The sequence below is a fragment of the Brevibacillus sp. NRRL NRS-603 genome, assembly GCF_003013445.1.
Lineage (GTDB): Bacteria > Bacillota > Bacilli > Brevibacillales > Brevibacillaceae > Brevibacillus > Brevibacillus formosus.
This window is the reverse complement of sequence record NZ_PXZN01000010.1, coordinates 55383-113053: the sequence shown is the minus strand read 5'-3', so window position 1 is coordinate 113053 and position 57671 is coordinate 55383. Positions and strand designations below refer to the sequence as shown.

The 57671-nt window shown below is 48.2% G+C and carries 57 protein-coding genes and 1 pseudogene (2 of these 58 cut by a window edge); 43 read left to right on the top strand and 15 right to left on the bottom strand.

Features of this window, described 5'->3' with window-relative positions; translation table 11 throughout:
- On the bottom strand, positions 1–781 hold the 5' portion of the coding sequence (locus C7R94_RS06005; RefSeq protein ID WP_106779050.1) for a M20 family metallopeptidase. Its footprint begins 353 nt before the window's first position; only the first 781 of its 1134 coding nucleotides appear in the window; it begins with the start codon at positions 779–781; its stop codon lies beyond the left edge, outside the window.
- A gap of 243 nt (positions 782–1024) precedes the next feature.
- On the opposite strand from C7R94_RS06005, the gene C7R94_RS06000 reads away from it, so the two are divergent.
- The 6 genes from C7R94_RS06000 (at position 1025) to spoVM (ending at position 4418) form a co-directional block, all read left to right on the top strand.
- Positions 1025–1831, top strand: a complete 807-nt coding sequence (locus C7R94_RS06000) for a transporter substrate-binding domain-containing protein (protein WP_106779048.1) — start codon at positions 1025–1027, stop codon at positions 1829–1831.
- Between the two features lie 53 nt (positions 1832–1884).
- Positions 1885–2544, top strand: a complete 660-nt coding sequence (locus C7R94_RS05995; protein ID WP_106779046.1) for an amino acid ABC transporter permease — start codon at positions 1885–1887, stop codon at positions 2542–2544.
- Positions 2537–3259, top strand: coding sequence for an amino acid ABC transporter ATP-binding protein (locus tag C7R94_RS05990; protein WP_106779044.1), 723 nt, complete (start codon positions 2537–2539; stop codon positions 3257–3259). The genes C7R94_RS05995 and C7R94_RS05990 overlap by 8 nt, the downstream gene beginning before the upstream one ends.
- 127 nt (positions 3260–3386) lie before the next feature.
- Entirely contained in the window at positions 3387–3947 is a 561-nt protein-coding gene (gene thiT / locus C7R94_RS05985; RefSeq protein WP_106779042.1) for an energy-coupled thiamine transporter ThiT, read from the top strand.
- Between the two features lie 190 nt (positions 3948–4137).
- Positions 4138–4311, top strand: a complete 174-nt coding sequence (locus tag C7R94_RS30220) for a hypothetical protein (protein WP_007728365.1) — start codon at positions 4138–4140, stop codon at positions 4309–4311.
- 23 nt (positions 4312–4334) lie between these two features.
- Positions 4335–4418, top strand: coding sequence for a stage V sporulation protein SpoVM (gene spoVM / locus C7R94_RS05980; RefSeq protein ID WP_005831022.1), 84 nt, complete (start codon positions 4335–4337; stop codon positions 4416–4418).
- Between the two features lie 98 nt (positions 4419–4516).
- Here spoVM and rpmB read toward each other — a convergent pair whose 3' ends face one another.
- Positions 4517–4705, bottom strand: a complete 189-nt coding sequence (gene rpmB / locus C7R94_RS05975) for a 50S ribosomal protein L28 (protein WP_005831020.1) — start codon at positions 4703–4705, stop codon at positions 4517–4519.
- Between the two features lie 248 nt (positions 4706–4953).
- Here rpmB and C7R94_RS05970 point away from each other — a divergent pair, with 248 nt between their 5' ends.
- From C7R94_RS05970 to C7R94_RS05935, 8 genes are all read left to right on the top strand, one after another.
- The gene (locus tag C7R94_RS05970) at positions 4954–5319 is read left to right on the top strand and encodes an Asp23/Gls24 family envelope stress response protein (RefSeq protein ID WP_007728362.1); all 366 of its coding nucleotides are present in this window, start codon (positions 4954–4956) and stop codon (positions 5317–5319) included.
- A 13-nt stretch (positions 5320–5332) separates the two neighbouring features.
- Positions 5333–7039 (top strand): DAK2 domain-containing protein, encoded by a 1707-nt coding sequence (locus C7R94_RS05965; RefSeq protein ID WP_106779040.1) that lies wholly within the window; start codon positions 5333–5335, stop codon positions 7037–7039.
- A 46-nt stretch (positions 7040–7085) separates the two neighbouring features.
- On the top strand, positions 7086–7943 hold the full coding sequence (locus tag C7R94_RS05960; protein ID WP_106779037.1) for a DegV family protein: 858 nt from the start codon (positions 7086–7088) through the stop codon (positions 7941–7943).
- Between the two features lie 108 nt (positions 7944–8051).
- Positions 8052–8537 carry a hypothetical protein gene (locus tag C7R94_RS05955; RefSeq protein ID WP_233220488.1) on the top strand — a complete coding sequence of 162 codons (486 nt, stop codon included), beginning with the start codon at positions 8052–8054 and terminating at the stop codon, positions 8535–8537.
- 250 nt (positions 8538–8787) lie between these two features.
- Positions 8788–9453: an L-serine ammonia-lyase, iron-sulfur-dependent subunit beta gene (gene sdaAB / locus C7R94_RS05950; protein WP_106779033.1), complete on the top strand. Its 666-nt coding sequence runs from the start codon at positions 8788–8790 to the stop codon at positions 9451–9453.
- 38 nt (positions 9454–9491) lie between these two features.
- Positions 9492–10376, top strand: coding sequence for an L-serine ammonia-lyase, iron-sulfur-dependent, subunit alpha (sdaAA, locus tag C7R94_RS05945; protein ID WP_106779030.1), 885 nt, complete (start codon positions 9492–9494; stop codon positions 10374–10376).
- 1 nt (position 10377) lies between these two features.
- A complete protein-coding gene (gene recG / locus C7R94_RS05940; protein WP_106779028.1) occupies positions 10378–12432 on the top strand; it encodes an ATP-dependent DNA helicase RecG in 2055 nt (684 codons plus the stop codon).
- A gap of 153 nt (positions 12433–12585) precedes the next feature.
- Complete coding sequence (locus tag C7R94_RS05935; protein WP_106779071.1) at positions 12586–14085, top strand: hypothetical protein; 1500 nt, start codon at positions 12586–12588, stop codon at positions 14083–14085.
- Here C7R94_RS05935 and C7R94_RS05930 read toward each other — a convergent pair.
- Together C7R94_RS05930 and C7R94_RS05925 are read right to left on the bottom strand one after the other, a co-directional pair.
- On the bottom strand, positions 14082–14567 hold the full coding sequence (locus C7R94_RS05930; protein WP_106779026.1) for a GNAT family N-acetyltransferase: 486 nt from the start codon (positions 14565–14567) through the stop codon (positions 14082–14084). The two genes, C7R94_RS05935 and C7R94_RS05930, sit on opposite strands and share 4 nt — an antisense overlap.
- A 20-nt stretch (positions 14568–14587) precedes the next feature.
- Positions 14588–14950 carry a VOC family protein gene (locus tag C7R94_RS05925; RefSeq protein WP_106779024.1) on the bottom strand — a complete coding sequence of 121 codons (363 nt, stop codon included), beginning with the start codon at positions 14948–14950 and terminating at the stop codon, positions 14588–14590.
- Between the two features lie 120 nt (positions 14951–15070).
- Between C7R94_RS05925 and C7R94_RS05920 the strand changes: the two genes are divergently transcribed.
- The 8 genes from C7R94_RS05920 (at position 15071) to C7R94_RS05885 (ending at position 23155) form a co-directional block, all read left to right on the top strand.
- A complete protein-coding gene (locus C7R94_RS05920) occupies positions 15071–15940 on the top strand; it encodes an AraC family transcriptional regulator (protein ID WP_106779021.1) in 870 nt (289 codons plus the stop codon).
- Between the two features lie 172 nt (positions 15941–16112).
- Positions 16113–17354, top strand: a complete 1242-nt coding sequence (locus C7R94_RS05915; RefSeq protein ID WP_106779018.1) for a DNA polymerase IV — start codon at positions 16113–16115, stop codon at positions 17352–17354.
- Complete coding sequence (locus C7R94_RS05910; RefSeq protein WP_047068143.1) at positions 17351–17722, top strand: YhjD family protein; 372 nt, start codon at positions 17351–17353, stop codon at positions 17720–17722. Before C7R94_RS05915 ends, C7R94_RS05910 begins: the two co-directional genes overlap by 4 nt.
- Positions 17719–18069, top strand: coding sequence for a YolD-like family protein (locus C7R94_RS05905; RefSeq protein ID WP_106779015.1), 351 nt, complete (start codon positions 17719–17721; stop codon positions 18067–18069). The genes C7R94_RS05910 and C7R94_RS05905 overlap by 4 nt, the downstream gene beginning before the upstream one ends.
- 110 nt (positions 18070–18179) lie before the next feature.
- Positions 18180–18896 (top strand): C39 family peptidase, encoded by a 717-nt coding sequence (locus tag C7R94_RS05900; RefSeq protein ID WP_106779069.1) that lies wholly within the window; start codon positions 18180–18182, stop codon positions 18894–18896.
- A gap of 227 nt (positions 18897–19123) precedes the next feature.
- Positions 19124–19405 carry a hypothetical protein gene (locus C7R94_RS05895; protein ID WP_047068137.1) on the top strand — a complete coding sequence of 94 codons (282 nt, stop codon included), beginning with the start codon at positions 19124–19126 and terminating at the stop codon, positions 19403–19405.
- 206 nt (positions 19406–19611) lie between these two features.
- A complete protein-coding gene (locus C7R94_RS05890; RefSeq protein ID WP_199197920.1) occupies positions 19612–21450 on the top strand; it encodes an ABC transporter ATP-binding protein in 1839 nt (612 codons plus the stop codon).
- Entirely contained in the window at positions 21419–23155 is a 1737-nt protein-coding gene (locus tag C7R94_RS05885) for an ABC transporter ATP-binding protein (RefSeq protein WP_106779066.1), read from the top strand. The genes C7R94_RS05890 and C7R94_RS05885 overlap by 32 nt, the downstream gene beginning before the upstream one ends.
- Positions 23156–23219: 64 nt before the next feature.
- Here the strand turns inward: C7R94_RS05885 and C7R94_RS05880 are convergent, their stop codons facing one another.
- Positions 23220–24530, bottom strand: coding sequence for an MFS transporter (locus tag C7R94_RS05880; protein ID WP_106779011.1), 1311 nt, complete (start codon positions 24528–24530; stop codon positions 23220–23222).
- A 220-nt stretch (positions 24531–24750) separates the two neighbouring features.
- Here C7R94_RS05880 and C7R94_RS05875 point away from each other — a divergent pair, with 220 nt between their 5' ends.
- Positions 24751–26349, top strand: coding sequence for an amidohydrolase (locus C7R94_RS05875; protein WP_106779009.1), 1599 nt, complete (start codon positions 24751–24753; stop codon positions 26347–26349).
- A gap of 85 nt (positions 26350–26434) precedes the next feature.
- Here the strand turns inward: C7R94_RS05875 and C7R94_RS30520 are convergent.
- Positions 26435–26563: pseudogene (locus tag C7R94_RS30520) on the bottom strand (polyketide cyclase); the annotation flags it as partial.
- Between the two features lie 23 nt (positions 26564–26586).
- Complete coding sequence (locus tag C7R94_RS05865) at positions 26587–27483, bottom strand: DMT family transporter (RefSeq protein WP_106779006.1); 897 nt, start codon at positions 27481–27483, stop codon at positions 26587–26589.
- 145 nt (positions 27484–27628) lie between these two features.
- On the opposite strand from C7R94_RS05865, the gene C7R94_RS05860 reads away from it, so the two are divergent.
- A complete protein-coding gene (locus C7R94_RS05860; protein ID WP_106779003.1) occupies positions 27629–28507 on the top strand; it encodes a LysR family transcriptional regulator in 879 nt (292 codons plus the stop codon).
- A gap of 1 nt (position 28508) precedes the next feature.
- Here C7R94_RS05860 and C7R94_RS05855 read toward each other — a convergent pair whose 3' ends face one another.
- Positions 28509–29255 carry a YwaF family protein gene (locus tag C7R94_RS05855; RefSeq protein WP_106779001.1) on the bottom strand — a complete coding sequence of 249 codons (747 nt, stop codon included), beginning with the start codon at positions 29253–29255 and terminating at the stop codon, positions 28509–28511.
- Between the two features lie 362 nt (positions 29256–29617).
- Positions 29618–30127: a Gmad2 immunoglobulin-like domain-containing protein gene (locus C7R94_RS05850; RefSeq protein WP_106778998.1), complete on the bottom strand. Its 510-nt coding sequence runs from the start codon at positions 30125–30127 to the stop codon at positions 29618–29620.
- Positions 30128–30286: 159 nt separating this feature from the next.
- Between C7R94_RS05850 and aspA the strand changes: the two genes are divergently transcribed.
- Complete coding sequence (aspA, locus tag C7R94_RS05845) at positions 30287–31711, top strand: aspartate ammonia-lyase (protein ID WP_369834979.1); 1425 nt, start codon at positions 30287–30289, stop codon at positions 31709–31711.
- A 69-nt stretch (positions 31712–31780) separates the two neighbouring features.
- Here the strand turns inward: aspA and pdaA are convergent, their stop codons facing one another.
- Positions 31781–32566 (bottom strand): delta-lactam-biosynthetic de-N-acetylase, encoded by a 786-nt coding sequence (gene pdaA / locus C7R94_RS05840; protein WP_106778993.1) that lies wholly within the window; start codon positions 32564–32566, stop codon positions 31781–31783.
- 280 nt (positions 32567–32846) lie between these two features.
- On the opposite strand from pdaA, the gene C7R94_RS29975 reads away from it, so the two are divergent.
- The 4 genes from C7R94_RS29975 (at position 32847) to C7R94_RS05825 (ending at position 39670) form a co-directional block, all read left to right on the top strand.
- Positions 32847–33089 (top strand): DNA primase, encoded by a 243-nt coding sequence (locus tag C7R94_RS29975; RefSeq protein ID WP_158264654.1) that lies wholly within the window; start codon positions 32847–32849, stop codon positions 33087–33089.
- A 101-nt stretch (positions 33090–33190) separates the two neighbouring features.
- On the top strand, positions 33191–36463 hold the full coding sequence (locus C7R94_RS05835) for a DEAD/DEAH box helicase (RefSeq protein WP_106778990.1): 3273 nt from the start codon (positions 33191–33193) through the stop codon (positions 36461–36463).
- 183 nt (positions 36464–36646) lie between these two features.
- On the top strand, positions 36647–38488 hold the full coding sequence (locus C7R94_RS05830) for a CotS family spore coat protein (RefSeq protein WP_106778987.1): 1842 nt from the start codon (positions 36647–36649) through the stop codon (positions 38486–38488).
- A gap of 33 nt (positions 38489–38521) precedes the next feature.
- Positions 38522–39670 carry a glycosyltransferase family 4 protein gene (locus C7R94_RS05825; protein WP_106778985.1) on the top strand — a complete coding sequence of 383 codons (1149 nt, stop codon included), beginning with the start codon at positions 38522–38524 and terminating at the stop codon, positions 39668–39670.
- 237 nt (positions 39671–39907) lie between these two features.
- Here C7R94_RS05825 and C7R94_RS05820 read toward each other — a convergent pair whose 3' ends face one another.
- Positions 39908–40465, bottom strand: coding sequence for a hypothetical protein (locus C7R94_RS05820; RefSeq protein ID WP_233220486.1), 558 nt, complete (start codon positions 40463–40465; stop codon positions 39908–39910).
- Positions 40466–40641: 176 nt separating this feature from the next.
- Here C7R94_RS05820 and C7R94_RS05815 point away from each other — a divergent pair, with 176 nt between their 5' ends.
- The 5 genes from C7R94_RS05815 to C7R94_RS05795 are packed head-to-tail and all read left to right on the top strand — an operon-like array spanning position 40642 to position 45665.
- Complete coding sequence (locus tag C7R94_RS05815; RefSeq protein WP_106778979.1) at positions 40642–41679, top strand: DUF7847 domain-containing protein; 1038 nt, start codon at positions 40642–40644, stop codon at positions 41677–41679.
- Positions 41672–42298 (top strand): DUF4129 domain-containing protein, encoded by a 627-nt coding sequence (locus C7R94_RS05810; protein ID WP_106778977.1) that lies wholly within the window; start codon positions 41672–41674, stop codon positions 42296–42298. Before C7R94_RS05815 ends, C7R94_RS05810 begins: the two co-directional genes overlap by 8 nt.
- Positions 42291–43415 (top strand): DUF4350 domain-containing protein, encoded by a 1125-nt coding sequence (locus C7R94_RS05805; RefSeq protein ID WP_106778975.1) that lies wholly within the window; start codon positions 42291–42293, stop codon positions 43413–43415. Before C7R94_RS05810 ends, C7R94_RS05805 begins: the two co-directional genes overlap by 8 nt.
- A gap of 8 nt (positions 43416–43423) precedes the next feature.
- Positions 43424–44344 carry an AAA family ATPase gene (locus C7R94_RS05800; protein WP_106778973.1) on the top strand — a complete coding sequence of 307 codons (921 nt, stop codon included), beginning with the start codon at positions 43424–43426 and terminating at the stop codon, positions 44342–44344.
- Positions 44295–45665 carry a DUF58 domain-containing protein gene (locus C7R94_RS05795; RefSeq protein ID WP_106778971.1) on the top strand — a complete coding sequence of 457 codons (1371 nt, stop codon included), beginning with the start codon at positions 44295–44297 and terminating at the stop codon, positions 45663–45665. Before C7R94_RS05800 ends, C7R94_RS05795 begins: the two co-directional genes overlap by 50 nt.
- Here C7R94_RS05795 and C7R94_RS05790 read toward each other — a convergent pair.
- Positions 45632–46612 (bottom strand): stage II sporulation protein M, encoded by a 981-nt coding sequence (locus C7R94_RS05790; RefSeq protein WP_106778968.1) that lies wholly within the window; start codon positions 46610–46612, stop codon positions 45632–45634. The two genes, C7R94_RS05795 and C7R94_RS05790, sit on opposite strands and share 34 nt — an antisense overlap.
- Before the next feature lie 77 nt (positions 46613–46689).
- Here C7R94_RS05790 and C7R94_RS05785 point away from each other — a divergent pair, with 77 nt between their 5' ends.
- The 5 genes from C7R94_RS05785 to C7R94_RS05765 all read left to right on the top strand — a co-directional run bounded on the left by C7R94_RS05785 (position 46690) and on the right by C7R94_RS05765 (position 52375).
- On the top strand, positions 46690–47514 hold the full coding sequence (locus C7R94_RS05785; protein ID WP_106778966.1) for an RDD family protein: 825 nt from the start codon (positions 46690–46692) through the stop codon (positions 47512–47514).
- 138 nt (positions 47515–47652) lie between these two features.
- On the top strand, positions 47653–48159 hold the full coding sequence (locus C7R94_RS05780; protein WP_047068093.1) for a coiled-coil domain-containing protein: 507 nt from the start codon (positions 47653–47655) through the stop codon (positions 48157–48159).
- Positions 48140–49219 (top strand): phosphodiester glycosidase family protein, encoded by a 1080-nt coding sequence (locus tag C7R94_RS05775; RefSeq protein ID WP_106778964.1) that lies wholly within the window; start codon positions 48140–48142, stop codon positions 49217–49219. The genes C7R94_RS05780 and C7R94_RS05775 overlap by 20 nt, the downstream gene beginning before the upstream one ends.
- A gap of 167 nt (positions 49220–49386) precedes the next feature.
- Positions 49387–51420: a gamma-glutamyltransferase gene (ggt, locus tag C7R94_RS05770; RefSeq protein WP_106778961.1), complete on the top strand. Its 2034-nt coding sequence runs from the start codon at positions 49387–49389 to the stop codon at positions 51418–51420.
- Positions 51421–51553: 133 nt separating this feature from the next.
- Entirely contained in the window at positions 51554–52375 is an 822-nt protein-coding gene (locus C7R94_RS05765) for a M15 family metallopeptidase (protein WP_106778959.1), read from the top strand.
- 62 nt (positions 52376–52437) lie between these two features.
- On the opposite strand, the gene lepB is transcribed toward C7R94_RS05765, so the two are convergent.
- Entirely contained in the window at positions 52438–52998 is a 561-nt protein-coding gene (gene lepB, locus C7R94_RS05760) for a signal peptidase I (protein WP_106778956.1), read from the bottom strand.
- A gap of 388 nt (positions 52999–53386) precedes the next feature.
- Between lepB and C7R94_RS05755 the strand changes: the two genes are divergently transcribed.
- The 3 genes from C7R94_RS05755 to C7R94_RS05745 all read left to right on the top strand — a co-directional run bounded on the left by C7R94_RS05755 (position 53387) and on the right by C7R94_RS05745 (position 54682).
- Entirely contained in the window at positions 53387–53812 is a 426-nt protein-coding gene (locus C7R94_RS05755; RefSeq protein WP_106778954.1) for a MarR family winged helix-turn-helix transcriptional regulator, read from the top strand.
- A 73-nt stretch (positions 53813–53885) separates the two neighbouring features.
- Positions 53886–54380, top strand: coding sequence for a hypothetical protein (locus C7R94_RS05750; RefSeq protein ID WP_106778952.1), 495 nt, complete (start codon positions 53886–53888; stop codon positions 54378–54380).
- 119 nt (positions 54381–54499) lie between these two features.
- Entirely contained in the window at positions 54500–54682 is a 183-nt protein-coding gene (locus C7R94_RS05745) for a DUF4025 domain-containing protein (RefSeq protein ID WP_106778950.1), read from the top strand.
- A 217-nt stretch (positions 54683–54899) separates the two neighbouring features.
- On the opposite strand, the gene C7R94_RS05740 is transcribed toward C7R94_RS05745, so the two are convergent.
- Together C7R94_RS05740 and C7R94_RS05735 are read right to left on the bottom strand one after the other, a co-directional pair.
- Positions 54900–55871: a hypothetical protein gene (locus C7R94_RS05740; protein ID WP_146142775.1), complete on the bottom strand. Its 972-nt coding sequence runs from the start codon at positions 55869–55871 to the stop codon at positions 54900–54902.
- A 64-nt stretch (positions 55872–55935) separates the two neighbouring features.
- On the bottom strand, positions 55936–56421 hold the full coding sequence (locus C7R94_RS05735) for an Ig-like domain-containing protein (RefSeq protein WP_158264653.1): 486 nt from the start codon (positions 56419–56421) through the stop codon (positions 55936–55938).
- A 249-nt stretch (positions 56422–56670) separates the two neighbouring features.
- Here C7R94_RS05735 and C7R94_RS05730 point away from each other — a divergent pair, with 249 nt between their 5' ends.
- Positions 56671–57671: the 5' portion of an aminopeptidase gene (locus tag C7R94_RS05730; RefSeq protein ID WP_047068072.1), read on the top strand. 115 nt of this gene lie beyond the right edge of the window; the window shows 1001 of its 1116 coding nt (coding positions 1–1001); it begins with the start codon at positions 56671–56673; its stop codon lies off the right edge, out of view.

Below are 57671 nucleotides of genomic sequence, written 5' to 3'. Positions count from 1 at the left end.
GGCTTTGGATACGAACATCAATTTCTGTCATGGCAAAGTCAGGCACGACGTTCGATGCACTTCCGCCTGTAATAGTACCGACAGACAAGGTTGTGCCCGCTTCATAATTCGTAAACGATTGAATAGCGAGGACGTGGTGAGCCAGCTCAGCAATCGCATTGATCCCCTTGGCGTGATCATTGCCTGCATGTGCAGCGCGGCCTGTTACTTTTAGAATGAAGTCTCCGCCGCCTTTGCGGCTTGTTTTCAAAGAGCCATCTCCAGCGGCGGGCTCCAGTACCAATGCATATTTACTTCTTTTTGCTTCCTCTCTAATGAGAATTTCGGAGGAAACACTGCCAATCTCTTCATCGGTGTTCCAAAAAAAGACGAGTTTATGTTTGGGCGAAAGATTATGTTCCATCATGGCGCGCAGGGCGAAATAGCTAAAAACGATCCCTGCTTTCATGTCGTAGGTACCAGGCCCATAGAGTCGGCCATTTTCCTCGCGACAAGGCTCAACGGCTAATGTTCCAATCTCTTTTACGGTATCGAAGTGACCGAGAATAAGGATTTGTTCATCGCCATCTCCATACTCCATTCGCAGTTGATTTCCGTATTGCTCTTGTGGCAAGGTCTCCACCCGACATCCCAATTGGCGAAAGCGTTCTGCAATCAGGCTGCCTAATCGATCGACAGCTTGCTTGTTATGGGTGGGTGTTTCCAGCTCTACATATGTACGCAGTTCCTCGATAATTTCTGGGAGCTGCTGCCGAAAATAGGACGTCCAATTTTTCTCCATGTCAGCCTCCTGTAAATCCTTTTACTAGCACTATAAAGCCTTGTTTGCTTTTCTGCCACAAAAATAAAGATTTGTAAATAAAATTCTGTATATTTCGCATTTAAAATACAAGTAAAAAATGATTGAAATTGTTCAGATTATGAGTAAAATAATCATTGTGATGCATAAATATAAGTTTTCATGCAAATTAATGCTACGAATAGACTGCTTTATGCGTAAAAATCATAACAACGGGGGTTCATCATGAAGAAAACAAAATCATTTATTACTCTGGTACTTACTTCTATGCTTGCGGCAGTCGTGATCGCTGGATGCGGCACAGGCAATCAAACAGCAACAGGACAAGCACCTGCGCCTTCTGCTGGCGACAAGAAAACATTGGTCATGGCTACTTCTGCTGACTATAAGCCGTATGAATATCACGATCTGAGCAGCGGAAAAGATGAGATTGTCGGCTTTGACATTGATATCGCGAAATACATTGCAAAAGAGCTCGGCTACGAACTGCAAATCAACGACATGAACTTTGACGGGCTTATTCCGGCACTGCAAACGAATCGCGCAGACTTCGTTATGGCGGGCATGACAGCAACACCTGAGCGCGCGAAGAACGCTGATTTCTCCACCATCTATTACGATGCGAAAAATACGATCGTAGCAAAGAAAGACAGTAATTTGACCAAGCCTGAGCAATTGGCTGGCAAAAAAGTGGCGGTACAGCTCGGTTCTATTCAGGAAGGGGCAGCAAAAGAACTTGCAAAGACTGTTTCCGGCTTGCAGATCACTTCGCTGAACAAGCTGCCGGAGATTGTTGAAGAAGTAAAAGCGGGCCGTGTAGATGCTGCCATTATTGAGGACACGGTAGCAAAAGGCTTCGTGGCAAACAATGACTCTCTGCAATTCACCACAATGGAAGAAAATGAAAAGAATGGCTCCGCTGTTGCGTTCCCAAAAGGATCACCGCATGTAAAGGAATTTAATGAAGTGATTAAAAAGATGCAAGACAATGGAGAAATGGACAAGCTGATTCAAAAATGGTTCGGTCAATAATCTCTCCAGACAACGAAGAATAACTGTATAAGCAGCAAGAGGGGAGAATGGGCATGAATTTGGATTTTGCACAAATCGTGCCCTATATTCCTTTCATATTGGAAGGGATAAAGGGCACGCTACTTGTTACCTTAATTTCGGTTGTATTAGGATTTTTCTGGGGCTCTATCCTCGCACTCATTAAAATTTCAAAAGTAAAATTGCTGAACTGGCTCGCGGTTGCCTATACCTCTGTTTTTCGCGGGACACCTTTGATTTTGCAGTTGACCTTTGTGTATTTTGCAACGCCTCAGCTTACTGGCTACAATATTTCACAACTGGAAGCAGCTGTATTAACGTTTACATTAAACTCAGGTGCGTACATTTCCGAGACAATTCGTGGCGGAATTTTGGCGGTGGATAAAGGGCAGTGGGAAGCGGCCAAAGCGCTTGGGGTACCTTATCACCGGATGATGCTCGACATTATTTTGCCGCAGGCTGTCAAAAATATCTTGCCTGCTCTTGTCAATGAAACGATTGCACTCTTGAAGGAATCCGCACTCGTTTCCACGATTGGTCTTGCAGACATCATGCAGAACGCGAACGTGGTCAAAGGCACCATCTTCCGCTATTTTGAGCCATACATGATGGCCGGTATCCTGTACTATGTCATGGTTATGATCCTGACTTGGGTAGCTCGCGTACTGGAACGGAGGATGAGACTCAGTGATTAAGATTGATAACATTACGAAGTCATTCGGACAACTGAATGTATTGAAGGGCATCACGACGAACATCGGAAAAGGAGAGGTTGTCGCCATCATCGGTCCATCTGGATCGGGGAAGTCAACGCTATTGCGCTGCATCAACCTGATGGAGACACCAACGACGGGTACAATTGCAATCGACGGACAGGAAATCACGGCTCCAAAAGCTGACGTAATGAGCATTCGTCAGCAAATCGGGATGGTTTTCCAGCATTTTCACCTGTTTCCGCATATGACGGTATTGAAAAACTTGACCTATGCTCCGATGAAAGTAAAAGGCATGTCTGCGGCTGAAGCGGAACAAAAGGCGAGAGAGCTATTGGCGCGCGTAGGGCTGGCAGACAAAGCGGATGTCTTTCCCTCACGTTTGTCAGGTGGTCAGAAGCAGCGTGTAGCCATTGCCCGTTCGCTTGTGATGGAGCCGCAAATCATGCTCTTTGACGAGCCGACCTCTGCCCTCGACCCAGAGATGGTCAAGGAGGTCTTGGAGGTTATGAAGGGGCTGGCTGATAGCGGAATGACCATGGCAATCGTCACGCATGAAATGCGCTTTGCTGAAGAAGTGTCAGACCGTATTTTGTTCCTCGATGATGGTCGTCTCTTGGAGGATACGCCACCAGAAGAGTTTTTCCAAAAGCCAAGAAGTGAACGTGCCCAGCAGTTTTTGGAGAAGGTTCGGTAATACAACTAGCCGCAGTGCCGATGAGGCAGCGGCTTTTTTCTTTGACACGAGCATAGACTTGGGCTAGAATCAGTAACATTATCCGTGTAAAAAAATTTTATTTATTCTATTTTGAGGAGTGACTATATTGGATCGTCAACGGTTGGTCATTTTGTTGGAAATGGCGATGATGGCGGCTCTTGCAATTGTGTTTGGACAGATCAAGGTTTTCGAAATGCCGCAGGGTGGCTCTGTGTCTCTGGTGATGGTGCCAATCGCGTTGATCGCTGTTCGCCGTGGACTCGCTGCTGGTGTCATTACGGGGCTTGTTGTCGGATTTCTTCAATTGCTCTTGGGCAGTACAGTTGTCCATCCGGTTCAGCTGTTGCTGGATTATCCGCTTGCTTTTGGTGTATTGGGTCTCGCTGGGCTTTTTCGTCTGTCTGGCTACGAAGGAACGAAGCAACGAATCATGGTACTGTGGAGCGGCCTTTTCATCGGCGTAATTGGACGATTTGTCTGTCATTTTCTATCGGGTATCATTTGGTTTGGCAGCTATGCGCCAGAAGGTATACCAGCCTGGAAATATTCCCTCTTTTATAACATCACGTATCTGCTGCCAGAAATGATTATCGCGGGAGTCGTCTTGACAGTTGTACTTAGCAGCGCATCGCAGCTGCTGTTCCCCGCACGCAATCGAGTTGCGTAAAATAAGGAAAAAATCGGTATCATGTACAAACTATCCACATAATGTAATCAGGCAGCGAGTTTTCGTTGCCTGATTTTTTACTTCTTAGACAGATACTTTTTTCAGGTGGCAGGATACATGTTTATCCGACAGCAGAATATGATGTAATATGCACGTTTTTGAGAACACCTAAAGGAGGTGCTTACGCGAAATGGGATTGCGCTCCTATCGCCTGCGACAGGGGGGCGCCTTGCGACGTGTTCTCGGGGTTGCGTTGGCTGTCGGGGGAATCACCATTTTCCTGTATTGGGCACCTCCGTGGGTTTGGTATAGCCTATTGGCATTAGCACTCATAGGGGCCGGCGTGTATTTGTATCGTGTGTAGTAATTTCGGTGAGGAGGGGTAGCATGCGGTTTTACACCATCAAGTTGCCGAAGTTCCTGGGTGGCATGATTCGGGGCATTATCGAGGCGTTCAACAAGAAAAAGTGAAGTCTCGGCCCCGAGCCTCCTTTGGGAGAAGAGTGGAGAAACGGGAGAAATGCAAAAAAGCACCTCGAGGGTGCTTTTTTTCGCATAGCTGAGATCAACTATACGCGAGTTACGAGACCGGATTTCAGTGCTCGAGTACTTACATAAACGCGCTTCGGTTTTCCATTTACGAGAATGCGCACTTTTTGTACGTTGACACCCCAGGTGCGGCGAGTTGCGCGCATGGAGTGGGAGCGAGCGTTTCCAGCTTTAGCAGATTTACCTGTTACAAAGCAACGACGTGCCATTACGATCCACCTCCCTTGTTACATCTAAACGGGATTTCCTTTGTGGGAAATACAAATACTCGACTATATTAGCACAACATTGCTGTCAATTGCAATACTTGACAAGATGATTTACCCAGTCTTTCTCGTAGGGTTGATAGGATCGACAAAACGCTTCATTTCTATTAAGTGTTAGTGTAGAATTGTAAGGAAGCATGGTTACGCTTACCTATGACGGTCAAGCTGTTTAACAGAGGAGGAGTCCTTGCATGACAGTGGAAATGAATACATCGCTTGGAAAGATCGATGTTACAGAAGATGTGATCGCACGGATTGCTGGAGGCGCGGCCATGGAAGTTTTTGGACTTGTGGGCATGGCTTCTCGCAAAGCGCTGAAAGATGGAATCGCTGAGTTGTTAGGAAGAGACAACCTGAGCAAAGGTGTCGTCGTTCATAACACAAATGGCGAAGTAGTATTGGACATGCACATTATCGTCAGCTATGGCGTGAAAATTTCCGAGGTGGCAGGCAACGTTCAACGCCGTGTTCGCTATACCTTGGAGCAAACGGTAGGCATTGATGTGACTGCTGTTAATATTTTTGTGCAGGGAGTTCGTACAGACAGGGATATGTAAGGAGGAACATCAGTTGGTACATACGCGTCTAGATGGCGTGCTGTTTAGCCGGATGGTTTACCTGGGGGCGAACCTTTTATCCGACAACGTCAGAGTAGTGGATGGATTAAACGTCTTTCCTGTGCCGGATGGCGATACGGGGACAAACATGAATTTGACTTTCTCTTCCGGTGTGGAGGAGCTAACTCGAAAAGAATCCCCCCGAATCACTGAATCGGCTGCTGCTTTGGCGAAAGGTCTGTTAATGGGAGCGCGCGGTAACTCCGGCGTGATTTTGTCCCAGTTATTCCGCGGCTTCAGCAAATCAGTCAATGGAAAAGATGAGGTTAATGCCCGTCAGTTTGCCGATGCCTTGAAAGCTGGTGTTGACTCTGCGTATCAGGCAGTGATGAAGCCGGTAGAAGGCACGATTTTGACTGTTGCCCGTGAAGCGGCGGAGATGGCTGTGCGTGCAGCGCGCACGTCAGATGATATTATCTCTGTCATGGAAAAAACATACGAGCAGGCACAAGCTACGCTGTTGCGTACGCCGGAAATGCTGCCTGTTCTCAAAGAAGTGGGCGTAGTCGACTCAGGTGGACAAGGTCTGTTGTTTATTTATGAAGGGTTTTTGCGAGCATTGCGCGGGGAAGAGCTATCTGCTGATCGTGAGCGTTCGGTACCTAAAATCGGTCAAGAAGAGCTGGACAAGCTGATTTCTGAGCAGCATCATGCACAAATCCACATGAAAACAGAGGACATCACGTACGGGTATTGTACGGAGTTTATGGTTCATGTCACACATAGCACCGAGCCCAACAAAAAGCCGTTCTCTGAAGCGCTGTTCCGCAACCATCTGGATACGATGGGCGATTCACTACTGGTCGTCTCTGATGATGAAGTCGTCAAGGTACATATTCATGCTGAGCATCCGGGAAGCGTTCTGCAATACGCTCAGCAATTCGGCAGCCTGCATCGACTGAAAATAGAAAACATGCGCGAGCAGCATGCGAACATTCTCAAAGCGGAAGAGAGCAAAGGACAGGCGAAGCCAGAAGCGGCTGTTCAGCCTGCTACAGATCTGCTTCCATACGGATTGATCGCGGTAGCTGCTGGTGAGGGAATCGCTACGATTCTGCGCAGCATGGGTGTGCATGTGGTAGTAGAGGGTGGCCAAACGATGAACCCGAGCACAGAGGACTTCATGAAGGCCATCGCAGGACTCCGTGCACAGCACATCATCATCCTGCCAAACAACAGCAATATCATCATGGCAGCACAGCAGGCATCCGACCTCGCTGAAATTCCTGTTTCTGTTATACCGACGAAGAGCATTCCGCAGGGATTGGCAGCACTGGTCAGCTTCCGTGCAGATGTTGAACCAGAAGTGAACGTGCAAGCGATGACCAAGGCGATTGCCCAAGTAAAAACAGGGATGGTAACGCACGCGGTTCGCGACACGCAAATGGGTGAGGTACAAATCAAAGAAGGCGATTTTATCGGCATGGCCGAGAAAGAAATCGTCACTGCGGGTCCTGACTTGTTAGCTTGCGCAACGACGCTGCTCTTGGGAATGGTGGAGGAAGACTCCGAAATCATTACGATATTCTTAGGAGAAGATGCGACAGAAGATCAGGCTCATGCTCTGGAGAAAGCTTTGTCCGATTCATATCCGGATGTGGAAGTTGAGATTCAGGCAGGCGGTCAACCGTTGTATCCATTCATTTTTTCTGTCGAGTAAAAGCCAACTTTTGAACACGAATGAATAGGGAGAGGAGCGATCGAGAATGCCAATTGTGATTCTTACCGACAGCGCGTCTGATATCGATGCGTCTGAGAGGCAGTCATTGGGGATCGTGGCCGTCCCGTTGAAAATCATGTTTGGGGCGGAAACGTATGTGGACGCAGTCACTATCTCGTCTTCGGAGTTTTTCGATAAGCTGAAGCAATCGAGTGTGATGCCGACGACCTCGCAACCGTCTCCGCTTGAATTTGCCGAAGCGTATAAAGCGATCTATGAGAAATATGGCAAGGACGTGCAAATCATTGCCATACTCTTATCGAGTTCCTTATCAGGTACGTATCAATCAGCGATGATCGCCAAGTCGATGCTGGATGAAAATATCGACATTACGGTGATCGATTCCCGCAAAGCTTCGTTTGTTCATGGAATGATCTGCGTGGAGGCTGCCAAAGCCGCACAAGCAGGCAAGAACAAGGAGCAGATTCTGGATCAGATTGATCGTTATTTGGATGAGGTGCAGGTATACTTTATTGTGGATACGCTGGAGTTCCTGCAAAAAGGCGGTCGGATCGGCAAAGCATCTGCCGTCATCGGCTCGCTCTTGAATATCAAGCCGATTTTGACACTGGATGCTGCTGGGTACGTGTCTGCTTTTGACAAAGTAAGAGGGACGAAGAAAGCTCTGAATCGTGTATTTGAAGCGTTGCAGGAATACGCGCAAGGCGAGCCTGTGAAAATCGCCATGCTGCACAGCAGTGTTCCAGATCAAGCGGCTGAGCTATTGGAGCGACTCAAGCAAGAGTTTACGGTAACGGATTCTTGGTTGGAACAGATTGGTCCCGTGATCGGTACGCATACGGGTTCAGGGCTACTTGGGTTCGTTATGGTGAAAGATAAGTAAGGCTTATATGTTTTAGAGAGGAGCTTCCCTGAGATAGGGGGCTTCTTTTTTATACAGAAGTACTGTTAAAAATATTTAAAAGTCATGAAAAATAAGGGGGAGGTTTTGGTGAATAAGAATGATTTCCTTATTGAGTTGGAGGATATTGTGTATGACTCTCTATTTATTGGCAGTCATAAAGAGGATTTGAACAAAGAAATTTCTGCTAATAGGTGGTCTATTTCTTTAAGTATGCGGTTAGCTAGTCAGTTCACAGTTTCTGATTTCATGAACTTTTTCCATAAAGTAATAGAGAATAGACAACAGCAAATTTTAAAATCAAATAGTGATCATGGAATGCTGTTATATGTTTGGTTCGATTGGCAGGCTTCGCAACTAAGATTTAATCTTATCTCTCAGATTCATGAAAAACTCCCTTTTAGCGAAAAAATTGAAATTCTTGATAAGCTTGAACCAATTATTAACGAATTTATTTACTTTCCTTATCATGATGGAATTCCAATAGTAGAAACAGCAAATGAAGGAAATGATGTTCAAGCAGATCGTGAATTAGATCCCGTAAAAGTATTCCTAATTTCACTTCCAAAGAAATAAAATGAAATCCATGAAGTTTGAACGCTTACCATGCTGGTTGTGGCTTAGCGGATTACCGGCTTGGCTATCCTTGACGCCCCCCTTCTTCTCAGTGGGAGTTTTTTCATTCATCCTGATTTGACCGCATGTTGTCTGCGTAAATCGGTTATGATTGCTTTACGTACAGTTTCCTCTGTAGCGCTTTCAATGGCTGTAGGATACAATGAGAGTGAATCTTGTTGAACCCCTTGTGATTCAGGAGGAGAACCGGTTGAAGTACAAAAGCGTATTTGATATTATCGGTCCAATCATGGTTGGACCATCTAGCTCCCATACGGCTGGTGCAGCTCGTATCGGTCGTGTGGCTCGCAAGCTGTTTGGCAAAATGCCTTTGCGAGCAGAAATTGTTTTTTACGGCTCATTTGCAAAAACATATCAAGGACATGGTTCTGATGTGGCGACAGTGGCAGGAATTCTTGACTTTGACACGTCGGATTTGCGTCTGAAAAATTCGCTGGTGATTGCAGAAAAAGCTGGCATGGAAGTGGAGTTGTCCACATCTGATGTTTTGACAGAGCACCCGAATACGGCGCGGATCAAGCTGTCTGATGATGAGCATCAGATTGAAATCGTTGGTGTCTCCATTGGTGGCGGGAAGATCGAAGTGTTGGAAGTAAACGGGTTTTCCTTTCAGTTGGGCTTCGATACACCGACGCTCTTGGTCTTGCATGAGGATCGCTTTGGGATGATTGCGGCTGTGGCAAAGGTGCTGACCCAGCACAACATTAATGTGGGGCTCATGGAAGTGTCTCGACACACACGCGGTTCGCGTGCTTTGATGGCAATTGAAACGGATTCGACGATCTCCCCGGAAGTCCTGGAGGAAATTCGTCAAATCCCGCATATCTTTGACGTATCCCTGCTCGCATTGAACTAAGCAAAAGGACGAGCAGGATTAGAGGAGTGAACAACCAGATGTTTCGTAATGTGGCTGAACTAGTGGAGTTGGCCGAATCCCAGGGGAAGAAGATCTCCGAGGTGATGATTGAAGCAGAAATGGAAGTTTCCCAGCGTAGTCGGGATGCCATTATGCAAGATATGTATGCCAACCTCGATGTGATGGAAAAAGCAGTGCGTCGCGGGCTTACCGAAGACATTCGCTCGCATAGCGGGTTGACGGGCGGCGATGCGAAGAAGCTGCAAACATATATGGAGACTAAGACGTTTTTGTCCGGTCCTACACTTTTGAATGCCGTCTCGATGTCTGTAGCAGTTAACGAAGTAAACGCTGCGATGGGTACGATTGTTGCAACACCTACAGCAGGAGCATGCGGCATTGTACCAGGGACGTTGTTTGCCGTCTCTGACAAGCTCCAGCCAACCCGCGAGGAAATGGTCAACTATTTGTTCACGGCAGGTGCTATCGGGTATTGCATTGCCAATAACGCATTCATTTCGGGCGCTGCGGGTGGTTGCCAGGCAGAGGTAGGCTCTGCAACAGCCATGGCCGCTGCGGCAATTGTAGAAATGGCTGGCGGTACGCCTGAGGAATCTACCCAAGCAGTGGCGATCGCGTTGAAAAATATGCTCGGTCTGGTCTGTGACCCCGTAGCCGGACTGGTTGAAGTACCATGTGTCAAACGAAATGCGATGGGAGCAGCAATTGCGACGGTAGCCGCCGATATGGCAATGGCAGGCATCAAGAGCGTAATCCCGACAGATGAAGTCATCGATGCCATGTACCGAATCGGCTGCGCCATGCCGACTACGCTGAAGGAAACCGCACAGGGTGGTCTTGCTGCTACGCAAACGGGCCGCATGATCGAAGCAAAAGTGTTCGGCGTACGGATGGAGAAGTAAGATGGCTGGTGCATATCAATCGCCCGTCTCCCTTTTGCACGGGGTAGGCGAAGAGCGGGCGAAGGCATTTGCAGGACTGGGAATCAACAGCATCGGTGATTTGCTGGAGTATTTCCCGTCTCGCTATGAAGATTACCGTGTGCGCGATTTGACAGAAGTAAAAGACGGAGAGAGGGTCACGCTGGCAGGTACGGTGTACGGCGAACCCTCTGTTCGTTTTTATGGAAAAAGAAAATCACGACTGTCCGTCAAGGTTGTCATGGATCGTGTCGTGGTGACGGCTGTCTGGTTCAATCAGACGTTTGTCAAAAGCAGGCTGTCGCCAGGCAAGGAAATACTCGTCACAGGAAAATGGGACAAGCACAAGCTACAAATCACTGTGAGCGAGATGACAGAAGTAGACTCCGAACGCGCGACAAAAAGAGGCGAGCTAGCCCCGGTCTATCCGCTTGGCGGCGATATGACGCATACCCTGCTGCGCAAAACCATTCAACAGGCGTTGCGTCAATATGGCAAGGAGATTCCTGAGATCCTTCCTGCGGATATCGTGGAGCGCTACCGACTGATGCCGCGGATGCATGCTTTTCATTCGATTCATTTTCCTGAAAATGCGGAAGATGGTCGTCAAGCGCGGCGACGGATTATGTTCGAGGAGCTTTTCTTATTTCAGTTAAAAATGCAAACTCTGCGCAAAATCAATCGGCAGCAAACAGAAGGCGTGGCTTTGGCGATTCCGATGGAAGAGGTACGGGAATTTGTGAAAGGCTTACCGTTCCCGCTGACAGATGCGCAGAAACGAGTGGTAAAAGAAATTTTGGACGACATGCGGGCTCCTCATGCGATGAATCGGCTGCTGCAAGGGGACGTAGGCTCGGGGAAAACCGTCGTAGCTGCCATTGCGCTAATTGCTGCGGTGAAAGCTGGTTATCAGGGAGCGCTGATGGTACCGACGGAAATTCTTGCCGAGCAGCATGTGCAGTCGTTGACGAAGCTCTTGTCCGATTACGGCATTCAGGTCGCGCTCTTATCTGGCTCGCTGACGGCGAAACGTAGACGCGAAGTCATCGGCTCTCTGCAAATGGGGTTAATCGATGTCGTAGTCGGTACCCATGCGCTCATTCAAGAGGATGTCTTTTTCTCCCGTCTTGGTCTCGTGATTACGGACGAGCAGCACCGATTCGGTGTGGAGCAGCGGAGAATTTTACGGAATAAAGGCTTGTCGCCTGATGTCTTGTTTATGACTGCAACGCCAATTCCGAGAACACTGGCAATTACGGCATTTGGCGATATGGATGTCTCGACGATTGATCAAATGCCTGCGGGGCGCAAACCAATCGAGACGACATGGAAAAAGCATGATCAGTTTCCGGCTGTGTTGGAGCAAATGCGGGATGAGCTGCGCAAAGGACGGCAGGCATACGTTATTTGTCCACTCATTGAGGAATCCGAAAAGCTCGATGTGCAAAACGCGATTGATGTACATGCTCAGCTCACACACATTTTCCCTGAATTCGGCGTGGGCCTGATGCATGGGCGACTGCCAGCGAAGGAAAAGGATGCTGTCATGCAAGCCTTTCTTGCGGCAGAGCACGCTGTCCTGGTCAGTACAACGGTTGTAGAGGTCGGTGTGAATGTACCGAATGCCACCTATATGGTGATTTATGATGCGGAGCGGTTTGGTCTTGCTCAGCTTCACCAATTGCGTGGGCGCGTAGGACGTGGCTCTGAACAGTCGTATTGTGTGCTGATCGCCGATCCAAAATCCGAGATCGGAAAAGAGCGGATGCGTGTCATGTGCGAGACGACGGATGGATTTGAGCTGTCGCAGCGCGATTTGGAATTGCGCGGACCGGGTGATTTTTTCGGAACAAAGCAGAGCGGCTTGCCGGAGTTTAAAGTCGCTGATTTATTAAGTGATTACAAAGCGCTGGAGGTAGCGAGGCAGGAGACTGTCAAGCTGGTAGCAGAGGATTCTTTCTGGCGGGACGAAAAGTATCACTGGCTGCGTGACTATTTGAAGAATGAGGGCGTACTGGACGGTGTCGTCTTCGATTAAGAAAGGAAGGCCTTCCCACTTCAAGGTGTGGGAGGCTTTTTCTTTTGTGGGGTGAAACCTTAAGCAGGCCATCGACGTCTATCCTCTGTAAGGTAAATTTTTCTAGGAAGCGAGGCGAGTTTTTTGTCTTTGCGAAAAATTCGAGGAATGAGTATGTCCATTGTGTTCGCATTGCTTATCATGACAGGATCCGACTTCGCGCAAGCAACTTCCACGGACAGTCGGATTGCTCAGACTGGCCCATCCCATACGACAAGCCAAACGACAAAGGAATGGAAGCAAAAGGAATTGCCTTACGACTACGCGGCGATGAAAGAAGACGTGGTCATTCAGCTAAACGATGCTCCACAGCTCCGCTCTCCTCGAAGAACAGTCGTAGGACCTGCACCACAGGCGTACACCCTCTTTTTTAAAGAAGCCGTGAACCGTGGGACAGTCGAAGAGGCCATACGAAAAAATGCCCAGAAAGAGACCAAAGAAGAGGACTTAGGTTTCGTGGAGCCGATTTTTACGTTTCACTGGGTGCACGATCGTCAACTGCAATTGCTGGCTACCCTTCCTGATACGCTTGCCAAGGACAGAAGCTGGACAGAATATGTGGTAAACGTAGCAGGAGCGAAGACGGTAAAGGGAACCGTATTTGACGATACGAATGATTTCTCGGCGGTGGTGTTTGCTCCGTCTCAGATTTGGCGAGTTTCAGTCGATGGCAAGGTGAGAGAAAAAATGACGGACTTTGCCGTCAGGACTCCCATGAAGTTTATCGACCCTGAGGAACGGTATGTGCTACTGGAGCGATTTACAGAATATTGCGAGTGCGATGCACGTTTTCCCATGCTGTATTCGATTTATGACACACAGTCAAAAGAGCTGACGGCTTATCCAGTGGAGCTCACTGACAACTATAGCGGTGCAGGCGACTTCATGGCAGATCGTCGCGGCTTCTTTTTCGCTCATCCACCGAAAGGGACAGAAGTACCGAAAAGCGAGTTTGCCATTCGTGTCAAGGTAGATGGATACGTACACGGAGCCAGCTTTAGCCATGATCGCAAGCATGTATTGATGGCAGTAGGCAAGACCGAACAGAAAAAGGACCTCGATTTGGTCGTGTATGATTTGGCGACTGGAAAAGAACAGCGCCTCTCTGGTGTCATCAAAGGATGGGTTCCAACAGACGAGATGAATGGGCAAGTCCAGCCCGTCAGTTTTATGGATGATGGACGTTACGCGACGTTTGAAATGAGAACAGAGGAAGATAGCTTTGAAGAGCTTCGTCAACGCTTCGATTGGCAGTCAGGCAAGGTGATCAGCTGGAATCCACCGGTTCCCAAAGAAGCGTGGTCTGGCTATATCCAGTCGACGGATGGCGCCTATCAGATGTATTGGAATGCAGGGGTGTTTAAGGGCGACGTCAAACTGATGGAAATGAAGCCAGAAGCGATATGGATTCCAGGCACTCACCATTTGGTTTATATCGATTGGGAAAAAGCTGAACAAGGAGCGGAGTCCGTGTCGTCGCTCTTCCTGTTCGATGCTGATCGTAAGCAACAATCTGTGCTGGTGAAAGGACTGCCAGCAAGTGTATCGATTTTGGGAGCTAGCAACGACGGAAAATGGCTGTATGTCACGACTCCAGACACATTTGCCCCCTAGGCGTCATATTCCGTTGCCAGCATCGATAAAACGATCAAGGATTCGTAAGTATCGCCCGATTTCAGGCAATCGCGCAAGGTACCCTCAATGTGAAACCCTTCCGATAGGTAAAGGCTGCGGGCGCGGTCGTTCGTTTCTTTTACATCCAGCCAGAGTCGATGGGCCTTTTGTTCGATGAATGCCCAATGCTTGATTTGACGCAGGATGTTGCGACCGTAGCCCTTTCCCTTCACTGCGATTGTAATACGCATAAGTTCAATACTTTGATGAGGATTGGTCAGCCCGGCGATGATGACGTAGCCGACGGGGTGGCCTGTTTCTTTTTTTTCGGCAATCATATGGAGGATGTCCGGGTCGCCAAGAGCGTTGTGGTGCCGAACTTCGCTCCACGGAATAATGAACGGGGTATTCTCTGGCGCATTTTCTACTTCGTATACGAATGGAATGTCTGCCGGTGTAGTTCGGCGCAAGTGGATGGTCATGCGTGTATCTCCTCTTCTATTTAACATTGGCTTACCATGATCAGATTGTCGTCGGGATCGCGGAAGTTGAACCAGTGGCCATGCTGGATCGGAACGACGACCTCGACTCCGCTCTCTTTGAGAAAGGCATAAGAGGCTTCGATATCCTGTGTGTTGAAATGAAACAAGGGGGCATCATCTGTGATGCGCTTCGGAAAGATTTTGCTGTCCAGAACAAGCGTCAGTCCGCCCTGCAAGGGAATGCAGTATATATGCCCGAACATAATTTCACCGTCTGCGGGAGTGCCCCAGAGACGGCAGTACCAGTCGCGTGCGCGCTCGATGTCGCTGACGGCTACAAAAATAGCTCCGATTTGGGGGAGCAGAGGAGAAGTCGTTGTCATTGTGACAGAGCTCCTTTCATTGGTGTTTTTTACAAGGTCGACCCGTCATCATCGTGCACGAAATGTCGGATCGCCCGATTTTGCATCTGCTATTCTGAGGGGGAAAGGGAGGTCATTACCATGGATTTGCTTGCAAAGCTGAATGAGGCTCTGGACTACATCGAAGACAATTTGACGAGCGAGATTGACTATAAAGAAATCGCTCGGGTGGCTTGCTGCTCCGAGTATCACTTCAAAAGGATGTTTTCTTTTCTCGCTGGTGTTCCACTATCCGAGTACATCCGGCGTCGGCGCATTACTCTTGCAGCTTTTGAGCTTGCGGACAGCAACGAGCGGGTCATTGACATTGCGATCAAATACGGATACGGATCGGCTGATTCCTTTGCCAGAGCTTTTCAGAATGTGCATGGAATCACTCCGACAGAAGCCAGACACAGCGGCCAATCCTTGAAGGCTTATCCGCGAATGACCTTTCATCTATCCATTAAAGGAGGCAGTGCCATGAACTACCGTATGGAAGAAAAAGAGGCATTTCGCATTGTGGGTCTGAAAAAAAGAGTTCCGTTGATTTATCGTGGAGTCAATCCAGAGATTGCGGCTATGTGGGCTTCATTAGATATGGAGACGATTCAGCAGCTGAAGTCACTATCCGATGTCGAACCACTTGGACTGATCAGTGCGTCCACGAATTTTTCAGAAGGTCGGCTGGAATATGGAGAGCTCGATCACTATATCGGCGTAGCCACTGCAAAGGCTTGTCCAGACAACATGGCAGCACTCGAGGTTCCTGCTTCCACCTGGGCGGTCTTCGAAGCAGTGGGTCCTTTTCCTGATACGCTGCAAGATGTCTGGGCTCGGATTTATTCGGAATGGTTTTTATCCTCCGGTTATGAACAGGCTGAGGGTCCAGAGATTTTGTGGAACGAAAATAAAGACACCTCATCACCAGCCTTCCGAAGCCAAATTTGGATTCCTGTCGTGAAAAAGTAACCCTTTATTGGATTCGCTCTCGTTGGCGTAACACCTACCGACGTGTGCTCATCCGGGAAGAAATAATTACCAACTTTTTTTTGCGCGAGACAGGCATAAAACCGAACATTTGTTTGCTATAATAAGAACAAAGCAACAAGGGAACATAAGTTCTTATTTAGGGGATGATCGTGTGTCCAATGCGAACAAGCGGATCGTGTTTTTGATCGACATGCAGAGCTTTTATGCCAGTATCGAGAAAGGGGCCAATCCAGAGCTGCGAAACAAGCCGATTGTCGTCGCGGGTGATCCAGAGCGGCGCAGCGGAGTCGTGCTGGCAGCGTGTCCGATTGCCAAGTCATATGGAGTGGTCGCGGCCGAAGCACTGTGGCAGGCGCAGCAAAAGTGTCGCCAGCTCGTTGTTGTTCGTCCGCGCATGGAGATGTACATTCGCATCTCCATGCAAATCACCCGCATATTCGAGGCATTTACTGACAAGGTGGAGCCGTACTCGATCGACGAGCAGTTTCTCGACGTGACAGGCAGCGTCCACCTGTTTGGTGATCCGTTGCAGATGGCTGCACAGATTCGGCAGCGTGTCTGGATGGAGACAGGAATCAACTGCCGGGTAGGTATCGGGGAGAACAAGGTACTGGCCAAGATGGCCTGCGACAATTTCGCCAAGAAACGGGAAGAAGGCGTTTTTTGGCTCAAGCGGGAAACGTTAGCGGATACGCTCTGGAAGCTTCCGATTGAAAAGCTGTTCGGGGTAGGCTCACGCATGAAGCGTCATTTTCATCGGATGGGTGTCTATCAGATCGGGCAGCTTGCAGATATGAGGCCAGCCATCCTCACCCGGCATTGGGGAGTAAACGGAGAAGTGCTGTGGCGCACGGCCCACGGAATCGACGATTCACCCGTGGCTTTGGATTCCTATGATTCACAAAAAGGGATCGGTCATCACATGACGTTGCCTCGGGATTACCATACAGCAGCGGAAATCAAAGTGGTGCTTTTAGAACTGTGCGAAGAAGTGTGCCGTCGGGCGAGGAAAAAGGAGCTGATGGGCTCCGTTCTGTCTGTGGGCTGTCGTGGAGCCGATTTGGCTGCTGGAACGGGCTTTGGACGGCAGATGAAGCTCGCGGAACAGACGAATGATGCCATGACTTTGTACGAAGCGGCCTGCTTTCTGTTTGACCGTCACTGGCAGGAAACGCCCGTCCGCAGTATCGGGGTCAATCTAGGGCAGCTTGTCCCTGACAACGTGGTGCAACTCAATCTGTTCACGGACAATCACAAGCGGCGTTCGTTGGCACAAGCCATGGATGATATCCGGACCCGATACGGTCAGGACGCCATCCTGCGAGCCGCCTCTGTGTTGGAAGCGGGACAGGCGAAAGAGCGCGCACGTAAGATCGGAGGACACTACAAGTGACAGAGCCGATGGTGTCTGACGAGCAGGAATTGATACGCCAGTATATTTTATTTGGCATTTTGTTTCGGGCGGTCATGGCCGATCTGGGGCAGATGCGGATTGTGCCGCTGAAGTTTTCTTATCAGATGATGTTCGATGAGCTCTCGCGATGGGCGGAGCGGCAGCATCACCAGCTGCGCCGCATCTTACGGCAGCGAGGTTGCACAGTCGTCAGCTCACGACGTCAGGGACATATGTATGTCGTCCACTATCGACAACGCGGGTACGTGCGAGAAGCGATCTATACGATTGAGGTATTGCGGGCAGAGTGTCAGGAGCTCGTCCATTTGTGGACCCGATATGAACAGCGAGGAGAGAACAAGCAATGAGGGAAAAACGCGTGTCCAAAAAGGAAAATGTATTCGTGGCCAGCCGGTTTGTGCTGCCGGAGCATCGGGAAATGTATTTGCGCATCAAGGAAGAAGAGCGCCGCTATGTACCACCCGAGCTGGATCAGGAGCAGCTCAGCGCCTTGAGCGAGCTGGTATGGCAGGCGTTCCAGACAGAGAGCATCCTGACGCTGACCTATTATGACGGGCGAGAGCCGCGCCGCCTGTCTGCCCGCATTATCCATATTGATCAAGCGGCGAGACGCCTCAAGCTTCGGGCAGGCTCTGAGATTCACTGGGTTCCTTTTGCCCGACTGCTGCATGTGGAGCTGGCAGCGGTTTTCTAGGCGCTCCAATACATGAGCCCCTGTCCAGTCGGGAACCCTTTGACAAACATCCAAAGGAGTGTAACGAATTGGAAAGGACAGGGAAACTGGTTTTGGCTGCCTTGCTCGCAATGACCTCAGGCTGTACGGTTTCGCAGGAGGATAGGGAACAATCCCAGCTTTCCGTTCCGCACGCACGCATGCAGCAGGAGAAGACGCCATCCTCTTTAGACACGGAACAGAAAGCGAGACCATCGAAAATGATTCTGGACGTTCCGATCATCAGCCAGAAACCAGAACTGAAATATGGATGCGAGGTAACGAGCTTGGCGATGTTGCTCCAATATGCGGGTCAAAACGTAGATAAGCAGCTGTTGGGCGAGCAGGTCAAAAAAGATCCGGAGCCATTAGTACAAATAAACGGTGACATCAAAGAATGGGGAGATCCGAATAAAGGGTTTGTCGGAGACATTACTGGGGCTCGCAAAGGGTTTGCTGTTTACAATAAGCCATTGGAAGAGTTGCTGCGACGTTATATGGGCGAACGGACGGTCAATTTGACGGGAGGGTCGTATCAGGCTCTCATGGATAGTGTTGCAGCCGGGCATCCTGTCGTCATCTGGACTACCGGGGATTTCAGATTGCCTACGGAATGGGAGAGCTGGTATAAGGACGGGAAAAAAGTGGTCGCTCCTTTTGATGAACATGCGGTTCTTCTGGTCGGATATGACGAAAAATACGCCAATGTCAATGATCCGCTTACCGGAGTCAAACAGCGGCGGGTGCCCCACACCTCCATGAAAACGAGCTGGGAAGCACTGGGTAAACAGGCCCTCAGCTATCTATAATGAAAAAAAGGGCGCCTTTGAAAAAGGCAAGTCGCAAAAAACAGCGTGCCGCGTTGAAACGGTGTGTGCGAAGAAGATGTGAGATTCCTGAAACGAAAAGCGGTCAAAAACAACCGTTTTTCGTCTTTTTTTGGCTTACACGGATTTTGCCAGAAGGGAGGTTTCCCTGTATTGTTAGATTATCTTTTGAAGCATATATTTGACGGATAGGACAAAGGAGATTTTGCATGCTAGCACAAGAAATGGGTGTCATATTCACTAAGCACGCCGATCAAATTACTTCCAAGCGTTGGGGAGAATTCATGCAACAATTGGAGGAAAAAGGCCTGTACGTGCTCATTGAGACAGACACGATCGGAAGAGTGATGAGTCCATTGGGCGGATTGATGCCCATGCCGTGTAAAAGTGAGACGCTCCATATTGTGACAGCTGATGAGCTGGAGCAGCGCGGCCTGCCGCTCGGTCACCACATCGTAACCAAAGCGAAAGAAAAAGTAGCCCAATCATAATTGAAAAAACCAACGCAACCTTTCCTGTGGGAGCTAGCCTCCAAGTGGGAAAGGTTTTTTGTTGTAAAAATACTCCGGCTAGGGGCAAGATCTATCCGGCAATCGGCGGTAGAGGGCAGAAGGTCACCTTATGATAAGGGGTAGGACAAAAGAAGCAAGCAGGAGAGAGGAGAACAGGAATGACGACAATGGAGAGCAAAGAGGGAATGCAGCCCAAAAAAGGCGTGCGTCGCTTGCTGGAGATTGCGGATGAGAAGCGCGGATTGCTCGTCATCTCGGCAATATTGTCTTCCTTGAGCGCAATATGTATGCTGGTGCCTTATGCATCCGTCTACTTCATTTTACGCGAGCTGTTAACGCATGCAGCGTCTCCCGCTATGGCAGACGGGGCATACATGATTCAGTGGGGAGTTATTGCGCTTTTGGGACTCGTGGGAAGTCTGGTCATGATGTATGCAGGCGGGATGGTGTCTCATATCGCAGCGTTTCGCATTTTATACGGAATGCGGGTCAAATTGGCTTCGCATATCGGCCGCTTGCCGCTTGGCTGGCTCAACGGAACATCTACCGGTGCCGTCAAAAAAACATTGGAGCAAAATGTGGAAAAGGTCGAGACGTTTGTAGCGCATCAGCTTCCGGATTTGGTGCATGTAATCGTGACGACGGTGCTCATGGTCGGCGTGATGTTTTACTTGAACGTCTGGTTGGCGCTGGCCTGCGTCGTGCCGATCATACTGGGACTAATTGTGCAGATCATTACCTTTTCCGGGGCGAAAACGAAAGAAAATATCAAGAGGTACTACGATTCGCTAGAACGGATGAACGGATCTGCGGTCCAGTATGTACGTGGAATGCCAGCGATCAAGGTATTCGGGCAGACGGTTCATTCCTTCCGGCGCTTTTATGCGGATATGATCACCTATCGGGACTATTGCGTCAAGCATACGGATGATTTTCAAAACGGATTTTTGGTGTTTAAGGTGATTCTCAGTTCATTTGCGGCCTTCATTCTCCCGGTAGGGGTGTTCATGCTGAGTCAAGATCCGCAAAATGTTGCGTTTGCGTCTGTTCTGCTGTTTTTCCTCGTAATGGCGCCAGGTGTATCTGCCCCGATGTTTAAGCTCTTGTTTTTGACATCAACCCTGCGTGAGATTGGCGAGGGAGTGGAGCGGATGGATCGGATTTTGGCAGAGCAGCCCGTTGCCGAACCGCTGAGCTCCCAGCGCCCACAGAGCTTTGATGTCGCATTTGAAAACGTCTCTTTTTCTTATGCAGCAGAGGGGAAAACAGGAGGCGAGGCACTTTCTCGCCTATCTTTTTTGGCAAAGCACGGGCAGGTGACAGCTCTGGTCGGACCGTCTGGTGCAGGGAAGTCTACGGTAGCAAATCTCATTCCGAGATTTTGGGATGTGTCGGAGGGAGCGATTCGCATTGGTCAGATAGATGTCCGGGAGATATCGAGCACCGATTTGATGAACACCGTAGCATTCGTCTTTCAGGATACGTTTTTGTTTTACGACACGGTTTACAACAACATTGCTATCGGCTTGCCAGATGCAACGCCAGAGGCGGTCTATGCAGCGGCGAAGGCAGCCCAGTGCCATGAATTTATTCAAAAGCTCCCGCAAGGCTATGACACCCTGATCGGAGAAGGGGGAGTCTACTTGTCCGGGGGAGAAGAACAGCGTGTGGCGGTCGCACGGGCGATTCTGAAAAACGCACCGATTCTTGTCCTCGACGAGGCGACTGCCTTTGCTGATCCTGAAAATGAGTATGAGATGCAACTGGCTCTGGCAGGGCTGATGAAGGGCAAAACCGTCATTGTTATCGCGCATCGTCTGTCAACGATTCGGGATGCAGATCAAATTTTGGTGCTGGAAAAAGGGAAGCTGGTCGAACGAGGCAAGCATCAATCATTGGTAGAGGCAAATGGGCTATATGCCCGGATGTGGAAGGCTTACACCAATGCGCAAGACTGGCAAATGGGCGAAGGAAAGGGGAGTGTTGATGAAGATGAGTATGCTGAACAATATCACAGCAGGTAAACCAAGGGCGCTAATCAAACCCGTTATTTACACGACACTTGCCAACCTTGCGCAAATAGTGCCGTTTGCCTTGCTCGTGGAGGCTGCCCGATTGATTTTTGAGCCGTTTGCCCAGCCAGGTGCCCTATTGAACATCGAGCGACTCTGGTGGGTATGCGGATGGATGGCAGTCTCGTTGCTCCTTTTGTTTCTATGTGAAATTCCAGCATATCGTACGCAGTTTCGCGGCGCCTACAGCACGGCAGCAGAAGGGCGAACCAAGCTCGCAGAGCACCTTCGAAGGCTGTCACTCGGTTACTTGAACAAAAGAGACCCAGGGGATTTGGCCAATATGATGATGGGAGATTTCACGATGGTGGAGCACGGGATTTCCCATCTCGTACCGCAAATGCTGGGGGCGATAATCATGCCTGTCATGGCGATCGTAGGTCTTTCTTTCATGGATTGGCGCATGGCGCTGGCCCTATTTGCTGCGTTCCCTATAGCGATTCTCTTGGTGCTGATGACATCGGGACTTCAACGCAGGCTCGGAGCGACGCATATGCGGGCAAAAATTGACGCCGCCAATCGCTTCCAGGAATATTTGAACGGCATTCGCGTCATCAAGGCGTACAATTTGACCGGCGAACGCTTTGTACGGCTGGAGCAAGCCTTTCGCGAGTTCATGCGGCAGAGTATACGAATCGAAGGCCTGCTGGGACCGATTGTGCTCGCCGCCATTGCTTTTATCAGAGCTGGTCTCACGCTTATGGTCATGGTCGGCGTGTATTTGCTCGTAGCGGGTAGCATAGACCTGATCACGTTTGTCATGTTTCTGCTGGTTGGAACACGCATCTTTGATCCATTGACAGCTGCACTCGTCAACTATGCGGAATTCCGTTACCACGAGCAGGCGGGGGAGCGGATTGTCCAGTTGTTGGCGGAGCCGATCATGACGGGCGAGCAGCAACCGCCTGCGGAAAACGACGTGAAGCTTGCAGGCGTCTCTTTTGGCTATCTCGAAAAAAATGTCCTGAACAACGTGAGCATGCACATGCCAGTCGGTTCATTTACAGCGTTGGTCGGGCCGTCCGGCAGTGGAAAAAGCACCGTGATGCGGCTGATTGCCAGATTTTATGACCCGTCGCAAGGCACTGTTCTGCTGGGCAATCAACCACTTGTTGAAATGGACCCAGAGGCACTCCTCTCCCGCGTGTCGATGGTGTTTCAGGACGTGTATTTATTCCAGGACACGATTGCAAACAACATTCGCTTCGGAAAAAGGGATGCGACCCAAGCTGAGGTCGAGGAGACGGCCAAGCAAGCGTGCTGTCATGATTTTATCATGAAGCTGCCCGATGGCTACGATACGCTCGTAGGAGAAGGGGGCAGCACGCTGTCAGGCGGCGAGAAACAGCGTATTTCCATTGCCCGAGCGATCTTGAAAAATGCGCCGATCATTCTCTTGGATGAAGCAACAGCCTCACTAGACCCCGAGAATGAGGCGCAAATTCAGAAAGCGATCGATACGCTTATCGAGGGAAGAACGGTTATTGCCATTGCTCATCGCCTGAAAACCATCCGTAATGCTGACAACATCTATGTGCTGGAAAATGGCACGGTCGTCGAATCGGGACAACATGATGAGCTTGTGAAGAAAAACGGCTTGTATGCACGGCTGTGGAAGCTACAACAAGCGACAGGCGGTTGGAGACTGTCTTCATAAATCAGTGCCAAAACCCGCTAGGCAAGTCAGCCGAAGCGGGTTTTGTTATGGGGGCGCTCTTCGTTCAGTTGTCTGTTTTTTTAGCAGCAGGGACGTGACGGAATAGCTTGGTCATGCACACCCACGCGATGAGCGGGCCGATTCCGATACACAAAATCAACCAGTTCAGTGTAAGAGGAGAGACACTCAAGGACGTTACCAGCAGAAAGATCAGAATCCCCACCAGCCGACCAACGTCCAGAGCGAACTCTCGGAGCACGACATACTCGACCCGATTGCGTGCGCTCTCTTCGTTAGTGCCAATCAGATCAAAAATCGTGGAGAGCATGGGTACAGAAAACAGCGGATAAGCGATGGACACGGCAATCCCGAAAATAAGCAGTGTCGTAAAGCTCACCTGCCAAAAAAATACGAAGAGAATCCCCCACATGATGACAGAACCAGTGAGCATTCCCCACTTGCGATAGCGAGGAGAGAACCATTTGGCGATCAAGAAGTAGCTCACAAGTCCGACGGCAGATGTAGTTAACCAGTAATTGCCGAGAGTCATCTCGCTTCTCGTGGAAATGTAGACGAGTAGACCGATCACAAAGCCGAATACGCCCTCGCGCAGTCCTTGACCAGCCAAAGCGCCTGCCGCCCAGCGCCACTCGGGCTCCTCTCGCAAACAACGCAAGGAAAAGCTCCAGGCATACGTCCCTTCCGATTGGCGCTTTTTCAGAAAAAAGCTGATGAATACGCCGACGACAAATAGCGCAAGAGAGATCCCGAAAATAAGGGAGTAGCCGTTGTTGCCCGGTAGCCGCGTAATGAGCAACCCCGATATCCATGGAGCGAGCATGCCGCCAAGTGAAGCAAGCAACCCTGCCCAACTGTTGAAAAGGTCGCGGTTATCAGCATTCGTGATTTCGAAGTACACCACATTAAAGGAAAGCCAGAAAAAACCACTCGCCATACCCTGAACGAGCCCAAGCGGTACGGCGTAAGAGACAGCTTTGGGACCTGCCAGAAGAACGAGCAAATAAAAAAGGGCAGAAACGGCCATGCCAGCACGCAGGACATTCATTTTGTTCAGACGCTTCACGTACCAGCCAGCAAGCCAGAAGGTCAGAGCACCCGCGAGATGGGCGGCAAAAGTAAACCAAGCGATCGGAGCAAATTGACTTTTTACCTTCCACAAATAAACGTTTACAAACGTGCCAGACAGGGCGCCGGCGGCAATGAACACAGCGTTGACCAGGAGCAGCAGCTTGGCTTGGTTGTCCAGACGACCTGACGGCTTTTGCTGAGAAGGCTCCTGGCGCGACATTTTCAGACCAGAGGACTCCTGAACTTGAAGGAAGGGTGGAAGGCGTTTTTTTGTTTTTTGTTGCATACGTTCCCTCCGCGCAAAAATAGGACATGAACATAACGTGCCCTACCGCTGTCGCTTTCAACAGGGAAGTGTGTAAACACCATGTTTTCCCAAATGGAAAGCGAAGGTCGCAATTTTTTGAACGTTATTTCATTTCAGGGAGGAAAACGACTAGCAGCAAACAAATTAAGAGAGGATAGGCATACGAAAATACAGAAGCGAACAGAAAAGAGGTTACGAGATGGCGACAACTATTTTCAGGAACGGACGCATTTACACAGGAGATTCCAGGCATTTGTTCGTACAAGCGCTGGTCGTTCGAGATGGAATTGTGCATGACTTGGGCAGCGATACGGACATGCTTCTTCAATACGGAGGTACAGATGCAACGATCATTGATCTGCAAGGATATACCGCTACACCGGGATTGATTGACAGCCACCTGCACTTGGGATGGCTCGGTCTCACCTTTTTGCAGCTGGATTTGAGCAAAGCTCGCTCCAAGGACGAGATGCTGTTTCTCTTGAAAGAAAAAGCGCAAGCCACACCAGAAAATACGTGGATACAGGGATACGGCTGGGATGAGAATTTGTTCGCGGATGGTGGCGGCATTCCTGCCATCGAAGAGCTAGATCAAGCTGCACCACATTGCCCGATTCTTCTGGCACGAATATGTGGTCATGCAAATTTGGTAAACAGCAAGGCATTGGAGCTATGCGGCTATCATCGTGACATGGAGGTGCCTGCGGGGGGAGTTATTGTACATGATCCTGTGAGCGGAAAGCCAACGGGTATGCTATTAGAAACTGCCTCCAACCTGATTACGAAGCATATTCCAAGACCTGACTACGATCAGTTAAAGCAAAGCCTGCGCAGCTCGATTCGCTATGCAATGGCGCATGGATTGACAGGAGCACATACGGAGGATTTGCGCGAATTGGGCGGACTTGCGCAAACGTATCGGCTCTATGATGAGCTCATCAATGGCGAAGAGCTTGCACTGCGCAGCAATCTGCTTGTCTACTATCCGCATATGCATGAGCTGCGCGACTTAAACATGACGGCAGGTTATGGCAACGCTCATGTGCAAATCGGTGCGGTGAAAATTTTTGCAGATGGGGCATTAGGACGCAGGACGGCTTACCTGTCAGCTCCGTACGCTGACGATCCGAGCACGAGCGGTTATCCCGTGCATGAGCAAGACGAGCTGACAGAGCTGGTTCGACAAGCACGTGGACTCGGGATGCCCATAGCCGTACACACCATTGGCGACAAAGCACTGGAAATGGTGCTGGACAGCTTGGATCAGTTCCCGGCAGTCGCCTATCGGGATCGCCTCATACACACACAAATCTTGCGGCCGGACCTGCTGGACCGCTTGAAGCATCCTCATCGGATCGCAGATATCCAACCGCGTTTTCTCGCAGGAGACTTCCCATGGGTGATGGATCGAGTAGGACAGGAGCGGATTCAACACTCGTACATCTGGAAGACGATGATGGATTATGGAATCATTTGCGCTGCGGGCTCGGATACACCAGTAGAACCCATCGATCCTCTGTTGGGGATACACGCAGCCGTCACGCGCAAAGCACCGGGAGAAACCCACGAAGGGTACTTCCCGCAAGAAAAGCTGACGATGGAGGAAGCGATTCATCTGTTTACATTGGGCAGTGCACAGGTGACGAACGAGGATCATGTCAAAGGCACGTTGTCTCGTGGAAAATATGCGGATATGACAGTCTATTCCAAAGACCTGTTTACTATCGATCCAGACGAGCTGCTCTCGACAAAGGTCATGATGACCATCATTGGCGGGAAAGTTTGCTACACGTCTTGAAAACATAGCCCGCAAATCAGAGCAGCGGCTGTCTGGACAAGAAAGCAAAGTCCTGGACGCCGCTGTTTTCTGAAACGATCTACTGTTAAGACATACTTGCCAGATGCTTTTCAAGACGATCCATGGTCTGTTCGGCACCTGGGACGGCATATGTGTTCACCTTATTGAACACAGCGGCCGTTTCTTCAAAAACGGTGCGATAAGTGAGTTTGGTCTAACCCATACGCAAAACCCGACTCAGGATAAGTGAGTCGGGTTTTTTGTCAGCTGCTTTCCGCGCAGCAAGCTCTTCACATCGATTTCTGCAATCAGCACACTGATCAAAACGAGACCTGCGCCTATGTACCCGCGAACAGACAGTGTTTCGCCTGTGACCAAGAAGGCAAACAGGGCAGCAAAGACTGGCTCCAAGGAAAAAATAACACCCGTGTGTGTGGCGGTCGTATATTTTTGGGCTACCGTTTGAACGACAAAGCCTATTGCGCTGCATAATACACTAAGGGCGAGAACGGCGATCCAAGCCTCTGTAGTCTGCGGCAATGTGGGAGTCTCCAGTGCAAATGAAAAAACAATGCCCAGCAGCGCGGTAAAGCCAAGCTGGTAAATCCCCAACTGAATCGTATCCGATTGGTTGGCCCATCTGCCTGTTACGGTAATATGTGTAGCGTAAAAGAGGGCGCCAGCGATGCACAAAAGGTCTCCTTGGCTGATGCGCAATTCAGCGCTTAGTGTGAGCAGGCCGATGCCGATCATGGCCAGTCCTGCGCCGACGAAGACTCTTTTTTCCGGACGATTTCTCAAAAGAATAGATAAGAGCGGAACAAAGATAACGGTCAAGCTAACGAGAAAGCCTGCCTGGGAAGCTGTCGTTGATTTCACTCCGTTCGTGATGGTGGCAAAAACCCCGAAAAGGAGCGCACCGAGTACGAATGCATGATGCAATGTTTTTCGATTCGTGCCACGCAAGCGTTTATGGAACAAGGCGGCTGCCAGTAGAAAAGCAATGCCAAAGCGGATGCCGATCAGATTGAAAGTCTCCAGATCCTTCAACCCCATCTGCATAAACACATACGACGTTCCCCAAAACAGGGTGACCAAAATCATAGCCAAATCGGCTTTCACTTGCGGTTTCATGATGGAATAAGCCTCCTAGCCCGGGAAAAAGCGGGTCCTGATCAGTGTTGCGCCATAAACAGTATACGAGTATCGTTTAAATAAGAAAAATGAATGTTTGTGATGATTTTTATGAATCAGATTCATGTAAAGGGGACAAAGAAGGGTGAGCTTGAACAAGTTTGAGGTAGTGATCACCGTTATTGAGTCGGGCAGCTTAACCAAAGCTGGAGAAATACTAGGTCTAACACAATCAGCGATCAGCCATGCGATTGCGAGTTTGGAGCGGGAGTTTGGCTTCACTCTTTTGAGCAGAGGACGGTCAGGTATTAGCCTCACAAGCAATGGGGAGCGACTGCTTCCATTCATGCGCGAGACCTTGCGCTGTCATGAGCGGATGAAACAAGAGGTGTTTGCCATCAATGGGTTGGAGGTTGGGACGGTGAGAATTGGAACGTTCACGAGTGTATCCACACAATGGCTTCCGGGAATCCTCAAGCGGTTCCAAGACCAGTATCCGGCGATCGAGATTAAACTGATGGAAGGGTATTACGATGGAATTGAGAGCTGGATTCAAACGGGAGAGATTGATTTCGGCTTCGTCTCCTTGCCGACAACAGAGGATTTGGAATGTATTCCTTTGAAAAAGGATCAGATGTATTTGCTGGTGACAGAGGAACACCCGCTCTACAAAGAGGAGCGGGTGCATGTGAGCCGATTAGCCGAAGAGACATTTATCATGCCAAAGACGGGCTGTGACAATGATATACAGCGCTTGCTGGCCCAGTATCAGATTGAACCGCGAGTCAAATATGAGGTGGGAGATGATCACGCGATTATTGCGATGGTGCAAAATGGGCTCGGGATCAGCATCCTTCCAGAAATGATTTTGTTCCGCTTGCCTGCAAATATCCGGATGATCCCGCTTGAAGGGGAGCATTACCGTTCGCTCGGAGTGGCAGCAACCTCTTTTTCCAAGCAGTCACCGGCTGCCAAACGCTTCTTGCAGTTTGTAACCGATTGGGTGAATGAGCAGCAAGCGTAATTCAGACAGACAAATCTCTCCTGACTTCCTTCGCCAGCGGCTGCTTTCGGACAAAGGGCAGGTACAACAAGAAAAACAACGCAATTGCTACTCCTTCCAACGAAACGATGTACCACGGATACGGGCCTAAAAAGTCAATCAGACTGGGATTGTCCGGTTTGCGCGAGACAAATAAGTAATTTCCGCCCGTCCATTGGTTGACGAAAAGTGCGACGAGCAAGAGCAGGTTTAAAAAGCCCATTGTTTTCCAAATAGAACGGACAGTCGGGCGGTAGCCTTCTACCCACGTCATGTACAGGCAAGCAAGGACGATTCCCGCGTGGGCTACAAAAAAATGCACAAAGCGAAAATGCGGAAATGGATAAAACAATTCGGGGGTAAGCAATGCCTGCATAGCGCCGCCAATCCCGGCAAAAAACGTAATCTCATACAGCCCGTAGCTTCTCGTCATTAGCATCACGGCAGAAAGCAGGAGGGTCACGCTACACAGCTGCAAGGGCAATGTGTAAGCAGCCGTCCAGCTGCCGGTATAAACATGCCAAAGCTGATAACAAACCTCTGACAAAAGCAAGACACCAGCAAGCGCGTAACGAGTGGCGAGTCGATTTGCCGGGGCTTGGAGCTTTTGCCGAAATAAATAGGTGAGCACGACCAGACAGAGTACAAGAATCAAGGTGATAACGTGAGAAGGGGAAAACAGCCGAAACGGCTCCCCTGTCAAGACAAGTGAAAAATAGGATGAGGTCATGATGATCTCCTCTTTGTTTATTATTTTTTATATTTGAAAATTCACGAAATTTTAACAGATAGCTATATGTATGATATAAATCTTTGGTTATAATATAAATAGACTACGTTACATCATTGAGAGGAGATATAGTCTTGAACTTGGTGCTCACGGAAAAAACATGCAAGTCTTGTCAGGCTCGCTTGACTGAGTATGAAATCGAGAACAATGGTGCACTCTGCATGGAATGCTTCAAGGAAGAACAAGGCGAGTAATAGTAACAGCAAGGCATACGGCAACTGACTGTCTACTGCTATCTAATAATAGACCCTTTCAATCAGGCCCTCTCTTTTTCATAGAGAGGGTCTGATTTTTATTAGGCCTTATTCCGGGAGCGGAATGATGAGTTCCATTCTTCGGCTGCCGTCTTTCATGCTAGTTTCAAACAAGATCAGTGTCAGTGTGCTGTTCGGCTCTGCTTTTTTCACTTTCAGTGTATGGGTAAAATCTCCCCAATCAGGAGCGGCGGTCGTAGCCTGCACAAAACCTTGCGTTAGCTCGTTATGACCATCTTCTACGACATAATTGAGTACAGCTTCGAACACGCGCGCCTGTCCCTTGATTTCAAACGTGTCCTGGCCGGTTTTCTTCACAGTGACATTGCGGAAAATGTCATTGGCATAGACATTCTCCTGTTGAGCTGGTTGTTCCGTTGTTGGCTTCTCAGGCGTTGTAGGTGGCTGCGTGGTTGTGGGCGGCTCAGAAGCAGGTGTCTCGGGCTTTGCTGAAACGGGTGGCTTCTGTTGTTCTGTTGGAGTGGAAGGGCTATCTGTGCCACTCGTGCATCCTTGCAGCAAGCCGATCGTCAACAGCAGCAAAAGCATTTTTTTCATGGTATCCCTCGATTCTGTCTGGTATGAGATGGTACCTACAAATAATAAGACGTAAAAACAAATAATAGTGTTTCAGGTGGATGAGTCTTCCTGCGTAAAACTGTGGTAGAATGGAGGGGAAGTAGCAACCATTATTCCTAGAAGGCTGGTCTGATAAGAATGGAACAACAGACGTTTCGAGTGGAAAAAGACTTTCTTGGCGAGAAGCAAATTCCAGTAGATGCTTATTATGGCGTGCAAACGATGCGAGCAACGGAAAACTTCCCAATCACCGGGTATCGTCTTCATTTTTCCCTCATCAATGCAATGGCAATGGTAAAAAAAGCAGCTGCGATGGCAAATATGGAAGTTTCCAGATTGAATCCGCGGTTAGGAAATGCGATTGTTGCTGCGGCGGAAGAAATCATGCAAGGAAAATGGCATGATCAATTTATCGTCGATCCGATCCAGGGCGGAGCAGGTACTTCTATTAATATGAATGCCAACGAAGTGATCGCGAACCGCGGTCTTGAGATGCTTGGTGAGAAAAAAGGCGATTATTTCCACTTGAGCCCAAATACACATGTCAACATGTCTCAGTCTACCAATGATGCTTTCCCGACAGCGATTCATATTGCTACACTCACCCTGTTGGAAAAGCTGCTCGTGACGATGGATAAGATGCATGATGCATTTGGCCAAAAAGCAAAAGAATTCGATGATGTCATTAAAATGGGCAGAACGCATTTGCAGGATGCGGTTCCGATTCGCTTGGGTCAAGAATTCGAAGCATACCGTCGAGTGCTTGAGCGCGACATCAAGCGTATTAAGCAATCTCGTCAGCATTTGTACGAAGTGAATATGGGAGCGACTGCGGTAGGAACGGGTTTGAATGCTGACCCTCGCTACATTACAACAGTAGTCAAGCATCTTGCCGATATCACAGGCTTCCCGTTGACAGGTGCAGAGCATCTCGTGGATGCTACACAAAACACAGATGCGTATACAGAAGTATCAGCCGCACTGAAGGTTTGCATGATGAATATGTCTAAAATCGCGAATGACTTGCGTTTGATGGCATCAGGACCTCGAGCTGGACTGGGAGAAATCTCCTTGCCAGCACGTCAGCCAGGCTCCTCGATTATGCCAGGAAAAGTCAATCCTGTCATGGCAGAACTCATCAACCAAGTAGCGTTTCAGGTCATCGGAAACGACCACACCATTTGTTTGGCATCGGAGGCAGGTCAGCTAGAACTGAACGTTATGGAGCCTGTGCTTGTCTTCAACTTGCTGCAATCGATCAGCATTATGGACAATGCATTCGATGTCTTTACGCGTCACTGCTTGGAAGGAATCGAAGCAAACCGCGAGCGCATGAAAGAATACGTAGAAAAAAGCGTAGGCGTCATCACTGCGGTGAATCCTCATCTCGGATATGAGACGGCTGCACGCATTGCCCGCGAAGCTATTTTGACAGGAAAGTCTGTACGTGAGCTGTGCTTGCAACACAATGTACTGACAGAAGAAGAACTGGATATGATTCTCGATCCATTTGAAATGACGCATCCAGGTATTGCTGGAGCATCCTTGCTGGATCGCGACTAAACCAAAAACTCCCGCGCTTTGCACATGCGAAGCAGCGGGAGTTTTTGCTTGCAAAAGGAAGGACTTGCGCTACTTTTTCGGAAGCTGATCCAAGCTCTTGAATTCATAGCCTTGCTTGCGTGCTTCATCGATCATCATCCCGAGAGCCTCTGCATTGTCTTTGGAGACAGAATGGAGCAGAATAACAGCGCCGGGATGCAATTGGGCCATCACGCTATCATAGGCATATTTTGCCCCACGCTGGACTTTGGTATCCCAATCTTTGTAGGCGACCGACCAAAAAACATTGGTATAGCCTAAATCTTTGGTTACAGCAAGGGTGCGATCACTGAAAATCCCTCTAGGAGGTCGCAAGTAACGCATGTTACCTTGTCCGGTCACTTGCTGGACCGCATCGCTTACTTTCGTCAGTTCATCTTTGATTTTTTGATTCGATACGGTCGTCATATCGGGATGGCTCCAGGAATGGTTGCCGATCAGATGTCCCTCTTGTGCCATTCGCTTTAACAACTCGGGCTGCTCCTTCACAAAATGACCTGTCACAAAGAAAATGGCAGGGACTTTTTTGGCGAGAAGTGTGTCTAAAATCTTTGGCGTAAAGCCATTCTCATAACCGTTATCAAACGTCAAGTAAAGCTCTTTTTTCGTGGTATCCCCTAAAAAAACCGCGCCATGCCGATCCACAATGCCTTTAAAACCTTCCTCATTGATAGAGGGTAGCTGTCCATTCTTGCTCTTTTTAAATCCAAAATGGTACGGGTGATCTGGTGAGGCCATAATCGAGTCAACTGGCAACGCACTTGTAAGCAGCAAGCTAATCCCGATCAACAAGCTTTTGATCCATCGTCTGTTCAATAACGAGCTCTCCCTTCCGAAGCGAATTCATGATGTAGGCAAGTCGATTTCCTCAAAAGTTTGTCCAGTCTACTTCCAAATATGTAAACGTTACGTAGGCAACAGTAGCTTGTTAGGTGCATGCGTAACTGCAAGGGCAAGGTGTGTAAAAATCTACTGTGTAGTAGGGGACAACTGTCCATACATGAAAAAGAAACTCTTCATATAGTATCAATGTCGACAGTAAAGCTGTTGGCAAATACTGCCAAGAGATCATCTATACCCAGGAGGTGTGGCTAACATGGACGAATGGTTGGAGCAATTACGTCGGGCGCTCGGTGAAGGTGCAGAAGAAATGGAAGTAAAAATCGAATACGAGGATGGTACTACGAAAAAATTATACTTTGGCAATAATGACGACGATGAAGATGATGAAGAAGACGAAGAAGAAGACTATGCTGGAGAAGATTCCGATGACGAAGATTCCGATGACGAAGATTCCGATGACGAAGATTCTGACGACGAAGATTCAGATGAAGCCTAATTGATTTTTATGGGTGGGGAAAAGATACGCTTTCATGCGTATCTTTTTTCAGTTGTATTCTGTAATATTAAACATATTTCAAGATGAGGATGGAACAGAAAATGAGCTTTCAAGTGAGCCATCAAATGATAAAAGAATGGTGCGGTCGCCTTTCTTATGAGAGAGGAAAGGCCTTTTACCGTTCTGGGAACGTGCTCGTGGAGCATTTTCAACCGGAACCTGCTTGGATCAGAACGACAGTGAACGCAGGGAAAAATAACTATCAAGTCACCATTGAACTAGACGAGTCTGGGATGGCAGCCGTGTGTAGTTGTCCTACTTTGGCGTCGTACGATCAATACTGCCAACATATCGCAGCCTCGTTGTTAACCATGCGTGATCTGCAACTAGACGAGCATCCTGGCAGCTATTCCACTTCCTTTGCAACGAAACAAGAAGGCATAACAACACAGCCTGATCTCCAACTAACAGAAGGACTTTTCGGCTTGTTCGTGGACCGGCCGATTCGGACAAGCCATAATCGCGTGTTGCTAGATTCACGAACAACGCTTGCCTTGGAAATCATATGTAAAATCGTACCGTACGGCTTTCGCAAAAGCATGATCGGAATAGAGCTGAAGCTAGGGCCAAAGAGGTTGTACATCGTAAAGGACATTCGCGCGTTTTTAGACCGGGTGGATAAGCAACAAGTGTGTGGTTTCTCTAGCCAATTTACCTATGATCCAAATTTGCATCGGTTTTTGCCAGAGCATGAAGCCATCCTTCGTGAACTCGTGCAAATTTATCGCACGGAAAAAATTTATCGAGAGACTGCAAGCTACCATTACCAGGAACAGAAGCATGTGGGTGGGGAACGGGTTCTCCTAGTTCCACCATTTACCTGGGAGCGATTATTTGCTCTGCTGCTTACAGCACCATCTGTTCACATTCAGCATCATGACCAAATGTATTCAGCGTTTGCCTGTATAAATGAGCCGCCGCCACTCCACTTCGAATTTAACCAGACAAAAACCGATCAATATCAGCTGGAAGTCCTAGGATTCAAGCAAATCACTGTCTTGGAAGCTTACGGATTGTTGCTCGTAGATGGCAAATGGCACAGACTGCCAAAGGAACAATGCCACAGTTTGGCAGAGCTGAAGCACTTGCTAGAATCTCATAGCAGTGAGCGGATTCACATTCCCGCAGAAAAAATTGAGCCATTCATGGTGCAGATTGTTCCGGCTTTGATGAAACTGGGGAACGTACAAATTGCAAAGGCAGTCTCGGAACGAGTCGTGCAATTCCAGTTAAAAGCCAAGCTGTATTTGGACAGGGTAAGAGACCGGCTGCTGGCGGGGCTTGAGTTTCAATATGGCGATATCGTCATCAATCCACTGGAAGGCCATGAGGTAGGCGGGCAGCGTGGCAGTGAGCTGATTTTGATGCGCGACGGGGAGAAGGAGCGGCAGATTTTAGAGCTAATGGAGGAAAGTTCCTTTACCCGAACGGAAGGAGGGTACTTCCTAGATGACGAGGAAGCTGAGTATGACTTCCTTTACCACGTCGTCCCTAAGCTGGAAAAGCTGTTAACGGTATTCGCGACCACTTCCGTAAAAATCAGGATTCAGCCTCTCCACCTACCACCAAAAGTAAGAGTGGATGTCGATGAGCGAACAAATTGGCTGGATTTTCGTTTTGATATGGATGGGATACCCGAGTCAGAGATTCGAAGTGTTATTCAATCGGTAGAAGAAAAGCGCAGATATCATCGGCTTTCAAATGGAGCGCTTCTGCCGCTTGAGACAAAAGAATTTGAGCAAATCAATCGTTTCCTGGACGAGATGGGCATGCAATATGCTGAACAAATGGGAAGTGGTTTTCATCTGCCTGCTTTTCGTGGGTTGCGCTTGCTTGATATACCCATGCAGGGACAGTCTGTTCAGCTAGGCAAATCGTTGCGCCAGTTTTTGGAGAATATGCGTAACCCTGATAATCTGGACTTTCCTGTACCTGAATCTTTGCAGGGGATACTTCGAGATTATCAGAAGTTTGGCTATCAATGGATGAAAACACTGGCACACTACGGCTTTGGGGGAATTCTCGCAGACGATATGGGGCTGGGGAAGACATTGCAAAGCATTACCTTTCTTCACTCCGTTCTGCCCGAAATCCGAGAACAAAAGCTCCCGGCGATTATCGTGGCTCCTGCCTCTCTTTTATACAATTGGCAAAATGAAATCAAAAAGTTCGCGCCAAGTATCCGGAGTGTTATTGTGGATGGCACGAAGGAAGAGCGGAATCAGATCGTAAACGAGCTGTCAGATGTGGATGTGCTCATTACTTCATATCCGCTCTTGCGTCGTGATCATGCCCAGTTCGAGGAGCATTCCTTCCATACCTTGATCTTGGATGAAGCGCAGACCTTCAAAAACTATGTCACCCAAACAGCTCAGACAGTCAAACGAATAAAAGCTAAGCATCGCTTTGCCCTTACAGGAACACCTGTGGAAAACAGAGTAGAGGAGCTGTGGTCTATCTATGATGTTGTTTTCCCGGAGCTTTTTCCGGCACGAAAGGAATTTCTCGACTTGCCGCGAGATACGATTGCGAAACGGACGCGTCCATTTTTATTGCGCAGGCTCAAGACAGAGGTACTGAAGGAATTACCGGCCAAAATTGAAACACTGCAAAGCGCAAGGCTGTTGCCAGAGCAGAAAAAGTTGTATGTCGCCTATTTGGCGCAGCTCCAACAGGAAACAGTGAAGCACCTGTACAATAAAGGCTTTCAAAAAAATCGGATCAAAATTCTCGCAGGCTTGACGAGATTGCGGCAGATATGTTGTCATCCAGCCCTGTTTGTCAAAGAGTATGACGGAGGGTCAGCCAAGCTCGAACAGCTATTCGAGATCATCGGTGAATGCAAAAACGCTGGGAAGCGCGTTTTGCTCTTTTCTCAATTTACGGAGATGCTGGGGATAATCGGACGCGAGCTGGGGTATCATGGTGTCCCGTTTTTCTATCTGGATGGACAGACACCAGTAGCAGAGAGACTGGATTTGTGTAACCGATTTAACGAGGGAGAGCGGGATTTGTTTCTCATGTCTTTGAAGGCTGGGGGAACAGGATTGAATGTGACGGGTGCGGACACCGTCATCTTGTATGATCTGTGGTGGAATCCCGCCGTCGAACAACAGGCGGCTGATCGTGCCCATCGTATCGGACAAAAGAACGTCGTCCAAGTGATCAGGCTTGTTGCAGAGGGAACGGTCGAAGAGAAGATGTACGAGCTGCAACAAAAAAAGAAAAACTTGATCGAGGAAATCATTACACCGGGACAAGAGGCAATCTCTTCTTTAACCGAGCAAGAAATACGTGAATTACTGATGATTTAATATGAACAGCTTGACTGTCGCTACTATGCGAGGGGTCAAGCTGTTTTTTTGCGAGACCATATCCCTGTGCGAATAACGAATTGGCTGACTCCCAATGATATTTGTCCGGTTCGAGAAAAGGACATAGCGAATAGCTTATGGAGAAGGACGAAGGCATCACCACAGAAGTGTGGGGGGAATGGAATGGAACAATATGTGATTAAGCCATGGGATACCCGAGAAGGGAATGTGGAAACGCCGGCTAACTGGGATTTGACAGTGCCACCGGAAGTAGATGCGATCGCAGAACAAGTAATCAAAGAGTATGACATGTCGGTGAAGAGTCGTACGCTCATTACTTCCAAGCCAGACAAAGGCGGGGCTATTTGGCGCATCGAGACAGATAAAGGTCCGCGTAGCCTAAAGGTACTGCACCGTACGCCTGAACGTAGTCTCTTTAGTGTGGCTTTCCAAGAATACGTCGTTAAACAGGGGGCAAGGGTACCAGCACTGATTCCTGCCCGAAATGGTAGTCTTTATGTGGAAAAGGCCGGGAAACTCTGGATTGTTACCGATTGGATTGCCTTGCAACCGGCAACAAAAGTAGATTTGGTAGGCGCCCAAGAGCTTTGCTACGGTCTTGGTGAATTCCATCGTCATTCAAAAGGCTATGTTCCGCCCGCAGGAGCCAAAAACTCTTCCCGTTTATATCGTTGGCCCAATCACTATCAAAAGATTGCCAAAAAAATCGGGTGGATGAGGGAAGTAGCGAAAGCCTACAGTGAAGCCCCAGCAAGTAAATCCATTTTGGCGGTCGTTGATCACTATGAACAGCAGGCATGGGCAGCCTTAGAGAAATTAAAAGCGTCTGCCTATCCGAAAATGATCAAAATGGGAGAGGCGCACTGGGGATTGGTGCACCAAGATTACGGCTGGTCAAATGGGCAAAATGGTCCCGGAGGGCTTTGGGTTATTGACCTAGATGGGGTGTCGTACGATTTGCCGTTTCGGGATTTGCGCAAGCTCATAACCAGTACGATGGATGATATGGGCGTCTGGGATGTTACCTGGATGCGGGGCATGATTGAAGCCTATCATAAGGCAAATCCACTAGATCGCGAATCGTTTGAGGTACTCTTAAATGATATGGCAGTACCAAACGAATTTTATAAGCATCTCAAAGAGATGTTTTATGATCCCGAAATCTTTCTGTCTACGGAAGCGGAAGGCATTCTGCAGCGAGTTTTGACGGGGGATAAAACGAAAGATGCCGCTTTGGCAGAGCTCGCTAAAGACATCAGTAAATACCAACCGGGCAACTATGACCAAATAACGGAAGTGGTTGAACCGCAAAGGTTGGCATCCGGTATCAAGGAATTCATCCCTGGTGCGGTATCCACTCCAGCAACAGAGTCTTTGGTCGAGGAACCGAAAGACAAAAAGTCTACCAAGATCAAGGTGTCTAAGGATAAAGAGTCCAAGGTCAAGGTATCCAAGGATAAAGATTCGAAAGTGAAGGGATCCAAAGACAAAGAGTCCAAAGTCAAGGAGGCTGCAAGCGATAAGGTAGCCGCTTCACTTCCGACTTCCCAGCAAAAGCCAGTTACACGGGAAGAAAGCCAGCAAAAAGGGGCAGAGGCAGAACAAGGTGGCGCTACCCGCAGAACTCGAATTTCATTTTCGGGAAATGTTCCTTTTACGCCATCAGCGCCATTCGTTACAAGTGAACCACGAAAACTCGTTCGTCGAAGCAAAAAGCGGGGAATGAGCACTGCCGTTTCAAAAAACAGCAGCAAAAAGTCGAGTAAGCTTCAAAGCAAAGTAAAGGTCTCTATCGAGGTAAAGGCCAAATCACCACAAGCAAAACCTGCAAGTCAAGCAGAGAAAAACAAAAAAGCAACTGTGTGGACGTCTAAACAGCAGTCCCGGACCGTCACTTCCAACAAGAACAAGAAGGTTGCCAAGGCGGCGAAACTAAGCCGTAAACTCATCAACAATCAGTTGAAGAAGCAGCGTCCAAAATCAAAGAAGACGAGGGGCAACTAATGTAAGAAGTCGGAACGGGAAAGGAGAATACGGATGAAAGTTATCATGGTCTGTACAGAGAAATTGCCAGTCCCTCCTATACGAGGGGGAGCGATCCAGACTTATATTGCAGGGATTGCAGATATTTTAGGGAGACATCACGAGCTGACTATTCTGGGAACGTCGGATCCAACGCTACCGCAGGATGAAAAAGTTCATAATACGCGTTATGTGCGAGTAGATGGTCAAGGTGTGTTCGAAATTTATGCACGTGAAGTAGCCGCTTTCCTGAGTGCGAATAACTATGATGTCATCCATGTTTTTAACCGACCGCGGATGGTTCCCATCATTCGTGAAGTATGCCCGAACGCACGTATCATTCTAAGCATGCACAATGATATGTTTGATCCGGTAAAAATAGGGCAAGCGGAAGCTGCTAGAGCCGTTGCTGAAACAGAACGCATCATTACCATTAGTGATTATGTCGGCCGAGTCATTGCCTCCCTGTATCCCGAAGCCGCTAACAAGCTTCGTACGATTTATTCAGGTGTGAACTTAGACACATTTGTTCCGGTAGAAGGATCCAAAACGGCCCAAAAAATTCGTCAGGAACTTCGGGCGACGCACAATCTGGGCAACAAACAAGTGATCTTGTTTGTAGGACGATTGACGCCGAAAAAAGGGGCCGATATTCTGGTTCGTGCGATGAATGAACTCCGCTCCTACCATTCCAACATCGCTCTCGTTTTGGTTGGAGGGTCCTGGTACGGTGAAAATAAAATAAGTGATTATGCAGCGTATGTACGCTCATTAGCGAATCGTTCGCCTGTTCCGGTTATTACTACGGGATTTGTTCCGGCAGATCAGATTCACCACTGGTTTTGGGCGGGGGACGTTTTTGTCTGTCCTTCGCAATGGGAGGAACCACTGGCTCGTGTCCATTATGAAGCAATGGCTGCCGGTTTGCCTTTTGTCACGACAAAACGGGGTGGAAATGCTGAGGTGATCATCGGAGGCAATGGACTGTTGGTCGAGCAGCCGGAGGACCCTCAAGCGTTTGCTGTACAGCTAAAACAACTATTGTCTAGCCGCGACCTCCAACGACAAATGGGGAGAAACGGACGTCAGCTTGCCGAGCAAAGATTTACGTGGGATCGAGTCGCAAGAGATGTGCTAGACGTATGGAATAACAGGGATAGGTAAAACCAAAAAGTGAATGCTAGCAGCCCACTTCCCTAAAGAAAGAGCGGAGAAGTGGGCGTTTATTCATGCCTTCAGGACAAAAGAGTCATACAATCCTGCTAGGGTGGACTGGCCTGTCTGAACAAAAAGGCTAGTCCCACATGTGTTTGCACGAAATGGGGGGATGCAGGGAATCTACTACGCACAGACTCCCCGCATCTTTAGGCCATTCTAAAGCCTCGCGGAATATCAGCTTGTTCAATTTGGTTCTGCATTTGGAATAATCGCGACGATATGGGTGATAGGAATAACGATAGAGGCTCCGTTGGTACGTGAGGAGGTTAAGGTCTGTAATTCAATGATTCCTTCGTCCACTCTAAGAAGCTTGCCGACTCGGTAAGAACGACTCTCAGGTCCCCAATCTGTCGTTAGTAAGACCTCCACAAGTTGATCGTTTCTCATGCATTTGCTGAGCTCTTGACGAAGCCCTTCTATACATGCTTGATCCGCTGCTTCTTCCTTCTCGACATCTACCTTCACTAAAGGTGCCGGGATGACGATTGGCTTCGGAGCTTCTACTTGTACATAAGGTGCCTCTACTTGTACAACAGGCGCTTCTACCTGCACAACAGGCGCTTCTACTTGAGGTGTGGGGGTGGTCACATTCACTTGAGGTGCGCGAACGTGGATACGCACAAAACGGCGTAGTTTCCTGAGCAGATTATTGGATTTGCGCTTGGTAGTTCGCTTCTTGCAGCGGCAGCGGGCTTGCTTTGCTTTTAGCTTCTTCTTTCTCAATGCTTTCAAAGGCAACACCCTCCTAACTATGCATGCAATATCATATTCATCAGGGTGGCGACCGCATTGGACTAACACCTGATTTGACAAAATCAGGCAGGAAAACATTAGCAAAACTAGATGATTTTTTTAAAAAAACAGGAAAATCGTGTATACTTATCAGGTACTCTCAAAAAGAAAGATGGAGGTTTCTCATGAATCGTACGCCGATTGCCCCCATGGGAGTGGGGAAGCTGTTGGACAAGAGCTTTTCAGTGTATCGCCAGCATTTTGGAGCATTCTTTTTGTTGGCTTTAATTTGGTTCGGTCCATTATTACTCCTGCAGCAACTGCTTCTGGTTGATTTGACCAGAGTGCCTTTGCTCGCACAAGATACAGAAGGTATGGACTTTGCAGAATCGTTAGGCGCAAGATTTGCCGGACAAGAAGAATTTATGACAGAAAGCCTGCCTATGTTGCTCATATTCATATTCCTTGTCGGACCGGCCCTGTTGATCATCGCCTATCCGCAAATGATTTCCGGTTCGATTTTACTGACGAAGGCTGCTCTCGAGGGAGAGACCTTGCGCTTAAAAGATGCCTTGAAGGGGGCACTTCGCCGATTTTGGCCGCTCGCGGGCAGTACTTTCCTATATGGAGTAATCGCGTTTGCAGTGTCAACAGCATTTGTCATCGTATATGGATTGATTTTTGTTATCATCGCCTTTGCTGGTGGAATGACATTGGAAACCATGTTTGATCCGTCAGATGAAGGCAGCATCGTGTTTATGATCGTTCTGATTTTATTCGGCTATTTATTCTTAATTGCTGGGATGATGCTCGTACCGGGCTTTTTCTTAATTCGTTGGGGGTTTTATATGCCGCTCGTTCTATTCGAACGCGATGGTGTCGGAATCGGTCAAAGCTGGAATTTGACAAAAGGAAACTTTTGGCGGTTATTCGGTATTTTTGTTGTTCTTAGTGTGATCTACTCAATGTTCTCTAGCGGCATGCAATTAGTACTGACTGGTGTCTTAGGTACATCTATCCTCGCGCAAATTATTCTGGTTGCACTTACTTGCCTCTTGAGCCCTTGGATGGCCATTGTTTACGCTTTGGCTTACTTTGATCTGCGTGTGAGAAAAGACGGGACAGATTTACAAGAGCTGGTAAGCCGTCAGCTTGCCACATCTGCACCAGTAGAACCACCAGCTCCTACACCTGCACAAGAGCCGGGAGTTACACATGATTAGCACGAGTCCTTGGGTAGATGACAAGGAGCATTTGCAAGAGATTCTAGCCAGAGACGAGTTCAATTTGCCCCAAGGCAGTGGAGAGAACTGGATTCAAAAAGCGGTGGAGTTTGTGATCGAGCTGATCGCCGACCTTTTTGAGTGGACCCATATTCCATCTGGGGCGGCTAATACCGTATCTACACTCGTGCTCATTTCGGCAGTACTGGGACTGGTCGGCATCATTTACTGGTTGTTCCGCAGAATGATTTGGGAACAGAAGAAGCATCGACCTCTGTTTATGGACGGTGAAAAAATACGTTCACATGCAGACTATTTGCGCGATGCGAAAGAAAAAGCAGCGCGAGGAGAATGGCGGGAAGGAGAACGCTCGTTGTTTTTGGCGTTGTTGGTATATTTGCAAATGAAGTCATGGGTTCGTGTGGAGAAATGGAAAACGAATTGGGAATACGCAGAAGAAATTGAAGCAAATCAGCCCCACTTACGTGATGTGTTCGGCAGCTTCGCACGAGAATTCGACGCTGTTTGGTACGGGCAGGCACTTGTTGACGAAGGGTCGTTCTGGCGGCGTGTAAACGAACTGGAAGGCATCTGGCGTGAGGAGGGGCAGCATGGATAGTTTGCGTACCTATCGTGTCGGAATCGCTGTGGCTACCTTGTTGCTCGTCATCGTAGGCTGGTTGATCGTCAAGCCTACAGCTGAGCCTCTTCCGCCGTATTTGGCTTCGTCTGCACAGCCAAGCGGAATCAAGGCTGTGCTCGTACTGCTGGAGGAAAAAGGCAAGCAGGTAAAGGAATGGCGGCAGCCTATGCGGTTTTTACCGACAGCAACTGGGCAGGCCATGCTCGTAGTAGAGCCGGAAAGACTGATGCCAGAGGAACAGATAGACATTCTGGATTGGGTCAGTGAAGGGAATGACCTGATTCTCTTTCACTCGAGACCAGAGTGGGAAGACCTTCCCTTTCATACGAAGTACATCCGGGATAAAGAAAATCAGGAGCGAAACATTCAGGGACCTCTCGTTCAGGGCAGGTTCATGGGCAAGGCAGAGACCTCATTGAGATTTGTAGAAGATGACGACATGGAGCCACTTCTCTACGACGACCAGGGTATACTCGGGGGAAGAACAGAGGTAGGAGATGGAAGTGTCACGTTTTTTCTCGTACCGGAATGGCTAACCAATCAAAAAATTGATCGACTGTCCCACTTTGAAGCGATCTGGCCGCATGTACAAGGAGATTGGTCTGTTCTTTGGGTAGACGAATACCATCATGGCTTGCTAGAAAAACCAGGTTTTTTAGCGATCTACCCAGGATGGCTCATAGCCGCTTGCATGCAGCTCGGTATCCTGCTTTTGCTGTATGTGTGGTGGAGAGGAAAACGTTTCGGACCAGTCTATACGCTTAGGGAGTGGACGGTGCGCCGTGGTGATGAGACGTTGCTCGCCGTGTCTAGCTGGTATGAGCGAAGAGGGCTGGCAAAGGATGCGTTGCGACATCGAGAAGCATACATGCGACAGCTGTTGTACGATCGGTGGGGAGTGCATCAACGAGCAGATCGTGTGGAAATCGTGCGATATGCCAAAACAAGATGGACAAATCAAGAGGTAGAGAAATTCGCTCATCTGCTGGAACGACTGGAACAGGCAAAAAGCGAAGGGCGATACTCGCCAAAGAGCTTGCTTGCAGACAGTCTTTTGTTGGATGAGATTACGAAGCGTCTGGAGAAGGAGTGACAACTACTGTGGAGCAATTATTGAAACAAATGGAAAAAGAGCTGGTTGGTCAACGGCAAAATGTTCGGCTGCTGCTAACCGCTTTGGTTGCCGGTGGACACGTTTTACTAGAAGGTGTACCTGGTATCGGAAAGACGAAAATGGTAAGGACCTTATCGGAATTGATGGGGGGCGTGAGCAAGCGCGTCCAGTTTACGCCTGACATGATGCCATCGGACATTATTGGTCATGTGGTGTTCAATATGCAGCAGAACCAGTTTGAGACAATCAAAGGTCCTGTTTTCGCTAACTTATTGCTGGCGGATGAGATCAACCGGACTCCCCCGAAAACCCAAGCGGCTCTTTTAGAAGCAATGGAGGAGGGGCAAGTGACGATACATGGTGTCACCTATCCTTTGCCAGATCCGTTTTTCGTCGTCGCTACGCAAAACCCGGTAGAGTACGAAGGAACGTATGTGTTGCCGGAGGCACAGCTCGATCGTTTTTTGTTCAAGCTAACGATGTCTTATCCTTCGCATGAAAATGAAAAGCAAATTCTCGCCAAACATATTCCCAACAAGCGCAGCCACGATCGGAATCAAGAGCCGCTCTTTACATGGGAGGCGATTTTGGAGAAGCGACGCCAATTAGAAGAAGTGGTTGTGGATGATTCGATTCTAGAGTACATTACGACACTGATACGCAATACACGCGAAACGAAACGATTGCTCTTAGGCGCCAGCTCTCGTGCTGGAATCGCCGTGTTGATGGCGAGCAAAGCCTGGGCGCTTTTGGACAATCGCAAGTTTGTGACGCCTGATGACGTGAAGATGGTGGCCCGCCCCGCATTGCGGCACCGACTCATTCTGTCACCGCAGGTAGAATTGGAGGGGGGTACCAGTGACCACATCATCGAAGAGACGCTGGCGGCTATTCCAGTTCCTCGCTGATTTTTTGGCAGACCGTTTTGTCTTGCCATCCAAGCGACTGCTTTTGGCAGTTTTGCTAGGCACACCCATCGCGATCGTCGGATTTCTGCTGGAGATTGGCTATTCGATATTCTTTTTGTACAACGGTTTACTCCTGATCGCTAGCATCTTGGATTGGGTTACCATCCCAAAACGCCGAGACTTGTCGATCCGCCGAATCTTGCCTGAGCAGACGGATATCGGACAATCGTTCTCGATCGAGCTTGAGCTTGCCAATAATAGTGGGCAATCCGTTGCGTATTCCATCGTGGATGATCTTCCGCTGTCATTTGAAGAAGCCGGACCGGTCATAGGTGTGATGGAGCAACCCTTAACCAACATCAGTTTTGAAACAAGAGGAAAAGAACGTGGAGAGTACGTGTTCCGCTGGCTTTACATGCGTTGGCATGGCAAGCTCGGCTTGTGGTATCGCCAAAGCCGCTTTGCGTGTGAACAAACGATCAAGGTATACCCAGACCTTTCAGCTGTTCGTGGCTATTTGGCTTCGCTTCAGGAGAGCCTGATCGTGGACGGGAAGAAAATCATGCGCAGGGCGAAAGCCGGTACGGAATTCCATGCGATCCGCGATTACGTTCCTGACGATGATCCACGGATGATTAACTGGTCCGCTTCAGCACGCTCTCGACGTCTAATGACGAACCAATATCGACCAGAGCATGGCAAGGTAATTACCATTCTGATCGATTGCGGCAGGTTGATGGGCGTCGAGCTGGATAATCAGACGAGACTGGATCGATCGCTGGAGTCTGCTCTCACGTTAGCGGCAGTAGCATTGCGTCAAGGAGATCAGGTAGCATTACTAGCCTATTCGCATGAGATCAAGACGTACATACCTCCAGGCAGAGGGCTGCGTCACTTGCATACCCTTTTGGAGGCAACCTACAACCTAACGAGTGATTTTGTTGAGGCTGATCCGTCGAAGGCGCTTGAATTTTTGAATCGTCAGCAAAAGAGAAGGAGCTTGGTGGTTCTCTTTTCAGATATGGAGAACTACCTCGTCGAAGATCAGTTGAGCAATTATTTGTGGCGGATGCGCCGTTCACATTTGCTCTTGCTGCTGTCTTTGGCAGATCCGCTTCTGCATGAATGGAGTCATATAGACACGAGCAACAGCAGCTTGGCGTTTACGAAGGCGGTAGCTCAACGGTTCCAGCTCGATCGCAGGGCGTTTCAACAAAAAATGATCGGCGCGGGTATCCAGGTACTGGACGTTCCGGCCGATCAATTGACGCTGACGGTTATCAATACTTATTTGGACATCAAATCAAGAGAAGCTTTGTGAGAATCCGGTTTGTATCCGACGAGGTACCAGGCAACCAGCAAAAGTAATGTGCCGAAAGCTACGATGTACTTGGCTTCAAGTGAGAGACTCGATGGAGTAATATAGCCCTCGATGATTCCCGCGATGAACAAAAGTGGGATGGTAGCCAACAGCAAATGCGCAGACTCTTTTGCCGCCTCCAGAAATTGATGTCTTCGAGCGTAGCGGCCGGGCACAAGCAGACGGTATCCCATGTGAAGCCCTGCTCCGCCAGCAATGAAAATCGCGGTCAGCTCGATCACGCCGTGTGGCAAAATGTAGGCCCAAAACGCGTAACTGCTATCTGCCTGATAGTAGACGGCTGCCAAAGCTCCAACCAGAAGACCATTGAATAAGAGAAGGTAGATGGGGACGATTCCAAACGTAATTCCACTGACAAAGGCCAGCATCGCGACTTTGATGTTGTTGGTCATAATCATCGTGGAGATGACCGGACTGTCGAGGGATTCGTGCCCTTCTCCCAGCCTGGATGGATCGATCTGCTCAGCCATCCCCTGTGGCAATACATAATACAGGTTGAGTGGATCGACCATGACAGCGGCAAAACCAGAAATACCACCGATGATGAAGAGAAGCGCTGCCACACCAATGAAGCTCATTCGCTTATGTACGAGACCCATCAAGTAGCTGCCAAAGAATTGCTTGAGCTGCTGCCAGCTGCCTATTCGCTGCTTGTAAGCCAAATTATGTGCGCGCAAGACGAGTTGGTTTAAGTAGAGGGTGATCTCGTCAGCGGGATGGTAGGAGCGTACATAGGCCAAATGAGCAGATGCTTTCTTATATAGTTGTGTCAGGCGATCTATATCGGTAGCATTGATGTGCCGAGGTTGTCGGGTAAACCGCTCCACTAGTTGTTCTAGTTCGGCCCAAGAGGCTTTATGCTTGTGCCAAAACGAGGTAATATCCATGTATAATGCCTCCTTCATTAGCGATTGTGTCATAACTCGAAAAAAACTCAAAGTTTCGAGGGGGGAACAAAAACATCATGAATGAACCGACATACGTCAATGGGTCAAATCGGGAAGCGTCTGTTGTGACACCCGAGCATGTTATGCTGCGATTTCAGACGGCAGGTCTAGGCAGCCGCGCCACTGCGATGCTGATTGATACAGGAATCTTGCTCCTGGTTAATCTTACTGTATTTATTTTGTTTGGTATAGTTTTATTTGGAAAAGATGAAGGGTTTTTCCTGGATGATGACAACTACACGATTGCCATCGTTCTACTGGCTATCTTTATCGTGAACTTTGGCTACTATTGGTTACTGGAAGCGTTCTGGGGCGGGCAAACCGTTGGCAAAAGGCTGGTGGGAATCCGGGTCATCCGTGATAATGGACAGCCTGCGACTTTTGTTTCCTCAACGATCCGGAATCTGTTTCGCATCATCGACGCAATGCCAACAGGTTATTTTCTCGGGGCGCTCGTCTGCTTTTTCCACCCCCGTGATAAGCGAATTGGCGATATGGTAGCGGGCACGATTGTTGTGGTGGAGTCAGGACAGCACTCGACTCTTTTTCTGAAAAAGAAAGACAAACAGCCAAACGGCTTTGAATTGAATCATGCGCTACTCGTGCTTGATGAGCGCCAAAAACAAGCGATTACCCGAGAGGACTGGCAGCTGCTTTCCTCCTTCATCAGCAGATTATCTTCTTTATCACAAGCAAAAAAATATGAACTCGGGAATCAAATTGCCAGCATCATGCGCAAAAAATTAGAGCTTATTGACGAACACACCAACAAGGAAGACCCGATCTTGTTTTTGCAAAGACTGCACAATCAGCTGCAAAACGAATTTCAACTCCGAAAATAAAGCAAAGTACCGCCCAAAAAAGTGGCGGTATTTTTATTTCTCGACGTATTTTCCCATTATTCAGCAAAATGCTGCTTCAAAAACTTTCTATGTTATAATGAAACCTCACTCTATGTCACAGAAAGGAGGAGGGAGCCGATGGACGACAAATACATGGGAGCGTCATCGACTTCGTCACCCACACTGCCACTCCCGGCAAACGGGAAGCAGAAAGGAAGACGCAGAAGAGGCAGTCTTTTTCAGGCATTGATTCCCTCCCAGACTGAAGGTAAGCGTCCTTTACTACCGATCGTTTTGGCCGTTCTGGTCTGGGTAGGACTAGCCTATGCTGGATATGCCTTTGCTGTTTATACGTTGGACAAGCAGCAACAAATTGTAAACCAACGAATTGATCAAATTCAAGAAAATAATCAAAAGCAGATGAAGGCATTGGGAGATCAATTGACTCTGGTGCAGGAAGAAATGCAAAATGTCCAGAAGGGTCTGGGAAATCTGGAAGAAGATTTGGCATTGACGGGCGAAACCATTGGTGGCACGAACAAGACCAAAGAAGCTCTGCAGGAACGGGTTGACCAACTCAACAAACAGCTGGTTGATTTGAAAGCATCTCTGAAAAAATTGGAGGATGCTGCCCGTGCTTGGTAAGATAAACCGTTTCTTTCTCTTTCTGTTGGCGCCTGCTCTCGGTTTTTTGGTCGCTTTTGCGCTGGACAATCCAGTGGACAAGCTCCAGACAGAAGGCCTGAAGCTTCCTTCTGCCGTAGCGAAGAGCCAAGCAGATGAGCTGGGGGAACGGCTCAACGACACCAAGGTGCAGCTTCGAAACGTAGAAATCGTCATCGAAGACATCCGGGATCGCTCGAAAAAGGAACAGAAAGAATACGAGCAACAAAACAAGAAGATCAGTAGCGCACTTGAAGCGAGCAAATCCCAGACACAAAAATCTGCGGATGTATTGGACACGATTTTGTCCAACATGCTTGGCAAGCCGATCGGTCAACACTTCGGGAAAAACTCGACAGTGAAGGTCTATTCCCTGCAAGAAGGGGGATACCGCGGTTATATGGCCAAAGTTCGCCTCAATGATCCGAAAGCGCTGAAAATGGTGCTGGCCAACAACTCCGTGAAAAGTAAAGGAGAAACGACGAGTCAAGCTGGTAAGCGTACAGGAGCCATTCTGGCGATCAATGCAGGCGGCTTTATGGCGGACAAGCAGGGCAATCTGACTCCGCTAGGCATTACGGTTGTTGACGGCAAGATTCGCACCTTTTCCAATAATGCGAAGTTGAGCTTTGTCGGTTTTAACAACAAAGGTCATCTGGTCGGAACAAACATCAAGACGCAGGCGCAAATTACGCAACAAGGGATACTGCAGGGAGCGAGCTTCTTGCCGCGTCTCTTGCAGGACGGAAAGCGATTGTCTATTCCACGTGAATGGGCGAATGCGCGTCAACCGCGAACACTGATCGGTCATTTCGACAACGGCGATTTGCTGCTGATTGTCATTGACGGAAGACGAGATGGCTGGAGTCATGGTGTTACGTTGGAGGAAGCGCAAAGAAAGCTGCAAGAGTGGCATGTCGTGGATGCGTATAACCTCGACGGCGGCGGCTCCAGTGCGTTTTATTACAATGGCAAGCTTTTGAACATGCCCTCAGGTGGCAAAGAACGACGCGTGGTGAGCAATTTGGTCATCATGCCATAAGCAAAAATCGCAACACTCTTCTGTGAAGACGACAAGTCTTGCTGCAGAAGGGTGTTTTTTTCTGTAGAGAAAAGTTTGCCTAGGCAACTGTCAATGTGGGTTGACCTTAAAAAATGCTGAAAATTATAATAATAGTAGAAGTGATGAAATGGAATAGGAGGGATCGCATGAAAAAAGGGATGTTGGTTGCCCTCACGATTGTTTCCGTGCTTTCGTTTCCACATTTTGCTGTGGGAAAAGTCCCAGGTGCGCCAGCAGGTGTGCAAGGAGCTACAAAAGGAATTGTCGCGGTCTCTCATCCAGCAGCGGCGCAGGTCGGCAGAGATATCTTGGCAAAGGGCGGCAATGCGATTGATGCTGCGGCTGGGATCCAATTTGCTCTAAATGTAGCAGAACCGTATATGTCCGGTATCGGCGGCGGTGGTTTTATGATGATTTATGTGAAGGATCAAAACAAAGTGACGGTGATAGATAGTCGAGAAGTGGCTCCTTCCAAGGTGACTCCCGATATGTTTTTACAGGCAAATGGTACGCCGATCCCATTTGAGGAGAGACATACGAGCGGTCAGGCCGTAGGTGTCCCAGGGACATTGCTGGGCGTAGAACAGGCGCTTAAATTGTATGGGACATGGGACTTGGGCAAAGTGGTAGAACCGTCGATTGAATTGGCGGAAAAAGGAGTTCGCGTCAACTGGGTGTCCGCTCAATATATTGCCAATTCCATGGAAAAGTTGAAAAAGCACGGGACTGCTGCACAAGTGTTTGCGCCAAACGGAGTTCCACTCAAAGAAGGCGAGATGCTGGTTCAGCCCCAATTGGCGAAAACGTTGAAGATCATCCGAGACAAAGGATCAGATGCCTTGTATGAAGGGGAAATTGGCAAGGCTCTCGTCGAGGAAGTACAAAGAACGGGTGGCTCCATGACTCTCGGTGATTTGCATGCGTATCGAGTAAAAGAACGTGAACCGGTCCGCGGCATGTATCGCGGCTATGAAGTGATTTCGATGGCACCCCCCAGCTCTGGCGGATTGACACTCATTCAGATTTTGAAGCTGATGGAGGGCTACGATAACCAAAAGGACGGGATCGGCTCGGTAGCTTATTTGCATCATTTGATCGAGGCCAATCACCTCGCCTACGCAGATCGGGCGGCTTTTATGGCAGACGAGGACGTTTATCCGGTACCGAAAAAAGGGTTGATTGCGGGCGAATACATCAAGGAACGGCGTCAGCTCATTCGTGATGAGACAGCGAATGCCAATGTAGTGGCAGGAGACCCTTGGAAGTACGACCCTGGCAAAAAGCCAGAGGTGTCCATGAAACTGAGAGATCAATCTCCGGTCAAGCAGACTACGCACTTTTCTGTGATGGACAAATGGGGGAATATCGTTGCGTATACGACCACCATTGAAGACATTTTTGGCAGCGGTGTGATGGTTCCAGGTTACGGCTTCATGCTCAATAATGAGCTTACGGATTTTGACGCGATTCCTGGCGGTGTCAATCAGGTCGAGCCTGGAAAGCGTCCACGTTCGAGCATGACGCCAACTATGGTGCTAAAAGACGGGAAGCCTTTTTTAGCAATTGGCTCACCTGGTGGCTCTACGATTATCGCCTCAGTATCACAGACGATTCTCAATGTGATCGATCATGGAATGGAGATCGAGGATGCCATCCGTGCACCACGCATTTTTTCAAGCAGCTATCCGAATGTAACGTGGGAAGCGGGCATTGACCAGGATGTCATCCTGCAATTGATGGCAAAAGGTCACGTCTTTGCTGAGGAGCCGACGAACATTGGCAACGTCCAAGCGATTGTGTACGATTTTGAAACGGGAAAAATGTACGGCGGAGCGGATAACACCCGTGAGGGCACTGTACTCGGGGTTGATGCCATCGCGTATACGGCTGCTCAGCCAATCCAGTCTCCTAAAGAAAAAGAAGGCCCCTTTGATTTAAAAGTAAACGGCAATGTCTATCCATACACAGCAGAGCAAAAGGTGATGATAGATGGAGTAGCTTATGTGCAGGCCAACAAGCTGCTGTTAGGGTTGGGACAAAAAGTGACGTCCTTCCAGTCTGATGTTGTCATGGTGAAGGGGACTCCTTACTTGCCTGTCAAGAAAGTTGGCGAGAAGCTGGGCTATACAGTCATGTGGAAGGAAGGAGAGCGGTCCATCGAGTTGAATAACAAAAAGTAGGCTGATTGCGTTTACACCCATTCACTGTCTGTCACCTCCGAAAAAGCGTGACCTATCTACCTTTTCATTCGTATAACTCCATGGTAAGGTAGAGCAGAACATATGTGTCTGTAAGGAACCAGGAGGATCGATCATGAACAAAATTCGCACCAGCAGCCTTGCGATCGTCGCAGCACTATCAGTAGCACTACTCAGTGGATGTGAGCCTCCCTCATTAAGCGGATTGCTATCCAGCGAGTCGAATGGACAGCCCGCAGGTGAGGGAACGCAGTCGACGACAGTTGAGCCAAATAACGAGGCGACAGTACGTCCCCAACGGGCATCTCTTGCAGAGACGATAAAAGATGTGGATGGAGTGCCAACCGTTACAAATGCAACAGATCTCTCGGTTGTCGTAAATAAACAACGGGCATTGCCTGGCGATTATATTCCACCGGATTTGGTAGAGCCGAATGTGCCGTTTCCTTTTGATGAAAAAGTGGAGAAGCGATTGCTGAGAGCAGAAGCCGCACAAGCATTAGAAGAACTGTTTGCCAAAGCAAAGACAGAAGGTATTGAACTGTATGCCGTATCCGGTTACCGCTCGTATAAGACCCAAAAATCGCTGTACGAAACGTATGTGAGGACGCAAGGTGCTGAACATGCGGCAGCCTACAGTGCTGTACCTGGAAAGAGCGAGCATCAGACTGGCTTGGCTATGGATGTGTCCGGATATGATTCCAGTACACGCTTGGAAGAGTCATTTGCTGAAACACCAGAAGGAATATGGCTGGCTGCCAACTGTGCAGACTTTGGGTTCGTCATTCGTTATTTGAAGGGCAAGGAAGATACGACTGGATATGCGTATGAGCCTTGGCATTTGCGTTATGTAGGGAAGGAAATGGCGAAAGAAATTATGGCAGGTGGCCTTACTTTGGAGGATTATTTTTCGGAAGCGGCAATTGCCCACAAATAACGCCATCGAAAATGAAAAGAGCCGCCCCAATAAGGAGCGGCTCTTTGCTGCCTGAATAAATGTTAACGTGGAAGGCGAATCTGGGACAGCGGCCAGTATACGACCTCTGCACGTCCTACTACATGATCCAGTTGAACAGGGCCAATGACCCGGCTGTCCATACTGTTGTTGCGATTATCTCCCATGACAAACACGCTGCCCTCAGGAATCTTCACAGGGTCAAAATCTTCGGTTAACGTCACACCTGCCGAAGAAGTTTTTAGCTTGTTTTCGACCAAGTATTCTTCGCTGAGCGGTTGGCCATTGACATACACTTGATCATTTTTGGCTTCTACGGTGTCACCCGCTACTGCGACCACGCGCTTGATCCAGTTGTCGCCAGTTGCATCTGGATGAATGATGACGATATCGCCAGGTTGCGGTTCTTTGAGGTAATAAATCGCTTTGTTAACGATGACGCGCTCGCGGTCATGCAACGTACTTTCCATGGAACGCCCTTGGACGACGTAGGGAGCCATGACAAATACGTAGATAAAGGCAGTCAATCCGCCAATCAAGACAAACGATTTCAACCAATCGAGCAATTCCACTTTCCATTTTGGTGTAGTTTTTGTTTGTTCCATTGAATTTCTCCTATGTATGTGATTTCTGTGGCAAATATGCCTGAGTCAAATGCCTCGTGTGTGTAAGGCTGTCTTCTCATTATACATGCTTTACGAATAGATACGAAAGATGATTCAAGGAAATAATTGGCTTCATGGATGAAGCTCGAAAAAGTCGTAACATTATTTTGCAAGCTAACCTATTGTCAGTTTTTCCTGTTTGAGTTAAGATGTTCTTGAAATAAGTTTTACAATAAAAATATTAAGTGGTAAACACTTTGTCTGGCTCATACATATCTTTCGTGAAAAGAAATAATTTCGGGAGTCCTATTGATCTTCCGGTACTTAGGCTATATAGTTTTATAGTAAAAGTACTTATATTATTAATTTTCCGAAAATAGGTGATGTCGTGAGCAATATGTCCCGTGCCAGTAAACTTGAGGAACTGGATGGAGTATTTGTCGAGATTGCTCGTTTCTTTATTAACAATTGGCTAGAGGAAGAGTCAATCAGTCCGAAGCAGTTTATCTTGTTGCGTGTGCTACATCAAAAAGGACGAAGCACAGTTTCTGAGCTGGCGACTATTTTGAAGTTATCCAATAGTGCCACCACAATCGCACTTAATCGGTTGGTCAAGGCCGGGTTTATCGACCGGGTTCGAGATGATCAGGATCGCCGTGTCGTGTGGGTCACTTTGTCACAACAAGCCGTTCCAACTCTGGAAGGACTTTTGTGCCACAGGAGAGCACTAGTAGGAAAGCTGCTGGAGAATCTGACTGACGACGAGTTAGAACAGTTTACGTATTTTCTTAGGAAAATGCAGCAGTGCATATAGCATGCCTTAAGTTCGGGTTTGGGGACATTCGTGTAGGACAAAAGTGTGTACCGCGGAATGGGAGTGTACACATATGAAAAAGAAAAGCACACTGATCATGAGTTCTTGTATCCTAGGAGCAGCTCTCTTCACACAAGCTGCATTTGCTGAAGAGGCAGTAAAAGCTACTGAAACAACTACTGCAACAGAAGCGACAACAACGACAACAGAAGAAAAACCTGCAACAGATGAAAAGCCAGCTACAGAAGAGAAACCAGCTACTGAAGAAAAGCCGGCAACTGAAACAACAACAACTGCACCAGCAACTAAACCAGAAGTAAAACCTGCGACTCCACAAACCGTTACCCCAATTCAAGGTTTGACTCAACAAGGTGGCTGGGTTATCATGCCAGGTAAAGATGAGTACGTATGGGTAAGTGGTCAATATGTTCCAGTAATCTCTAACGTAGCTGGCTGGGCAATGATGCCAGGAGTAGATCAATTTGTTACAACTGGTGGCGTAACTCCTGTGAGTGCTCCAGCAGCTGGTTGGGCAATGATCGCTCCAGAATCCGATAACGAAAAATAAGCATAGCTGATAATAAAGACGCTTTGTCCCTCAATTGGGCAAGGCGTCTTTTTTGGCTAAAGCTGGAGATTCCCGTACAAACTAAAGCGGATAGAAGCCAAAAGGAAGGAGGAACGAATATGGCAGGTTATGAGAAGGATCAGGCTCGATCCAGGGCGAGAGAGCTGGGCACTGAGGATGCAGACGGAGCCGTCTACTATCAAGAGGCAGACGAATATACGGATGGCCTGGCTACGACGCAGGAGCTGGTCAGTGACATGTACAAGATGGGAACCATTGAGGACAGAGAACAAAGGATGTAAAAACACAGGAATGTTCAGAGAAAATAAAGTATTAGACTGATGATGTTGATTTGTTGCTATTACTGTCTAAGAAAGCTCTTTACCTTAGAAAAATAGGTTATTCAATCCTTCCATACAAAAGGCCAGTCAAAACACAAAAATAAAGTGTTAGACTGGCCTGGTTTATTGAGCTATCGAAACCCGATAACTTAAATAATATGGCTGTATGGATGATGTTTTACTGTTGCACAGGTTCGATGTTAACAATCATATCGCGATACGTTGCAGCCCTTTGCTCCTTTTTCCCATCCCCTGTCTCAAAAAACACTTGAACAACCGCTCGTACAGTCTCTCCCGTATCATTTGTTTTCAGCAGAATGGCGCGCCGATGATCTTTTGTTATTCTTATATATTTTTGCCCAGTTTCTCCAAATACCCATGACACTCTGATAGATACTTCCTTATTTGGTATCATGCCATCCTTAAGTTGTACGATCCTGTCTGTAATGTCTTCTCCAGCGACCACTTCAGGTGTAATCGTTGCATCATCATTGTACTTTAACATTTCTTTTCTGATTATATCAAATGCAATTTCGTCAACGATTATACTATCTAGTCTCTTTTGGACATCTTCCCTAGATTTAAAAGGTACTTGCTCAACCGTTGCAATCATTTTCCTATAGACGAAATATTTTATATCCTCCGTTAGTTGCTCAAAATCTTGAGGAAAATCAAGATACAATGCAGGCGAATTCAACGCTTCCCTCATCAATTCAATACCGATCATATGTTCGCTATCTTCCCTTGAATCTTGCCAATTTTGCACATGGATTGCATTAATTTTTGCCAAAGCCTTAGCAACTTCGTCATCATCAAGGTTAATTACTCTGACCGTAAGCGTAGTACTTCTTCCACCATAAGATATCGTAACATTCGTGCTTCCTTCTTTTACTCCCGTTACCGTCCCTTCGAACACAGTGAAGAGCGTTTTATCTTCTGGCGTCCACTCTGCTACTGCTGAAACGCCAGATACCCTTTTGTCATTAAATATCGCCTCTACATATACATACTCGCTCTTGCCAACCGGCACTTCAATTGATTTCTGGCGAAGTACCAATTTGGAAGGCTCTTTGCTTAGTTGGACTTTTACATACATTTTGACAGTTTTTCCGCCGAAACTCGCGCTTACGCTTGCTGTTCCAGGTTTCAATGCGGAAATCAAACCTGCTTCTACAGTAACTATTTTGGTCGATGATGGAGTCCAAGTTGCTTTATCAGTGACAATTTCTGTAGTTCCATCCTTGTAAAACTTTCAATTCCACTTGCTGTTGTTTATTCTCTTCCAACTCAATTCTTTTACTATCCAATATTTCTAGTTTGCTAATTTCCTTGGTTTCTGTGACTTTTACACTTAACGTGGCCATTTTATTTTGGTACTTAGCTTTTATGGTTGCAGTCCCCGGTGCTATCGCTACGATCTTTCCATTCTCAATAGTTGCCACTCTCGGTTTGCTGCTTGTCCACACCGCCTTATCATTTACCAATTCAGTCGTTTTATCTGTATAGACAGCATTCAAATCAAGCTGTTGCACCGTATTTTTTATCATTGATACTTTATTGCTACTTACGGTCAGGGATTTTATCTTTTTTTCCGTACTTTCTTTTGCTGAAACTTTACTTATTGTTCCAAGCAATCCGACTGTCTGTGCACCAAACATAAAGATAGATGCTGCTACGATAATGGCTAAAAACCGTTTCATCTTAACTCTCCTAAGTTGTAATAGTTTGGATATCATGTAAAAGCATTCTATCAAAGTGGGTTTTCTTAAACAAGAAGATTAAACAGACTTAAATTAATGGCTGTTGGATGGAGAGTCTGTAAGGCCAGCCTGGATGCAAGGAGGCTGGTCGCTTTTTATTCCATTGATAAAAAAATTTTTATTGACTTAGTAGATTGTATCGGTAAAAATACAAGAGGAATCAGAAAATTTAAAAAGGGTGTGCCACGAATGAGAGACTCACGATTAGATCAATTAGCGTACAATCTGGTTAACTATTCTGTACGAGTACAGCCAGGGGAAAACATTTTGATCAATGCGAAAGGGGACACACCTGATTTGGTGCAAGCCCTCGTGCGTGAGATTTACAAAGCAGGCGGCAGTCCTTATGTTCAATTGATTGATCCCGCCGTAAGCCGAGAAATCGCAATGAATTGCAATGAAGAGCAGCTAAAGACCATGGCGCAACATGAAGTTGAACTCATGGAGAAAATGCAAGGTTATATCGGAATCCGTGCAGCGAATAACATCAATGAGATGGCAGATGTTCCGAGTGACAAGCTGAGTATCTATTCTCGCCTGTATGAGCTGCCAGTAATGAATGTGCGCGTGCCTAAAACGAAGTGGGTTGTTCTTCGCTATCCGAATCCTTCCATGGCACAGCTTGCGAACATGTCTACAGCAGCTTTTGAAGATTTTTACTTCCAAGTATGTAATCTGGATTACGCGAAAATGGATAAAGCAATGGACAGTCTAGTTGACTTGATGAATCGAACAGACAAGGTTCGCTTGGTAGGACCTGAAACAGATCTCACCTTCTCAATCAAGGACATTCCTGCTGTGAAATGTGCTGGCCTGCGCAATATTCCAGATGGTGAAGTGTATACAGCACCTGTGAAGGATTCCGTAAATGGCGTTATCACCCATAATGCTCCAACACCATACCACGGCTTCACATTCGAAAATGTTCGCCTGACCTTCAAGGACGGCAAAATTGTGGAAGCAACAGCGAACGATACCGAACGATTGAATCAAATTTTGGATACGGACGAGGGAGCGCGCTTCGTTGGGGAATTTGCTATCGGTGTGAATCCTTACATTCGCAACCCGATGAAAGATATCTTGTTTGACGAAAAAATAGACGGAAGCTTCCACTTCACGCCTGGTCAATGCTATGACGAAGCATACAATGGCAACAAATCGTCTGTGCACTGGGACATGGTTTCCATCCA

Coding starts and splice junctions, on each gene's coding strand:
- C7R94_RS06000 (WP_106779048.1), top strand. CDS start 1,025: ATGAAGAAAACAAAATCATTTATTACTCTGGTACTTACTTCTATGCTT.
- C7R94_RS05995 (WP_106779046.1), top strand. CDS start 1,885: ATGAATTTGGATTTTGCACAAATCGTGCCCTATATTCCTTTCATATTG.
- C7R94_RS30220 (WP_007728365.1), top strand. CDS start 4,138: ATGGGATTGCGCTCCTATCGCCTGCGACAGGGGGGCGCCTTGCGACGT.
- spoVM (WP_005831022.1), top strand. CDS start 4,335: ATGCGGTTTTACACCATCAAGTTGCCGAAGTTCCTGGGTGGCATGATT.
- rpmB (WP_005831020.1), bottom strand. CDS start 4,705: ATGGCACGTCGTTGCTTTGTAACAGGTAAATCTGCTAAAGCTGGAAAC.
- C7R94_RS05970 (WP_007728362.1), top strand. CDS start 4,954: ATGACAGTGGAAATGAATACATCGCTTGGAAAGATCGATGTTACAGAA.
- C7R94_RS05960 (WP_106779037.1), top strand. CDS start 7,086: ATGCCAATTGTGATTCTTACCGACAGCGCGTCTGATATCGATGCGTCT.
- sdaAA (WP_106779030.1), top strand. CDS start 9,492: ATGTTTCGTAATGTGGCTGAACTAGTGGAGTTGGCCGAATCCCAGGGG.
- recG (WP_106779028.1), top strand. CDS start 10,378: ATGGCTGGTGCATATCAATCGCCCGTCTCCCTTTTGCACGGGGTAGGC.
- C7R94_RS05935 (WP_106779071.1), top strand. CDS start 12,586: ATGTCCATTGTGTTCGCATTGCTTATCATGACAGGATCCGACTTCGCG.
- C7R94_RS05930 (WP_106779026.1), bottom strand. CDS start 14,567: ATGACCATCCACTTGCGCCGAACTACACCGGCAGACATTCCATTCGTA.
- C7R94_RS05925 (WP_106779024.1), bottom strand. CDS start 14,950: ATGACAACGACTTCTCCTCTGCTCCCCCAAATCGGAGCTATTTTTGTA.
- C7R94_RS05920 (WP_106779021.1), top strand. CDS start 15,071: ATGGATTTGCTTGCAAAGCTGAATGAGGCTCTGGACTACATCGAAGAC.
- C7R94_RS05905 (WP_106779015.1), top strand. CDS start 17,719: ATGAGGGAAAAACGCGTGTCCAAAAAGGAAAATGTATTCGTGGCCAGC.
- C7R94_RS05900 (WP_106779069.1), top strand. CDS start 18,180: ATGACCTCAGGCTGTACGGTTTCGCAGGAGGATAGGGAACAATCCCAG.
- C7R94_RS05895 (WP_047068137.1), top strand. CDS start 19,124: ATGCTAGCACAAGAAATGGGTGTCATATTCACTAAGCACGCCGATCAA.
- C7R94_RS05890 (WP_199197920.1), top strand. CDS start 19,612: ATGCAGCCCAAAAAAGGCGTGCGTCGCTTGCTGGAGATTGCGGATGAG.
- C7R94_RS05885 (WP_106779066.1), top strand. CDS start 21,419: ATGAGTATGCTGAACAATATCACAGCAGGTAAACCAAGGGCGCTAATC.
- C7R94_RS05880 (WP_106779011.1), bottom strand. CDS start 24,530: ATGCAACAAAAAACAAAAAAACGCCTTCCACCCTTCCTTCAAGTTCAG.
- C7R94_RS05875 (WP_106779009.1), top strand. CDS start 24,751: ATGGCGACAACTATTTTCAGGAACGGACGCATTTACACAGGAGATTCC.
- C7R94_RS05865 (WP_106779006.1), bottom strand. CDS start 27,483: ATGAAACCGCAAGTGAAAGCCGATTTGGCTATGATTTTGGTCACCCTG.
- C7R94_RS05855 (WP_106779001.1), bottom strand. CDS start 29,255: ATGACCTCATCCTATTTTTCACTTGTCTTGACAGGGGAGCCGTTTCGG.
- C7R94_RS05850 (WP_106778998.1), bottom strand. CDS start 30,127: ATGAAAAAAATGCTTTTGCTGCTGTTGACGATCGGCTTGCTGCAAGGA.
- aspA (WP_369834979.1), top strand. CDS start 30,287: ATGGAACAACAGACGTTTCGAGTGGAAAAAGACTTTCTTGGCGAGAAG.
- C7R94_RS29975 (WP_158264654.1), top strand. CDS start 32,847: ATGGACGAATGGTTGGAGCAATTACGTCGGGCGCTCGGTGAAGGTGCA.
- C7R94_RS05835 (WP_106778990.1), top strand. CDS start 33,191: ATGAGCTTTCAAGTGAGCCATCAAATGATAAAAGAATGGTGCGGTCGC.
- C7R94_RS05830 (WP_106778987.1), top strand. CDS start 36,647: ATGGAACAATATGTGATTAAGCCATGGGATACCCGAGAAGGGAATGTG.
- C7R94_RS05825 (WP_106778985.1), top strand. CDS start 38,522: ATGAAAGTTATCATGGTCTGTACAGAGAAATTGCCAGTCCCTCCTATA.
- C7R94_RS05815 (WP_106778979.1), top strand. CDS start 40,642: ATGAATCGTACGCCGATTGCCCCCATGGGAGTGGGGAAGCTGTTGGAC.
- C7R94_RS05810 (WP_106778977.1), top strand. CDS start 41,672: ATGATTAGCACGAGTCCTTGGGTAGATGACAAGGAGCATTTGCAAGAG.
- C7R94_RS05805 (WP_106778975.1), top strand. CDS start 42,291: ATGGATAGTTTGCGTACCTATCGTGTCGGAATCGCTGTGGCTACCTTG.
- C7R94_RS05790 (WP_106778968.1), bottom strand. CDS start 46,612: ATGGATATTACCTCGTTTTGGCACAAGCATAAAGCCTCTTGGGCCGAA.
- C7R94_RS05785 (WP_106778966.1), top strand. CDS start 46,690: ATGAATGAACCGACATACGTCAATGGGTCAAATCGGGAAGCGTCTGTT.
- C7R94_RS05780 (WP_047068093.1), top strand. CDS start 47,653: ATGGACGACAAATACATGGGAGCGTCATCGACTTCGTCACCCACACTG.
- C7R94_RS05775 (WP_106778964.1), top strand. CDS start 48,140: ATGCTGCCCGTGCTTGGTAAGATAAACCGTTTCTTTCTCTTTCTGTTG.
- ggt (WP_106778961.1), top strand. CDS start 49,387: ATGAAAAAAGGGATGTTGGTTGCCCTCACGATTGTTTCCGTGCTTTCG.
- C7R94_RS05765 (WP_106778959.1), top strand. CDS start 51,554: ATGAACAAAATTCGCACCAGCAGCCTTGCGATCGTCGCAGCACTATCA.
- lepB (WP_106778956.1), bottom strand. CDS start 52,998: ATGGAACAAACAAAAACTACACCAAAATGGAAAGTGGAATTGCTCGAT.
- C7R94_RS05750 (WP_106778952.1), top strand. CDS start 53,886: ATGAAAAAGAAAAGCACACTGATCATGAGTTCTTGTATCCTAGGAGCA.
- C7R94_RS05745 (WP_106778950.1), top strand. CDS start 54,500: ATGGCAGGTTATGAGAAGGATCAGGCTCGATCCAGGGCGAGAGAGCTG.
- C7R94_RS05735 (WP_158264653.1), bottom strand. CDS start 56,421: ATGAAACGGTTTTTAGCCATTATCGTAGCAGCATCTATCTTTATGTTT.